Source organism: Buttiauxella izardii (assembly GCF_003601925.1).
Taxonomy (GTDB): Bacteria; Pseudomonadota; Gammaproteobacteria; order Enterobacterales; family Enterobacteriaceae; genus Buttiauxella; species Buttiauxella izardii.
This window is the reverse complement of sequence record NZ_QZWH01000024.1, coordinates 1-57671: the sequence shown is the minus strand read 5'-3', so window position 1 is coordinate 57671 and position 57671 is coordinate 1. Positions and strand designations below refer to the sequence as shown.

Sequence of the window (57671 nt, the reverse complement as noted above, 5' to 3'; positions counted from 1 at the left end):
AGTATTATGGAACCAGAGTACGAGAGTGCAGATAGCCACCAGCGTAAGTTGTACGCCAATGAACATACGGAATTCAGGGTCACGCCAGTAAACTTTTAAGTTACGTCCGCTTAATAAAGAGAAGTGCAGGCCATAGTTACAACCGGAGATCAGCAAGAAGATGGCGATAATCGTATTAATCGTTGGGCTGTCGAAATAGCCGATACTGGCATCGTGAGTAGAAAACCCACCAATAGCGATCGTCGCAAAACTGTGGCCTATCGCGTCAAACGCAGGCATGCCCGCAAACCAAAGCGCCAGTGCACAAGCGACCGTTAACAAGACATAAATGAGCCACAGTGTTTTTGCGGTGTCAGCAATACGCGGGCGCATCTTGTTATCTTTAAGCGGCCCCGGCATTTCCGCGCGATATAACTGCATCCCACCAACGCCCAGGATGGGCAGGATTGCCACTGCCAACACGATGATCCCCATACCGCCAAACCATTGCAGCATTTGCCGATAAAACAAAATCGCGTGCGGGAGCGTATCCAGCCCGACAAGCGTCGTCGCCCCAGTGGTGGTTAAACCTGAAAACGATTCAAAGAAGGCATCGGTAATCGTGAGATTCGGCTGTTCGGCGAAGATAAAAGGTAAAGCACCCACACTCCCCAACACCGTCCAGAACAAGACGACGATCAGGAATCCTTCACGCGGTTTTAACTCACTCTTTTGGCGACGGTTTGGCCACCATAGAAAAGAACCAATGAGCAGTGCTGCGAAGAAAGTCTGGGTAAAAGCACGACCCGCACCATCGCGATAAATTAAAGCTACCAACCCAGGAATAATCATGGTCACGGAAAAGAGAATAACTAACAGACCAACGATTCGGGTTATGGCGCGAAAATGCATTTCAGCCGCTTCCTTTAACAATCAATAAATAACGAGAGGGAATTATTATTCAGCCGGCAATAAATGCAATGCACCGCGGCTAAAATCAGCAAGTCTGACTGAAAAGTCAGCGAGTTTCGCGTGGGGTAACGCGATACGTAATAACACCGAAGCCTGAAAATCACTTTGCACGAGTTCACCGTTGCACTGTTTGAGCAGCGCTTCGATTCCCGCAAGCTGCGCATAGTCACACTGCAAAGTATATTCGGTTAACGGAACTTTGAGCACGGTAGGCAACTGAATTAATGCCGCCTGCACGCCGCCGCCATAAGCTTTCACCAGGCCGCCCGTTCCGAGCTTGATTCCGCCCGAATAACGCACCACGACCGCCGTGATTTCACCAATGCCGCTCCCCATTAATTGGGCAAGCATCGGTTTGCCCGCTGTTCCGGCAGGTTCGCCATCATCAGAGAAACCTAATTGCTGCGAATCGTCAGGCGCACCCGCCACCCAAGCCCAGCAATGATGCCGGGCGGCGGGATGTTCTGAACGCACTTGCTCAAGAAATGTTTTCGCCGCTATTACGCCAGTCGTATGAGCGACCAACGTAATAAAGCGACTTTTCTTGATTTCCTCACTGACCGTGACGGACTCAGCAGGAACCAGCCAGCTATCCATTACGCCAGTTTCAAATCGCGCGTCATGTTTTCAATGCTGTTTTCATGAACAATCACATTGTCTTCAATGCGAATACCACCGAAAGGTTTCATCGCTTCGATGCGCTGCCAGTCGAAATGTTTGCCGTACTGCCCTTCACGCCACGGAGCCAGCAGTGATTCAATGAAGTAAATCCCCGGTTCGATGGTCAGAACCATGCGTGGTTCCAGAATACGGGTGCAGCGCAGGTAAGGATATTGCGACGGCGCAGCCAGGTGCGTACCGGCATCATCTTGCATAAAGCCTGCAACATCATGAACCTGTAAACCCAGCGGGTGGCCCAAGCCGTGCGGCATAAATGGCCCGGTAATCCCGGTTTCGACCATCGCTTCTTCGCTGATCCCCGTGACCAGTTTATGGCGGTTCAACAATTTCGCGATGCGCTGATGGAACTGGAGATGGTAATCGGTATAACGCACGCCTGCTTTCAGAGTGTCAATCAACGCCAGTTGTTCGGCGTTAACATCTTTCACCAACTGCGCATAATCGTTGTCGTTATTAGCCGACCAGGTGCGCGTTAAATCAGCCGCATAACCGTTGTATTCCGCCCCCGCATCGAGAAGGAAACTGCGAATTTCCGCAGGAGCACGGTCATCCAGTTTGGTGTAATGCAGAACGGAAGCATGTTCGTTGAGCGCCACGATATTGCCGTATGGCACATCGGTATCGCGATGCCCGGTTGCCGTCAGATAAGCCTGGTTGATATCAAATTCGCTCATCCCGGACAAAAACGCTTCGTGAGCAGCCTGATGGCCAACCACTGCGGTTTTCTGCGCTTCACGCATACACGCCAGCTCATAATCGGTTTTGTAGGCGCGATAGTAATGCAGATAATCAATCACGCCTTTCGGGTTGATGTTGGCACCTTGAATCTCAAGCTGCACCGCACGATCTGGAACCGGGCCGATGTAGCCGATATTCCCGCGCGCAGCCGGTAACTGGCTGCCAATGCCATCGGCTTTTGGCAACGCAATCACTTCAATTTCGTCAGTCCAGAAGGATTCTGGGAGCGGCTCAACGTTATGCCAGTAATCAACAGGCAGGTAGAACCATAGTTTAGGCTTGTTCACGCCATCCACCAGCAGCCAGCAGTTTGGCACTTGTGTCACCGGAACCCAGGCTTTGAATTGTGGGTTAACTTTGAACGGATACGGATGATCGTCGAGGAAGACGTTGAATAGCTCGCCCGAGTGAATCAACAACGCATCAAGGTTAAAACGCGCCAGAACATTGCGGGTACGTTCCTGCAAAGTCGCCACATGATCTTTATAAAGTGAGGCCAGTGAATCCATGATTTACCCTTCTGTTTTTTTTAGAAGCTGAACGCCACGCATCTTATCACACAGCAAAGTTAGCGAACTTATTTCCAGTGGCTGTGATCATCTTTGCAAATATTTAAAGAGTTATTTGCATTTCATTAACATCAATTCCACACTGCCTTTCATCTGGTACGACCAGATCCCATTGCTGGATTCAGGAGACTGACATGCTCTACCAAGGTGAAACCTTACATCTCGACTGGCTGGAAGATGGCATCGCAGAACTGGTATTTGATGCGCCCGGCTCAGTGAACAAACTCGATACCGCGACCGTAGCCAGCCTTGGCCACGCGCTGGATGTGCTGGAAAAGCAGCCGAACCTCAAAGGCCTGCTGCTGAGCTCCAACAAAGCGGCGTTTATCGTCGGCGCTGATATTACCGAATTCCTGTCGTTGTTCCAGGTTCCTGCGGAGCAACTGACTCACTGGCTACAATTTGCCAACAGCGTATTCAATCGCCTGGAAGATCTGCCAGTCCCAACCATTTCAGCAGTAAATGGTTACGCCCTCGGCGGCGGCTGCGAATGTGTGCTGGCGACTGATTACCGCCTCGCAACACCAGATACCCGCATCGGCCTGCCGGAAACCAAACTGGGTATTATGCCTGGCTTTGGCGGTTCAGTTCGTCTGCCGCGTTTATTAGGTGCCGATAGCGCTCTGGAAATTATTACCGCCGGGAAAGATGTCGGTGCGGTTGAAGCGCAAAAGCTTGGCCTGGTTGACGGTATAGTTAAAACTGAAAAACTGCGCGATGGCGCACTGGCGATTTTGCGCCAGGCGATCAATGGCGATCTCGACTGGAAAGCCAAACGCGCACCGAAACTGCAACCGCTAAAACTGAGCAAAATCGAAGCCACCATGAGCTTCACGATTGCCAAAAGCATGGTGATGCAGATTGCGGGCAAGCACTACCCTGCCCCGATGACGGCAGTCAAAACCATTGAAGCCGCGGCAAGAATGGGCCGTGACGAAGCATTACAACTGGAGACTCAAAGTTTCGTGCCGTTGGCGCGTTCCAATGAGGCCCGTGCGCTGGTCGGGATCTTCCTCAACGACCAATATATAAAAGGTCAGGCGAAAAAGCTGACCAAAAATACCGAAACCCCAAAACAGGCCGCCGTCCTTGGCGCCGGGATTATGGGTGGCGGCATTGCTTACCAGTCAGCCTGGAAAGGCGTACCGGTATTAATGAAGGATATTAACGAGAAGTCGCTGGAGCTGGGCATTAACGAAGCCAGCAAACTGCTGAACAAACAGCTTGAGCGCGGCAAAATCGACGGTATGAAACTGGCCGGCGTGATTGCCACCATTCATCCGACGCTGGATTACGCTGGCTTTGAGCGTGTCGATGTGGTCGTTGAAGCGGTAGTTGAAAACCCGAAAGTGAAGAAAGCCGTTCTGGCCGAAGTGGAAGACAAAGTGCGCCCGGATACCGTTCTGGCGTCGAACACCTCAACCATTCCGATCGGCGAACTGGCAAACAGTCTGAAACGCCCGGAAAACTTCTGCGGCATGCACTTCTTCAACCCGGTGCATCGCATGCCTTTGGTTGAAGTCATTCGCGGCGAGAAAACGTCTGAGCAAACCATCGCGAAAGTCGTGGCGTGGGCCAGCAAAATGGGCAAAACGCCAATCGTAGTGAACGACTGCCCAGGCTTCTTCGTCAACCGCGTCCTGTTCCCGTACTTTGCAGGCTTTAGCCAGCTGATGCGTGACGGTGCCGATTTCCGTCAAATCGACAAAGTGATGGAAAAACAGTTCGGCTGGCCGATGGGCCCGGCATACCTGCTGGATGTTGTGGGTATTGATACTGCGCACCACGCGCAGGCAGTGATGGCGGCGGGCTTCCCGCAGCGTATGCAGAAAGATTATCGCGATGCCGTTGACGCCATGTTTGATGCGGGCCGTTACGGCCAGAAAACCCAGCAGGGCTTCTATCGCTACAAACAAGACAGCAAAGGCAAACCGCGCAAAGAACAAGATGAAGCGACCGACAGCCTGTTGGCCGATGTCAGCAAACCGCGCCACAACTTCAGCGACGAAGAGATCATCGCCCGTATGATGATTCCAATGGTCAACGAAGTGGTGCGCTGCCTGGAAGAAGGCATCATCGCCAGCCCGGCGGAAGCCGATATGGCGCTGGTTTACGGTCTGGGATTCCCTCCATTCCACGGCGGCGCATTCCGTTGGTTAGACACTATCGGCAGTGCGAAATATCTCGATATGGCTCAGCAGTACGAACATCTTGGCCCGCTTTATCAGGTGCCGGACGGTCTACGTACCAAAGCGTCCCGTAACGAGCCGTACTATCCACCGGTTGAGCCAGCCCGCCCGGCCACTGACCTGAAAAGCGCCTGAGGAGTGAATATGGAAAAGGTTGTAATTGTTGATGCCATCCGCACCCCGATGGGCCGTTCAAAAGGCGGTGCGTTTCGCAATTTGCGTGCGGAAGATCTGTCTGCCCATTTGATGCGCGGGATTCTGTCGCGTAACCCGGCGTTAGAAGCTGCCGCGCTGGATGACATTTATTGGGGCTGCGTACAGCAAACGCTGGAGCAAGGTTTCAATATTGCGCGTAACGCCTCGTTGCTGGCAGAAATTCCACATTCTGTTCCGGCGGTTACGGTTAACCGCTTGTGTGGTTCTTCCATGCAGGCGCTGCACGACGCTGCTCGTATGATTCAAACCGGTGATGCGCACGCTTGCCTGATTGGTGGCGTGGAACATATGGGCCACGTGCCAATGAACCACGGCGTTGATTTCCATCCAGGCCTGAGCCGCAACGTGGCAAAAGCAGCGGGTATGATGGGTTTAACGGCCGAAATGCTGTCGCGTATGCATGGTATCAGCCGTGAGATGCAGGATCAGTTTGCCGCCCGTTCGCACCAGCGTGCATGGGCTGCCACCGAAGCGGGCCATTTCAAAAATGAAATCCTGCCGATTGGCGGCCACGACGCAGACGGTGTGCTCAAGCGTTTTGATTACGACGAAGTGATTCGCCCCGAAACCACCGTTGAAGGCCTGGCAGCGTTGAAACCCGCGTTCGATCCGGTAAACGGCACCGTGACGGCGGGGAGTTCTTCTGCACTTTCCGACGGCGCCTCCGCCATGTTGCTGATGAGCGAAACCCGTGCCAAAGAGTTGGGCCTGAAAATCCGCGCTTACGTGCGTTCGATGGCTGTCGTTGGCTGCGACCCGTCAATCATGGGCTACGGCCCGGTTCCGGCATCACAACTGGCATTGAAAAAAGCCGGTCTGAGTGCTTCCGATATCGATTTGTTTGAGATGAACGAAGCCTTCGCCGCGCAGATCCTGCCGTGTATTAAAGATCTGGGGTTGATGGATAAGATCGACGAGAAGATTAATCTGAACGGCGGTGCAATTGCGTTGGGTCACCCACTCGGTTGTTCCGGTACACGCATTAGCACCACGCTGTTAAACCTGATGGAACGTCGCGATGCGCAGTTCGGCCTCGCCACGATGTGCATCGGATTGGGTCAAGGTATTGCCACTGTTATTGAACGCGTTTAATCACGTTAATAAGAAAATTTTTCAAAGTCCCTGGCGCTAGTGCGCCAGGGCCGCAGAAAAAAGTTTAGTTGCCGTTCTTCCCGCCTGTCAGGGGCGGGTTTTTTATTTATACCCAAAATAATTCGAGTTGCATCAAGGCGACAAGAGAACGAGTCCCGATGAGCTTACATGAGTAAGTGATTCGGGTGAGTGAACGTAGTCAACAAAGATGCAGCTTGAAGTATGACGGGTAGCTTTAGATAAACGAAAACGCATCGCCAAACATACGATCAACCTGCGCGCCACGTTCATTACAGAACAAGTCACGGGCAATTTTCGCCATCTCAAAACGTCCGGCAATATAAATGTCATGCCCGCCAAGCGTTCCGTAATCCTGCATTACCGCCGTCAGCACAGTGCCAGTGCGCCCACGCCAGCCTTCTTCCGGCTGCTCAACAACCGCTTCAACACGCAGGTTTGGATGAACCACAGACAGCGCTTCTAATTCTGACAGGTCATAAAGATGCTTATCTTCACGGCCGCCCCAGTAAATCGCGATTTCACGTTGTGGATTACGCGCCAGTGCCGTCAGCAAAATCGAGCGAACATAAGAGAAGCCAGTGCCACCCGCAATCAGAATCAGCGGACGATCTTCGTCTTCACGCAGCCAGGCATCGCCATGCGGGATATCAACGACGATTTCTTTCTCTTTCAGAATGCGATCCATCACCGCCATGGCGTAGAGATTAATCTCTGATGCGCCAATGTGCAGCTCGATAAACTCCTGGTCGCTCGGCGTGGATGCCATGGAGAACGGGCGTTTGTCGCGCTCATCCATCACCACCATCAAATACTGCCCGGCCTGAAAGGAGAACTTCGCTTCCGGCAGTAATCGAACGCGATACACCGTGTCAGTTATCGCTTCTACCGAGGTCACTTTACAGCTTAAGGTTGTCATGCTTCCCCTCTGTCGGGTCAATAATGCAATACGTTAAAAATCGCCACTCAGGCGTTTTTACTGTCGTCGAAAATAGCCAGTTCGTCCCAGATTGCATCAATGCGTGCGCATACTTCTGCATCTTTCTTAATTGGACGACCCCACTCACGTTGGGTTTCCCCTGGCCATTTATTGGTGGCATCCAGTCCCATTTTTGAGCCAAGGCCAGAAACCGGCGAGGCAAAATCCAGGTAATCGATCGGCGTGTTTTCTACCAGAACGGTATCGCGCGCCGGATCCATACGCGTGGTGATGGCCCAAATCACATCGTTCCAGTCACGCGCGTTAACATCGTCATCACATACAATGACAAACTTGGTGTACATAAACTGCCGCAGGAAAGACCAGACGCCCATCATCACGCGCTTGGCGTGGCCTGCGTATTGCTTCTTGATCGTCACAACTGCAAGGCGATAAGAACAGCCTTCCGGCGGCAGATAAAAATCGACAATTTCCGGGAATTGTTTCTGCAAAATCGGCACAAACACTTCATTAAGCGCCACACCCAGAACCGCAGGTTCATCTGGCGGGCGTCCGGTATACGTTGAATGGTAAATCGGATTCTGGCGCTGGGTAATATGCGTCACGGTAAATACCGGGAAGTCATCTACTTCATTGTAGTAGCCAGTGTGGTCGCCATATGGCCCTTCAGGCGCCATTTCGCCCGGTTCGATGTACCCTTCCAGCACTATTTCAGCACTGGCAGGCACTTCGAGATCGTTTGAAATACACTTCACCACTTCCGTTTTGGTGCCACGCAACAAACCGGCAAAGGCATATTCGGAAAGCGTATCTGGCACAGGTGTGACCGCGCCGAGAATGGTTGCCGGATCAGCGCCTAATGCTACAGAAACCGGGAAGCGTTCACCGGGATGTGCCGCACACCATTCCTGGAAATCCAGCGCGCCGCCGCGATGCGACAGCCAACGCATAATCAGTTTATTTTTGCCGATAAGCTGCTGGCGATAAATGCCCAGATTCTGGCGCTCTTTATGCGGCCCGCGCGTGACGGTTAAACCCCAGGTAATCAGCGGCGCGGCATCTTCAGGCCAGCATTGCATAATAGGAATGCGCGTCAGATCGACCTCATTTCCTTCAAAGATTTGCTCCTGACAAGGGGCATTACGCAGCCGTTTGGTCGGCATATTCAGGACTTGTTTGAACTGCGGAAGTTTATCGAATAAATCGCGGAACCCTTTTGGTGGCTCGGGTTCTTTCAGGAAGGCCAGTAACTTACCGACTTCGCGCAGTGCAGAAACATCTTCCTGCCCCATTCCCATCGCGACACGCTTTGGCGTACCGAACAGGTTGCACAGCACCGGCATGTCGTACCCTTTTGGGTTTTCAAACAGCAGTGCCGGGCCATTGGCGCGCAAAGTACGATCGGCAATTTCAGTCATTTCCAGGTATGGATCGACTGGCATCGCGATACGCTTAAGTTCGCCGCGTTGTTCGAGTAGTTCCAGAAAGTCGCGTAGGTCGTGGTATTTCATGCAATTAATCGTAGTCAGGATTTTGCGGTCATTATACGGTCTTCATGCATAGCATGCTGTATTTTTGTTAATAACGAGTAAATGCTTACCTGGTGACCGATCGGTGAAGGGTTATACTTGTGCTGTCTATCCCTCATAACGGCCTTTTGCTATTCTTCCACGGTTGATTAGGAAAAAGAGACATTATGGAATCCTGGTATCTGCTCTACTGCAAACGGGGTCAATTACTGCGGGCGCAAGAACATCTTCAGCGCCAGGAAGTTAATTGCCTCACCCCGATGATCACGCTCGAAAAGATCGTGCGAGGCAAACGCACTGCGGTCAAAGAACCATTGTTCCCAAACTATATGTTTGTCCAGTTTGACCCTGAAACTATCCACACCACGACCATCCATTCAACACGTGGTGTCAGCCATTTCGTGCGCTTCGGTGCTCAGCCAGCGACCGTTCCGGCTGATGTCATCGAGCAACTGGTGAATTACCAGCCTGAGAATGTCACCGATCCCGAAACGCCATATCCTGGCGATAGCGTGGTGATAACAGAAGGGGCATTTGAAGGGCTGGAGGCGATTTTTGGTGAACCGGACGGCGAGGCCCGATCCATGCTGCTGCTGAATCTGTTAAATAAACAGGTTATGCAGAGTGTGAAGAATACCGACTTCAAAAAGAAATGAATAAGGCCAGCGAATGCTGGCCTTATTTTTAGACTCTAACGCTGCATTTGCTCGTCGTGCAACCACTGCGCGACACGCTTCGAGAAATAAGTCAGCACACCGTCCGCGCCCGCACGTTTAAAGCACAACAGTGACTCCATAACAGCCGGTTTTTCTGCCAACCAGCCGTTTTGAATCGCCGCCATATGCATCGCGTATTCGCCAGAAACCTGGTAAGCGAAAGTCGGCACACCGAAAGTATCTTTCACGCGACGAACCACATCCAGGTACGGCATACCCGGTTTCACCATCACCATATCCGCACCTTCTTGCAGATCCTGCGCGACTTCCTGCAAGGCTTCATCGCTGTTCGCCGGGTCCATCTGATAGGTTTTCTTATTGCCACCTTTCAGATTGCCAGAAGAACCAATCGCATCACGGAATGGGCCGTAATAGCAGGAAGCGTATTTGGCGGCGTAAGACATGATCTGGGTATTCACAAAACCATCGAGTTCAAGCTGGTCGCGAATCGAACCAATACGGCCATCCATCATGTCGCTTGGGGCGATGATTTCAGCGCCCGCTTCTGCATGAGACAACGCCTGGCGCACCAGAATTTCGCGGGTAATGTCGTTGATAACATAACCGTCTGCGTCGATAACGCCATCCTGCCCGTGCGTGGTATACGGATCCAGCGCGACGTCAGTCAATAAACCTAACTCTGGCACAGCATCTTTCAGTGCACGCACTGCACGTTGCACCAGGCCATTCGGGTTATACGCTTCTTCTGCGTGCAGTGATTTACCCGCGCTCTCGATAACCGGGAACAGAGACAACACCGGCACACCCAGCTTGGCAACGGCTTCCGCCTCTTTGAGCAGCAAATCGATAGTCATGCGGTAAACACCCGGCATTGACGCTACTTCTTCCTGGCGGTTCTGACCTTCCATCACAAACACCGGATAGATAAGGTCGTTAACCGTTAATTGATTTTCGCACACCAGGCGGCGGCTGAAATCGTGACGACGGACGCGGCGCATACGGCGACCAGGAAACGTACCGGGAAATGCATAGCTCATTGATTCTCTCCTGATTTAAGCCAGCCGGAAAAGACGGCGGGCATTGTCATCTGTTACTTGCGCAAGCCAGGCGGGATCTTCTCCACGCCATTCAGCTACCTTATTCAGGATATGAGGCAAGTAGCAGGGTTCGTTCCGCCGGGAAGCAGGTTTTGGTTTTAGATCCCGCGGTAACAAATAAGGGGCATCGGTTTCCAGCAACAACTGATGCGCTGGGATAACCGGTAACAACTCACGTAATTCAAGGCCGCGACGTTCATCGCAAACCCAACCGGTGACGCCAATAAACAGTCCACGCGCTAAACATTCGCGGGCCTCGTTTTCGGTGCCGGTAAAACAGTGCAGCACCACACCGGGCAATTTATCGAGCCACGGATCGAGCAAGGTAATAAAGCGTTCGTGGGCTTCGCGGCAGTGTAAAAATACCGGCATCATCAGGTCTGCCGCCAGGGCCAATTGTGCGGTAAAAGCGCGTTCTTGTTCGGCAGGCGTTGAAAAGTTACGGTTGAAATCCAGGCCACATTCGCCGATAGCCACCACTTCAGAGGCACTCGCTAGCTCACGAATGGCTACTGCCGTTTCGTCTTGCCATTGGCTGGCATCATGCGGGTGAACACCTGCGGTGGACCAGCAACCCTGATACTGTTTCGCCAGGGAAAGTGCCTGCTGACTTTCGTGAAGGTTGGTCCCCGTCAGCAACATTCCGCTAACCCCAGCCAGTTGTGCTCGGGCGACAACATCCGCATGGTCTTTGGCAAATTGTGAACTGGTAAGATTTACACCGATATCAAACATAGCGCCTTCTGATTTGTGCCTTGCAAACGACGACCGCCCTGATGGGCGGCCTGAAATTATGACTCTTTTTTAGAGTGTTCGTCTTCTGCTTCTGGTGCGTCTTCCGGGTCATCTTCCTCGCCACGCCTACGTCCTTTACCGACATAGAACCGCGAGAAAAACACGCCAATTTCAAACAGGCAGTACATCGGAATCGCTAGCAGAGTTTGCGAGAACACATCCGGCGGCGTGAGCAACATCCCCACCACAAAGGCACCGACTAAAATGTACGGACGCTTCTTCTTCAACTCTTCCGGTGTCGTTACACCCATCCAGCACAGCAAAATAATGGCAACCGGCACTTCAAACGCCACCCCAAACGCCATAAACAATGCCATGACAAAATCGAGGTATTTCGTAATGTCGGTCGACACGATAACGCCAACTGGCGCTGTTTTGGTTAAGAACCCAAAGGCCAGCGGAAACACCACGAAGTAAGCAAAGGCGATACCGATATAAAACAGCATCGTGCTGGAGAACAGCAGCGGCATCACCAGTTTGCGTTCATGCTTATAAAGCGCTGGCGCGATAAAGGCCCAGATTTGATAAAGAATCACCGGTGCGGATAAGAACACAGCGACATAAATAGTCAGTTTAATTGGGGCAAAAAACGGTGACGCGACATCGGTCGCAATCATCGTCGACCCAATCGGCATTTGCTTAATCAGCGGTGCAGAGACGATTTGATAGATGTCATTGGCGAAGTAAACCAGTGCCAGGAAAATCACCAGCACAGCGATAATGCTATTTAACAGTCGCTTGCGTAGCTCTATCAGATGGCTGATAAGCGGTTGGGTATCTTCAACGGCCATGTTTACGGTTTATCACTCGAAGGTTGAGAAGAAACTGGAGTTTTAACTGGCTCTGCGACAGGTTTGATCTGAGGCTGAATTAACGCTTCAGCGGCCTCGGAGAAAGCAGCTTCAGGTTCCGGTGCTTTCTCCGGCGCACTGGCCTGATGTGCAGCCGCGGCTGGAGTCACACCGTCGTGGCTGTCCTCAGCATCTTTGACCAGCGGATTATGGATGGTATGAGCCTCGTCACTCGCCTTTTCAGGATCAAGGGTATACGAGCGCTTCATAGATTCAGCCGCCTGACGCAGCTCATCCATTGATGCTTTCAGCTCCGGAGTGAGGTTATCCATGCTCGCTTTTTCAACCTTTTTCAGGCTGTCTTGCAGCTCCTGGATTTTCAGCTCCTGAACCAGTTCATTTTGTACGGTTGTCGCAAGTGAACGCAGGGCGCGCACCCAGCCGACAACCGTTTTAACGGCCACAGGCAAACGTTGTGGCCCGAGAACAATCAGGCCAATCACGAATACCAGTAGCAGCTCACTGAAACCAATATCGAACACGGTTTACACCTGCTCTTTATCGTTGCTCTTTGCTTCGTCTTTCTTCACTTCGCCAGGCTGCTTATCAGCAAGCGTTTTCGCTGTGAAATCAGCATCCTGAACGGATTTATCTTTCTCTTTATCTTCATCATCGCCCATCGCTTTTTTGAAGCCTTTGATGGATGCGCCCAAATCAGAACCGATAGAACCCAGTTTCTTAGTGCCGAACAGCAGAACGACGATTACGGCAATGATCAACAATTGCCAAATACTGATACCACCCATAGTGTTGCCTCAGAGTCATAATGATAAAAAGAATAACGGTGCATATTGTACCGCACGTTGTCGGTTAAAAACGATTAAAAACAACTCAGGCCGAGCGCCGCCAGCCAATCAGCCAAGTCACAATGCCGCCAGCCATTATCCAGGCAGGCATCAATTCCCACTCTGGCTTATTAATTAACAATAACGTGCCGCTTATCATCAGCGTGGCACCAATGCCGAACAGGTAGCGCGATTGTGCCTGGCGCACCTGATTGCGTTGTAAGTCGCGCGTTATTTTATCAACACTATTCTGCAATTGTTTACCCTGGCGCAAACTGTCGTACATCAGTTCCGGCAGTTCTGGCATTTTTTCAATCCAGAACGGGGCTTTCTCTTTAAGAGTACGAATAAGTGCCGGTATACCAACCTGATCTTTGATCCAGTCTTCCAGGAAAGGTTTCGCTGTTTTCCATAAATCCAGCTCGGGATAAAGCTGTCTTCCGAGCCCTTCAACATAAAGAAGCGTTTTCTGGAGCAAAACGAGCTGCGGCTGGACTTCCATATTAAAGCGCCGTGCCGTGTTGAACAGGTTCAGTAACACGTGTCCAAAGGAAATCTCTGCCAGCGGTTTCTCGAAGATAGGTTCACACACAGTGCGAATCGCAAACTCAAAATCTTCAACGTTGGTATCCGGTGGCACCCAGCCAGAATCCACGTGCAACTCCGCCACTTTGCGATAATCACGGTTAAAGAAAGCGATGAAGTTTTCTGCCAGATAACGCTTATCTTCTTTGTTGAGCGAGCCAACAATGCCGCAGTCGATACCGATATATTGCGGATCTTCCGGGTGTTCATAACTGACAAAGATGTTGCCAGGATGCATGTCGGCATGGAAGAAGCTATCGCGGAAAACCTGAGTGAAGAACACCTGCACACCGCGTTCTGCCAGCAGTTTCATGTTGGTGCCTTGCTTATGAAGCATCGCAATATCAGAAACCGGAATACCGTAAATACGTTCCATCACCATCATGTCCTGACTGCAATAATCAGAGAACACTTCCGGCACATACAGCATCGGGCTGTCTTCAAAATTGCGGCGCAACTGAATAGCGTTCGCTGATTCACGTAGCAGATTCAGTTCATCAATCAGCGTTTTTTCATATTCACGCACCACTTCCAGCGGACGCAAACGGCGGCCATCAGGCAAGAGACGTGGCACCCATCGCGCAAGGCGATAGATGAGTTTCATATCAGCTTTGATGATGGGCAAAATATCCGGGCGGATTACTTTGATAACCACTTCACGGCCGTTTTCTTTCAGGCGCGCCGTGTGAACTTGAGCAATCGAAGCTGATGCCAACGGCGTGATGTCAAAATCATCGAACCAGGTTTCGACAGGAATATTCCCCATCGCTTGCTCGATTTGTTTTTTGGCTAATGCCCCATCAAACGGTGCCACACGGTCCTGCAACATCGCGAGTTGATCGGCGATTTGCGGCGGGAAAAGGTCACGACGCGTTGAAAGCATCTGCCCGAACTTAATCCACACCGGCCCCAGTTCCTGCAACGCCAGGCGTAAACGCTCGCCAAGGAGCTTGTCTTTATGACGATTTGGCATCCAGAACAACAGCTTGCGCCCAAAGCGCAATGGCAGTGTCAGGCGGATTTTGGGAATCAGTTCATCCAGACCGTAACTCAAGAAAGTGCGGATAATGAAATAGAGGCGGCGCATTTCTCCAGGCGTCATTTGTTCTCCAGTTTGTCCAGTCGCGCAGCGAGTGCGTCAACATTGCGTTCGACTGCTGCCGTTTCCTCGGCAAACCATGCGACTTCCAGCGACCCAGGAGCCATCTTCCACTCTTCAGTTATCGCTTCTGAAAGGTATTGTTGGTTACGGGTAAAGCCTTTTTTTAGCAATTTACTGCCGCCGCGAATCACCTTGCCGATGCCTTCCGCAGCAATGTCGCCAATATACGGAGCCAACAATTCTGCCGGGTCAAATTCAGCAAGGTCCATCAACGCAACCCAATTCTGAACGACCTGAAGATCGCCTTCCACTTCCAACTCACCGCTGCGAATCAGCGCCGTAAGCTGCTGCCTGTCGCGCAATTTTGGCAAGGTGCTGAGAGCCGTTTTCACCACACAATCAGCGTCACCTTCCCATTGGCCCAGCACATCAATTTGCTGCTCGCTAAAGACTAAAACGAGGGGCGAAGAGAACTCTTTAAGCTCGACGCGCAACACCTTGCCTATTAAGCGCTGACGTGCCGCTTTTAATCCCCGGTCACGCCAGAGAAAGGTATTAAGGACACTTTCAATCCCAGCAGTCATCAGAGGTGTAAAAGGCATCACGAACTCCCTGTCAGAATTTATAACCACGGTGCAGAGCAACAACGCCAGCGGTCAGATTGAAGTATGTGGTGTTTTCAAAGCCCGCATCTTCCATCATCGCTTTCAGCGTTTCTTGATCCGGGTGCATGCGAATCGACTCTGCCAGGTAACGGTAACTTTCTGCATCTTGTGCCACGATTTCACCGATGCGCGGCAAAATGTGGAATGAGTAGGCGTCGTATGCTTTGCTCAGAGGCTCGATAACCGGTTTGGAAAACTCCAGCACCAGCAGGCGGCCACCTGGTTTTAATACGCGGTACATAGAACGCAGCGCTTTCTCTTTATCGGTCACATTACGCAGGCCGAAAGAGATAGTGATGCAGTCAAAGAAATTATCCGGGAATGGCAGCGCTTCGGCGTTAGCCTGAACATAGTTCACGTTGCCAACTACACCGATGTTGCGCAGTTTTTCACGCCCCATTTTCAGCATTGAGTCGTTGATATCTGCCAGAACCACTTCGCCGGTTTCGCCGACCAGACGGGAGAATTTCGCCGTTAAATCACCGGTGCCCCCAGCCAAATCGAGAACGCGCTGACCACGACGAACACCGCTGCAATCAATGGTGAAACGCTTCCAGATGCGATGGATGCCGAATGACATAAGGTCATTCATTACGTCGTATTTTGCGGCCACAGAGTGGAACACATTAGCGACCATATCGGCCTTTTGCTCTTTCGCTACGGTGCGAAAACCAAAGTGTGTTGTTTCCTGGGATTCTTCAACCATCTCAATGCCTGCTTATCCAAAATTTGTTTGTGAAGTGTAACAGAATGGGGCCTAAAGCCCTATGCTTCAAGCTGCAGGGTTTAACCGAAGCTTAACGCTCACCAACGATTCGTCGGTTCTCTAAACTGTTCTCACCGTTGCTTGCTAAGTTGTTTTCTTCGTCGTTTTCATGACGTTCAAGGCCGATATTCTCTTCGTCCTCAAGCCTGGCCTGCTCGACTAAATCGGGATTAATCTCACGTTTAACTTCAACGCCCAGGCCACGAAATGCATCGGCCTGAGTCAGAATATTCCCGCGACCTGAAGCGAGTTTTTTCATCGCCTGTCGGTAGTTATCCTGCGCTTTATCGAGGCTCTGGCCGATCGCCGACATGTCATCAACAAAGAGGCGCATTTTGTCATAGAGACGGCTGGCTCGTTCGGCAATTTGTTGCGTATTGCGGCTTTGGTGCTCATAACGCCACAAATTGGCAACCGTTCTTAACGCCACCAGCAATGTGGTCGGGCTGACCAGCATGATGTTGTTTTTCAGCGCTTCGCTAATCAATTCAGGCTGGCGGTCAATCGCCAGTAAAAATGCGGGTTCGACGGGGATAAACATCAGCACGTAATCCAGCGAACGCAGCCCCGGCAACTGCTGATAATCTTTGCGCCCCAATAGTCGAATGTGGTTACGCACTGCAGCAATGTGCTCGTTGAGCGCACTTTCTCGCGTTAATTCGTCATCGCCGTTGTAATAACGCTCGTAGGCCACCAGCGTCATTTTGGCGTCGATCACCACGTCTTTGCCCTGCGGCAAACGCACGATCACGTCCGGCTGCATGCGGCTGTTATTTTCGAGCTGAATATTCACCTGAGTTTCGTATTCATAACCTTCACGCAAACCGGAGGCTTCCAGTACGCGGGTCAGCACCACTTCGCCCCAGTTCCCCTGAGTTTTATTATCGCCTTTCAACGCTTTGGTGAGGTTCAACGCCTCTTGCGCCATTTGCGCATTCAACTGCTGAAGGTTACGGATTTCATGGGACAGCGTGTGTCGCTCGCGGGCTTCTTGCCCAAAACTATCCTGAACCTGGCGACGGAAACCATCCAGTTGCTCGCGTAAAGGCGAAAGTAAGCCGTTCAAACTTTGGCGGTTTTGCTCTTCAACTTTGCGGCCGCTTTGCTCAAAAATTCGGTTAGCAAGATTTTCAAACTGCTCGCTCAGGCGCTGTTCGCTGTTAAGCATCTGGCGATGTTTATCGTCAGCATTTAGACGGGTTTGTTCCAGCAATGTGGAGAGTTCGCGGATATCCGCTTCCTGGGCGCTGTTGATTTCAAGCTGGGTGCGCAATTCGCGATTGAGTTGCTCGCACTCTTCTTTCCAGTGCTGATTTTGCTGCAACTCTTGCCGGGAGGCAGTCAGTTCGCCGTAGATTTCTCGTTGTTCTTCATACAGAGCGGATTGCCGCTGCGCTGCCCGCAAACTTGCCAGCAACCAGCCGGTCAGAACCCCAACCAGCGCAATACCAGTCCCGAATAAAATAGAAATATCCACAGTCACTCCCACAAAGTCATGCAGTACCCAAAATAATTCGAGTGGCAGGAAGGCGGCGACGCAGTGAATCCCCGGGAGCTTACTTGAGTAAGTGACTGGGGTGAGCGAGGAAAGCCAACGCACATGCAACTTGAAGTATGACGGGTATAAACATCAGCAAAATAAAATTCTGCTGTATAAATGTCCAGATGAAAAGGGATTTCCTGCGAGGTGTTACGCAAAGCGAAAAAAATAAGCCGGCTTTCACCGGCTTTGGGGGAATTAGATCAGGCGGCGAGCCGCTTCCACAACGATTTTAACCGCATGGCTTTCGGTTTTCTTCATGGTTTCAGCGTTAGGAATTTCTTGCTGAGTACGGTTCACGATGACACCGGCAACCATACCGGCACGCAGGCCCTGGCTTGCACACATGGTCAACAGCGTGGCGGATTCCATTTCATAGTTCATCACGCCCATCTGCTGCCACTCTTCCATAGAACCTTTGTAGCGACTGACTACGCGGCCTGAGAAGGTGTCGTAACGTTCCTGACCTGGGTAGAAAGTATCGGAAGAAGCTGTCACGCCAATGTGCGTGGTGGCGCCGATAGATTTCGCCGCTTCAACCAATGCGGTGGTACACGCAAAGTCAGCAACCGCCGGGAATTCCATTGGTGCAAAGTGCAGGCTGGCACCATCAAGGCGCACAGACGCTGTAGTCACCAGAACATCGCCAACATTAATATGCGGCTGAATCGCACCGGTGGTGCCGATACGCAGGAAGGTGCGAATGCCCAGTTGCGCCAGCTCTTCCACCGCGATAGAAGTCGATGGGCCGCCGATACCGGTCGAGCAGACGATCACTGGCTTGCCGTCCAACTCTGCACGCCAGGTAGTAAATTCACGGTGGGCAGCCAATTTGACCGGCTTGTCCATCAGTACAGCGATTTTTTCAACTCGCTCAGGGTCGCCCGGGACGATGGCAAGTGTTGCCCCCTGTAGGTCGCTTTTAGTGAGGCCGAGGTGAAAAACATCAGACTTGGACATAACAGACTCCTCTGTTTAATAGGTTGGCTTGCATTGCTTGGAGGTACTGTACAGAACCTCGGCAAAGAATTTCGTGACGCAATTCACTTTGAATGAAACAAGTTACATTATTTTCAACCGCAATAGTGATGACAATCACACTTAATGGGCTAGATATTCATCGTTCAGATATAAAAGATACGATTGATTAACTTTACCCAAAATCATTCGAGTTGTTGGGGGGTTGGCTATAGTTATCGCATTGCGCTTGAAACATTGATGAATAAATGGAGCTCGCTTATGAAAGAACAACAACCGACAGGTCAATCGCCGGGCGGAAATTTCGCGCCAGCGGCCTCCCCTCTTGCATCCACTGTGTTACATACCTCGAATGACGGAATTCTGGCAGGGGAAACCTCGATTCCGACGCAGGGCGAAAGTATGCCCGCTTATCACGCTCGCCCGAAGCATGTTGAAGGATCATTACCTATCGTAATCGTCGTTCAGGAAATTTTCGGCGTACATGAACATATTCGTGATGTCTGCCGCCGCCTGGCGCTGGAAGGCTATCTCGCCATTGCCCCGGAACTCTATTTCCGCCAGGGCGACCCGAATGATTATGCCGATATCCCTACGCTGTTCAGCGAACTGGTGTCAAAAGTGCCCGATGCGCAGGTTCTCGCCGATCTCGATCACGTCGCCAACTGGGCGGCAAGAAACGGCGGCGACGCGCATCGTTTAATGATTACCGGTTTCTGTTGGGGCGGGCGCATTACCTGGCTATACGCCGCGCACAATCCGCAGTTGAAAGCGGCGGTGGCGTGGTACGGCAAACTGGTGGGCGAGAAAACGCTAAATTCATCGCATCATCCTGTCGATGTCGCCATTAATCTGAACGCGCCCGTGCTGGGTCTTTACGGCGGGCAAGATACCGGAATCGCGCTGGATACCGTGGAAACCATGCGCCAGGCGTTACGCGCGGCGAATGCCAGTGCAGAAATTGTCGTTTACCCGGAAGCTGGCCATGCTTTTAATGCCGATTATCGCCCGAGCTACCATGAAGAATCTGCCAAAGATGGCTGGCAGCGGATGCTGCGCTGGTTTGAGCGTTACGGCGCGAAGAAGTAACGGATTTCGCCCTGGTACTACCGGGGCATTTTCCCTATCAATAATAAGTGTATTGGCTCACACTCTTGAGTCTGCATTTTTTGCTCCAGCCACCTTCCAGCATCAAAAAATTTGCCGCAGTAAATATCGGCATGATCTCGCCCACACTTTGCTTTTTAAGTTTTAACCTTCCCTCCCTGAATCAAAATTTTCGTTGCTGCGCGCCAAACTATTTAGCTTTTTAACTCTTCACATCTCCTCAATACTCACCGCAGACACAACGAATTCTCACTTGGTAAACAGGAGATTTACGATGACCCACGCTTTTGAAGCCCAACCTTTTTCTCTGCCGTTTGATCCTAAAACCACCGCGCTGGTCATGATCGATATGCAGCGCGATTTTGTCGAAGCCGGTGGTTTTGGCGAAGCGCTGGGTAACGATGTTTCCCTGGTGCGTAGCGCTATCGAGCCGTGTAAACGCGTGCTTGATGTGGCACGTCAAAAAGGTTTGATGGTGATTCACACCCGCGAAGGCCATCGCCCGGATCTCACTGATTGCCCACCTGCCAAACTGACTCGCGGCGGCATGACTTTTATCGGTGAAAACGGCCCGATGGGTCGCACGCTGATTCGCGGCGAAGCCGGTCACGACATCATTCCTGAACTGTACCCAATCGCTGGCGAGCCGGTGATTGATAAGCCCGGCAAAGGGGCTTTCTACCAAACTGACCTGCATTTGATTTTGCAAAATAGCGGCATTAAAACGCTGATTGTTTGCGGCGTAACCACCGAAGTTTGCGTGACCACTACGGTGCGTGAAGCCAACGACCGTGGCTTTGAATGCATTATTCCTGAAGATTGCGTTGGCTCGTACTTCCCGGAATTCCAGAAGTACGCGCTGGAAATGATTAAAGCTCAGGGCGCGATTTTTGGCTGGGTGAGCGATGCCAACGCGATTATTTCCGGGCTGAAAGGCTAAGTCACGATGGTCGCCGTCGCGCTTCCTGTGATCTCGATGGGCTATCTGGCTGCCAGCCGGTTAGCTCAAAAACAGGTTTCGCTTCGCCTGCATAGCGCCTTTGAATCGGCGCTGAATATGGTGGCGGAAGACGGCGAATTGCTGACGTTGCTGTGTGCCATAAAGTACCAGCAACTACCGGATGCGATACGCGTCGATTTGCCGCCCGGTTGGGACTGGCGTCTACAAACCCGCCCCAACGAGCCGTTCATCTGGCGTGACGGAATTCTTACCACGCAACGCTTGAGCATCAGTTTGCGAGGCAGCGCGCAATGGCAGCCTGAGTGGCCAATGATAGCACAAGTTAAACAAGGCTTGCCTGGCGCGCTGACTCACTACCAAACCCTGACTCAACAGTTGCGCCATTATTGCCAGCAACAGCACATCAACAGCGTGTTGCAGCTCTTGCCGCAAGAGTGCCCGCAAGGTCTGGCGGTGAATCTGACGGCGAACGACAGCCGCGAAATGATGGACGCACAACTGGCAAAAATTATCGGTTTTGGGCACGGCTTAACGCCCGACGGTGATGATTATTTGCTGGGTTATCTGGCGGCACTTTGGTCATGGCGAGAAGTAGAAGGCATCGCGTTACATTGGGAAAACCTGCAAAACGCAGTCCCGCCGCTGCTTTCACGCACTAATGACATTAGCCGCCATTACGTGACTCGCGGGCTGGAAGGGCATTTCTCCGAACCGATTTACCAGCTTATTCAGTTGCTCTACAGCAACGCCCAAACAACGCAAATTCGCACGGCAGCGCTTGGCGTTATGCAGTTTGGCAGTTCATCTGGCGTGGATTGCCTGGCCGGGTTGCTACATGGGCTGCGAACGCTAAAAGCCACACTTTAAATTCTTACCGCAATCGAAAGACACCGCTCAATCGGTGCGGCAACGCTTTGCCTGAATTCACCTTCAGGCGGTTAAACACAGGTATTAAAACATGAGCATCATGCATAAAGTTTTTGCCAGGTTGTATCAGGATTCCGTTTCCCTGATGCAGATTTCGGCGCAAATCAGCAAGCTTCCGGGCATTGTTCAGGCCTCGGTGGTGATGGGCACTGCGACGAATCTGGAGCAGCTTCACGACGCGGGTTTAGGGGAGAATTTCAACGCCGGGCCAAACGACCTGATTATCGCCTTGATGGGCGAAGAAGACGCCTGCAACCAGGCGCTTGAGTTGGCGCACCAGCGCCTGAACAGCAAACCAGACGAAGGCAGCAACAATGGTGTTCGCGCACCTGATCTGGTCAGTATCGAAATGGCGCTGGAAAAAGAACCCGAAGCCAATCTGGCACTGATTTCTGTACCGGGCGATTACGCCGCCGCTGAAGCCATCAAAGCGCTGCAACTGGGCATGAACGTGATGATGTTTAGCGATAACGTCAGCGTCGCCCAGGAAAAGCAGATCAAGCTGTTGGCGCAGCAAAAAAACCGCATGGTGATGGGGCCGGATTGCGGCACCGCGATTATCAACGGCATGCCGTTGGGTTTTGCTAACGTGGTGCAGCGTGGCGCGATTGGCATTGTTGGCGCGTCCGGCACTGGCGTGCAGGAAGTGACGTGTCGTATCGACCAGTTGGGCGCGGGAATTTCCCAGGCGTTGGGCACCGGCGGGCACGATCTCAGTGAAGAAATCGGCGGCATTTCAATGCTGTTCGGCCTCAATGCGCTAGCTGAAGATCCTGAAACCAAAGTAATTGTTTTAATTTCCAAACCCCCAGCTCGCCCGGTCGCGGAACAAATTCTCAAATGTGCGCAAGCCGCGAACAAACCGGTGGTAGTGAATTTCCTCGGCGCTAAAGCTGAAGAAATCACGCGCCCAGGTGTCACCGCCGCCAGCACTCTGGCAGATGCCGCAGAAATTGCCGTCGCCTTGCTGAAAAACCGCTCGCTTCCAACAACCGTTGCGCATCTTGACCCGCAACACGTCGCCATGCTGAACAAGCATTCTCAAATGCTGGATGCAAAACGCACCGCGATTCGCGGCGTGTTTGCTGGCGGCACTTTCTGTTTTGAAAGCCAGTTGATTTGCCAGCAACAAGGCCACACCGCGTACTCCAACACGCCAGTGGCAGGCAACAGCAAGCTCGCGGACATCTGGAAAAGCCAGGGCCATACGCTGATTGATATGGGTGATGATGATTTCACCCGTGGCCGCCCGCACCCGATGATCGACCCTACACTGCGTAACCAGCGCATTCTGGCGGAAATCGCCGATGCTGAAACTGCTGTAGTGCTGTTCGATTTAGTGCTGGGTTACGGCGCATCCAGTGAACCGGCAGCAGAACTGCTTGAGCTGCTTTCACAAACCGACAAACAGCACGCACCGCTGTTAATCGCGCACGTTTGCGGCACTGAAGCCGATCCACAACAACGCTCACAACAAATTAATGCGCTGCGCAATGCGGGAATTATCGTCGCCGATTGCAACGCTCAAGCCGCACTTTGGGCAAGCCATGTCGCAAACAGCCAGGCGCAGAAGAAGGAAGCTAACGCATGAATACCTTATTTAATCAGCCTTTGAAGGTCGTCAATGTCGGGCTGCAAAGTTTTGCCGGTAACTTGCAACAGGTCGGTGGCGATGTGACGCCATTAAGCTGGCAGCCACCCGCTGCAGGCGATGTTCAGGCGGGTCTGTATTTGGCCGCACTGCTGCGCCATCCGTTAGTTGAACAAGCCAACCAAATCGCCTTTGAACGTTATCTCAGCGCTCAACCCGTTTTGGTTGATGTAATGGAAGCTCGTGAAGCGATCCCAGCCATGGCGCAGCGCAAATTGATTCTGCACTCTGGCCCACCGATTAGCTGGGCAAATATGTGCGGCCCGGTGAAAGGGGCGATTGTGGGTGCCATTCTTTTCGAAGGCTGGGCGACCACGCACGAAGCCGCTGAATTAATGGCTCATAACGGCGAAGTCGACCTCGAACCTTGCCACCATTATCACGCCGTCGGCCCAATGGCGGGGATTATCAGCCCGTCGATGCCGCTGTGGGTGATTGAAAACAAAACCAACGGCCAACGCGCATTCAGCAACTTCAACGAAGGTTTGGGCAAGGTTCTGCGCTTTGGCGCCAATAACGACGAAGTTCTGCAACGTTTGCACTGGATGCGCGAAGAACTCGCCCCGGCGCTAAAAGCCGCCGTTGGTGAACTCGGCGAGCTGGAACTGAAACCGTTGATGTCGCAAGCGCTGCATATGGGTGATGAAGTCCATAACCGCAATGCCGCCGCCACTGGCCTGCTCTGCAAGCGCCTGTTCCCGGCACTTTTGGCCTGCAATTTGCCGCCCGATCAGCTCCAGCGCGTGGTGGCGTTTATCACCAGTAACGATCACTTCTTCCTTAACTTATCGATGACCGCCTGTAAGTCGATGATGGACGCCGCCGCCAATGTACCGTTCAGCTCCATGGTCACGGTGATGGCGCGTAACGGCGTGAACTTCGGCATTCGTTTATCCGGCCTTGGCGACCAGTGGTTCCAGGCTCCAGCCAATCCGGTGGAAGGGTTGTTCTTCCCGGGTTATGGCGTAGACGATGCGGCTGCGGATCTGGGCGACAGCGCGATTACCGAAACCGCAGGCGTCGGTGGCTTTGCGATGGCTTCTTCACCGGCCATCGTGAAATTTGTTGGCGGCACGCCGGACGATGCCACCAACAACAGCCGCCGTATGCAGGCCATTACCATTGGCGCAAACCAGGCATTCACGCTTCCGGCATTGAATTTTGCGGCCACTGCCGCAGGCATCGACGCGCGTAAAGTCGCAGACCGCAGCATCCTTCCGATCATCAATACCGGCATCGCCCACAAACAGGCAGGCGTTGGGCAAATTGGCGCGGGCATCACTACTGCTCCGCTGTCATGTTTTGTCGATGCCATTCAGGCGCTGGCGCAAGCCGTTGCCGCAGGAGAATCAGCATGAGCAAACCTTTAGCTGTCGTCGCCGTTGGTGGTAACGCGCTGATTCAGGATGACCAACACAACAGCATTCCTGACCAGTATCAGGCGGTGGTCGAAACCGTTACGCATGTCGCCGAAATGATTGAGGCGGGCTGGGATTTAGTACTGACGCATGGCAACGGCCCACAGGTCGGCTTTATTCTGCGCCGCTCCGAACTGGCGGCAGAAGAAGTGTCCCCGGTGCCGCTCGATTACGCCGTCGGCGATACCCAGGGCGCGATTGGTTACATGTTCCAGAAAGCGCTGCATAACGAACTGCAACGCCGTGGCATCAGCAAACCGATTGTGACCGTGGTGACGCAAACTCTGGTCAGTAAAGACGATCCGGCCTTTAGCCACCCGAGCAAACCGATTGGCGCGTTCTTCGATCTGCAAACTGCCGAACTGCGTCAACAGCAACTCGGCTGGACGATGATGGAAGACGCGGGTCGCGGCTGGCGTCGTACCGTGCCGTCCCCTGCTCCGCTGGAAATCATCGAACGCGACACCATCGCCCAGTTATTGAAACAGGGCTGCATCGTGATCTCCTGCGGTGGCGGCGGTATCCCGGTGGTGCGTGACGCACAGCAGCAATTGCACGGCGTGGAAGCGGTGATCGACAAAGATCTGGCGTCTGCTTTGCTGGCGCAACAGCTCGGTGCCGATCTGCTGCTGATCCCAACCGGCGTGGATAAAGTAGCGATTAATTTCGGCACGCCTGAACAACGCTGGCTGGATGAGCTTTCCCTTCCGCAGGCCGAAGCGCTGATCGCGCAAGGGCAATTTGGCGCAGGCAGCATGCAGCCGAAAGTCGAAGCGATTGTCGATTTTGTTAGCGCAAGCCAACTCGGCGGCAAAAATGCCAGCGGTTTAATTACCAGCCCGCAGGCGATCAAAGCCGCGTTAAATCACCAGAACGGCACCTGGATTACCTCTGTTAACAAGGAAGAACATCATGACTGATACCACTCTGGTCGCCGTGAACGGCACCTTAATGCGCGGCCTGGAACTGAACGTCAACATGCTTAAAGTCGGCGGCGTATTTGTACGCGAAGATTACACCGACGCCCATTACCGCATCTGGAGCATCAACAACAAACATCCTGGCATGGTTCGCGTCAGCGAAGGCGGCACCTCTGTGGCGCTGGAAGTCTGGGAATTGCCGATGGCCTCTTTTGCCGCGCTGTTACTGAGCGAGCCTGCGGGCTTATGCATTGGCAAAGTGAAACTTGCCGACGGCAGCGAAATGCTCGGCGTGCTGGCGGAACCGTGGCTGACCGAAGGCCAAAAAGAGATCACCGAAATGGGTAGCTGGCGCAAATATACCGGCCACTTTCATATTGCCTGAGTCGTCTCACGTAAAAGGAGTTCGTCATGCGTAAAACAGAAGAAAGTCCAGGAACCGCATCAGGCTTGCGCATTGCCATGATTTTGCTTGGTATTGCCGTCACGCCCGTGCTGCTTTCATCATCAAGCCTCGGCAATCAGCTCTCCAGTTCCGGGCTGATTAGCGTGGTGATTATCGGCGGGTTAATTCTCGCCATCCTTTCGGCGATCACCATTAGCGTGGGCGAAAAAGCGCGGATGCCGACTTACGGCATTGTGAAATATGCTTTCGGCGAGCAAGGCGCGATTGCGATCAACATTTTGATGGCGATTAGCTTGTTCGGCTGGATTGCGGTGACCGCCAACATGTTCGGCCATTCGGTGCATGATTTGCTGGCGCAGCATGGGCTGGAGCTACCGGTGCAACTGCTGGTGGCGGCGGGATGCGTGATTTTTGTCGCTTCGACCGCGTTTGGTTTTGCGGTGTTGGGCAAAGTGGCGCAGTTCGCGGTGCCAGTGATTGCGCTGGTGCTTTGCTACATCCTGTATGTTGCAACGCATACCGAAGTCGCAGCCCCTGCGGCGATCATCAGCATGAACACCGGCGTGGCGGTTTCGACCGTCGTAGGGACGATTATCGTGCTGGTCGCCACCCTGCCCGATTTCGGCAGCTTTGTGCATAACCGCAAACACGCGTTAATTGCCGCAGGTTTAACATTCCTGATTGCTTATCCGCTGCTGTATTGGGCGGGTGCAACGCCAAGCGCCATTAGTGGGCAAGGTTCGTTGCTGGGTGCGATGGCGGTGTTTGGTGCGGTTCTGCCAGGCGCGCTGCTGCTGATTTTTGCTTGTGTCACCGGCAATGCCGGGAACATGTTCCAGGGGACATTAGTGGTTTCCACGCTGCTGACCCGCTTCCCGAAATGGCAAATCACCATCGCACTTGGTGTGCTGGCGGCGATTGTCGGCAGCATGGATATCATGGCGTGGTTTATTCCATTCCTGCTGTTCCTCGGGATTGCCACTCCGCCCGTTGCCGGGATTTACATCGCCGATTTCTTCCTTTATCGCCGTAACGGTTATGAGGAAAGCGTGTTAACCCGCGAGCCACAAATCAAAGTGCTGACGTTTGTCGCCTGGGTTATCGGTTCGGCAGTGGGCTTTATGACGGTGAAAGGGTTGTTCACACTCACCACTATCCCGTCTCTGGATTCCATTCTTGTGGCCTGCATCGCTTATGCCGCGTTAAGCCGGATGAGTAACAACAAGTAAATCCCGGGTATAATACAGTGACCTGGCTCAGAACGAGTCAGGTCACTTAACGCCTGACCGGGAACTCTATGTTTATCTCTGACGAAACCATCCGCATTGTTCATCTTGTTGCTAAATATCAGAGCATTACCACTGCTGCCGAGCAGTTAAACAAGGTGCCGTCGGCGATAAGTTACACCATCAAAAAAGCGGAAGAAAGCATCGGCGCGGAGCTGTTTATCCGCAAAGGCCGCTATATCGAACTCACACCCGCTGGCAATTACTTCATAGAACACAGCAAAACGATTCTTGGTGACCTCGACGCACTAAAACGCAACACCGTATTGATTCACGACGGCGTGGAGCGCGAGCTAACTATTGCGGTAAACAATATTATTCCCACCGCCACGCTGGTGGAATTTATCCGCGATTTTGAACGCGAGTTTTCCTCCACGACGCTGACGATTAATCTCGAGGTGTACAACGGTTGTTGGGATGCGCTTTATAGCAAACGGGCGGATCTGGTGATTGGCGCGCCACACGCGGTGCCGAGCACCGAAGGAATCATCAGCGAGCCAATCGGCCAACTGGAGTGGGATTTTGTCGTCGGCCCCGAGCACCCGCTCGCCAGTCATTCACAACCACTCGAAAACGCCGAACTGCGCCATTTTTCTGCAATCTGTATTCGTGATACCACGGTCAATCTTGCGCCCCAACAGGCCTGGCTGCTGGAAGGGCAAAAACCACTATTTGTGCCGAACTTCGCCACCGCTATTGCGCTGATTCAGCAAAACGTTGGCATCGGATATATTCCGCACCATTTAGCCTTGCCGCTGCTCAATAACGGCTTATTACTGAAAAAGCCAATGCAAGAACATAAACACGCCACCAAACTATTTCTCGCCGCCCGTTCCGACGGAATGGGAAAAGTCAGCCGCTGGTGTATGGATTACTTATTGCATCCGGCAGTAAGGGCGAGATTGAGCGGGGGGAATTAGAAATGCATTTACTTACAGACTTTGAATCTATTATATATTTCATCAATAAAAATTTGAATGGGCATTAATAATATAAATAATTCATTGTCAAATCAGCCACCATAAACAAGTTGCATCCCTTTATTATTGAGAACAGAATTTGAAAACTGTTTCATCAATACTTCAGCATGATAAAGGGAATAAATCATGTCATATCTCCGTCCATCTTCGGAAAAGCCCAAAGACTATTTACGAGACGACCACACCTTTAGCTCATATCCCAGTATGAACCCCGTTTTGCGTGATATGGCTGTGATGAATGAATCATTTATCACCGAAAATCATTACATCACGCTGCTAACATTCGATGAAGCCCAGAGCATAACGGACGAACTACTTGGCAATATGGATCATTTCTTTTCTTATCGGGCTGGCCCCGGAAACATTAAAGATGGTCTGGATGGTTTTAGAACCATCGGTAAATTGATGACTTATCATAATGAATTTGGAAAACTCATTATCCGATTTCAGTCATTGGGTATGCGAGCGGTAAAATGCAGCGTGGGCGGAAAGGATTATATTAAGCTGACCGGTTATCCCGCCATGCGTAGAATTCTTAATGGTACACGATATAGTCTGCGTAACCCGCAAATACTGGAAATGGGTATTGGAATACGCGGGCTTGGTATCTCAATAGTTAAAGGTGCAAAATTTTGTATTTGCTGCTCACTCGCATGGCGTGCCGTTGAACTGATATTTAAATCTGGTTATGACCTGGTTGGTTTTTTGGTAGATGTCACGATGGATGTGGCGAAAATTATTGTTTCTAGTGTTGCGATTGGGGTTGTGGGTGGAATTGCTGTTTTGGCTAGTTCGCCAATAGCATTAACGGCAGCAATTATTATCATTGCAGGGATAGCTCTGAATAAAGGACTCAATGTTTTAGATGACAAACTTGGTTTGTCTGCCAGTTTAAAAGTAAAACTACGGATTGCATTAGCAGAAGAACAGCGCATGAAAGAGTGGAATCAAAAGCATTCATCTACATTTCTTAACTTATTAGCCAATACATCAGATTAATCACATGAAAAAAAACAGCACTTCACAATGGGTAATATATAAAGGCGCTTGTGTTTTCTCAATAATGATATTTATGTTTTTTATTTACGCAATAATTTTTGGCGGCACATTTAATGAACTACAATCCTTAATCAAACATGGAGATATAATACATATCTACAGCCAAAGCATTGCGTGTGCTTGTGGTATTCCAATCTTCACCTGTGCTATTTTCTCCGCCTTCCGCGGGCTTATCACGAAAGGAACCACACCACCTAAAAAACTGACATCTATTGGTTTGATCTGGGGGTGCATTAGTATGGCCATAGCTATGGCAGGAGTAGTTGGAACAATATTAACCCCTATTGGATTAATGTTTTCATCCTATAGCAACTGCCCTCAGGAAAGACTCACTTCATATTATGTTATCAATTTAGAATTATGCGAACATATCAACCCTCAAAACGGGAACCTGGAATAATATGAATAAAGAAATTATTTTAGAATGGTTACTATACCGTGGCGCGGCTGTCATTATGATTCTACTAATGTTCACTTTACTCTATTTCATATTATTTTCCGTACCACTGTACGATCTCCGCTCATTGTTATTACATGATAAAATTATTATTTATCATGCTAAAGCCGTCGCTTGTGTTGGCGCCATACCTCTTTGTATCTATCTTATATTCGTTGCCCTTAGAGTATTATTTACCAAAGGAATTAAACCACCAACAAAACAAACCTCTATTGGAAAGGTGTGTAGCGGCTTTAGTGTCATTGCAACTTTCTTATCACTCATCATCGCATTCCTAATTCCCATCGGCCTGATGTTTACACCTTACCACAACTGCCCTCAGGAAAAGCTCGGTGCTTATTATGTTACTGATTTAGAACTCTGTGAGAATATTGATCCCAGAAACTGGAAGATAGAGAAGAAGCGGTAACGCTCTTAAAGTGGGTTTAAAAACGCCCTCACCCCAGCCCTCTCCCTGAGGAGAGGGAGAAAACCAGATAATTCCCTCTCCCTGAGCAGAGGGAGAAAACCAGACAGTTCCCTCTCCCTGGGGAGAGGGTTAGGGTGAGGGTAAAACTTAAGCGCTACGCAGGTTCTGGGCCGCTTTCACCATGTTTGCCAGAGCCTGGCGGGTTTCCGGCCAGCCGCGAGTTTTCAGGCCGCAGTCCGGGTTCACCCACAGGCGTTCTGCGGGAACGGACTCTGCCGCTTTCTTCAACAACGCTTCAATCCATTCCACGCTTGGTACGTTTGGCGAGTGGATGTCATACACGCCCGGCCCAATTTCGTTCGGATATTCAAACTCTTTAAACGATTCCAGCAAGTCCATGTCGGAACGTGAGGTTTCGATGGTGATAACATCCGCATCCAGCGCGGCGATGGAATCCATGATGTCGTTGAATTCGCAGTAACACATATGCGTGTGGATCTGCGTGTCGTCACGCACCACGGCGGCGTTCAGACGGAAGGCTTCCACGCCCCACTCCAGATACGCCTGCCAGTCGGACTGGCGCAGCGGTAAGCCTTCGCGCAATGCCGGTTCGTCAATCTGGATGATACCGATGCCTGCGGCTTCGAGATCGGCCACTTCGTCACGCAACGCCAGCGCGATCTGTTTCGCAATGGTTTCGCGGCTCACGTCTTCGCGTGGGAATGACCAGCAAAGAATCGTCACCGGGCCGGTCAACATGCCTTTTACCGGTTTGTCGGTCAGGGATTGCGCGTACTTCGCCCATTCCACGGTGATCGCTTCCGGGCGGCTGATGTCGCCAATCACAACCGGTGGTTTCACGCAGCGGGAACCGTAGCTTTGCACCCAACCGTTTTGTGTAAATACGAAGCCGTCGAGGTGCTCGCCGAAGTATTCCACCATGTCGTTACGCTCGGCTTCGCCGTGAACCAGCACGTCCAGACCTAAACGCTCCTGCTCGGCAACCGCCTGTTTGATATGTTCAGCAATCCCGGTGCGATAGTTGTTGGCATCCAGATTTCCCTTTTTGAAGTCGAGGCGCAGACCGCGAATTTCAGTGGTTTGTGGGAAAGAACCAATGGTCGTTGTCGGCCACGCTGGCAGGTTAAAACGCTGGCGTTGCGCCACGGCGCGAGCGGTGTAATCGCTCTGGCGTTGGCTGTCCTGCGCCGTAATTGCCGCCAGACGTTTTTCCACCGCCGCGTTATGTACGCGCTGTGAATGGCGGCGAGCCTGAATCGGCGCACTCCACTCCACCAGTTTGGTGGTATCGCCACTGTTTAACGCTTCAGTCAGCAATGACAGCTCGGCACATTTTTGCAGCGCGAAGGCGAACCAGCTTTTGACTTCCGTATCCAGGCGCGTTTCCACGCTCAGGTCGATTGGGCTGTGCAGCAATGAACAAGAAGAAGCCACCCACAATTCGCGTTTACCCACCAGATCTTTCAATTGGGCAAATTTCTCGGTCAGATCGGCGCGCCAGACGTTACGGCCGTTGATCACGCCTGCAGACAGCAACCAGTCGGCTGGCAGTTGCTGATGCAATGCGTTGATATCATCTTTGCCGTGCACGAAGTCCACATGCAGGCCCTGCACCGGAAGCTGGGTAATGGTATTCAGGTTTGGCGTGACGCCTTCAAAATAGGTGGTCAGCAGTAGTTTTACGTTGCCGGTTAGCGCATCGTACGCCGGTTTAAATGCCTCCAGCCATTCCTGTGGAAGCTCCAGCACCAGCGCAGGCTCGTCGATTTGTACCCACTCGATGCCACGTTTTGCCAGTTCCGCCAGCACTTGCTGGTAAACAGGCAGAATGTCTTTGAGCAGGCTCAGGCGGTCAAACTGCTCGCCTTTCACTTTACCCAGCCACAGATAGGTTACCGGGCCAAGGAGTACAGGTTTCACGTTGTGTCCCAGCGCCAGCGCTTCATCAACTTCATCCAGAAGCTGCGTCCAGGTCAGTTTGAACTGCTGGCCTTGGGTGAATTCCGGCACCATGTAGTGATAGTTGGTGTTAAACCATTTGGTCATTTCAGCGGCGGCGGCTGGCGTACCGGTTGGTGCGCGGCCACGACCCAGGCGGAAAAGAGTGTCGATATCAACGCTGCCGTCCGCGTTCTGATGACGAGCCGGCACATTGCCAAGCAGCAAGCTGGTGGTCAGAACGTGATCGTACCAGGCGAAATCGCCCACTGGCAGCAATTCCACGCCAGCTTCCTTTTGTTGTTCCCAGTGACGGGCGCGCAGTTCACGGCCCACCGCCAGTAATTCTTCCTGAGTGGAATTACCCGCCCAGTAACTTTCTTGTGCTTTTTTCAGTTCGCGACGCAGGCCGACACGAGGAAAACCGAGGGTGTGATTAAGAATTGTCATTTTATGCCCCTTGATGAATTTTTCGGATATAGCCATCCAGATGTTTACACCGCCATCTTGCAAATGTACTGTGTATTCCTCAAGCGCAATTTGCTCATGCCGAAGTGAAGGACTTTCATGATCGAGATCAAACACCTGCGGACGCTTCAGGCGTTACGAAATTGCGGCTCTTTAGCCGCCGCCGCCGCCGCGTTGCATCAAACCCAATCGGCGCTCTCTCATCAGTTCAGCGATCTGGAGCAGCGGCTTGGGTTCCGCCTGTTTGTCCGTAAAAGTCAGCCGCTGCGCTTTACGCCGCAGGGCGAAGTGCTACTGCAACTGGCGGAGCAAGTGTTGCCGCAAATCAGCCGCGCACTTCAGGCATGTAATGAGCCGCACCAGACCACGCTTCGCATCGCTATCGAATGCCATAGTTGTATTCAGTGGCTGACGCCCGCGCTGGAAAACTTCCACAAAACCTGGCCGCAGGTGGATCTGGATTTCAAATCTGGCGTCACGTTTGACCCGCAACCCGCGCTCCAGCAAAGCGAGCTGGATATCGTGTTAACGTCCGACATTCTGCCGCGCAGCGGGCTGCATTATTCGCCAATGTTTGATTATGAAGTGCGCCTCGTGCTGGCCACGGATCATCCGCTGGCAAACAAAACGCGCATTGAACCTGAAGATTTGACCAGCGAAACGCTGTTGATTTACCCGGTGCAGCGCCAGCGCCTGGATATCTGGCGTCATTTCCTGCAACCGGCAGGTGTTAGCCCGTCGCTGAAAAGTGTTGATAACACGCTGTTGTTAATTCAGATGGTGTCGGCACGCATGGGTATTGCCGCGCTGCCGCATTGGGTGGTGGAGAATGTGGAACGCCAGGGTTTGGTGGTAACGAAAACCCTGGGCGAAGGATTATGGAGCCGGTTGTACGCCGCCGTGCGCGATGGCGAGCAGCGTCAACCTGCAACGGAAGCGTTTATTCGCTCGACGCGCTCACACGCTTGCGAGCATCTGCCGTTTGTGAAGAACGCGGAGCGACCCAATGGCGATGCACCCAAAGCGACGCCATTATCACCGTCCCACCAATAATAAAACTCGGCCAGTGGGGTTGTTCTTGCCAGATGGCGAGGTTAACCAGCAATCCCGCCGGAACATGCACGTTGTTCATGATGCCCAGCGTGCCCGCGTCTACCTGCGTGGCACCGTAGTTCCACATGAAGTAACCGAGTCCAGATGCGACAACGCCCAGCCAAACCAGAATGCCCCATTGCAGATTTGTGGTCGGCAGTTTTTGTGGATTCCCCAGTAAGAACCAGGCTGTGACGGCCACGATAAACGCACCGAGGTAAAACCATGAAAATGCGCAATGCTGCGGCATCGGGCGCGTTTCCATCAGTCGTTTATAGCCCACCATCCCGATGGCGAAACAGATGTTTGCGCCCTGCACCAGCAACAGTCCAATCCAGAAGTGATCGCTGACTTTGTCGTAACGGATTATCGCCGCGCCGATCACCGCCAGCCCGGCGCTTAATGCGTAACCCCAACGCAATTTGTTACCGCTAATCAAGTCGTAAATCAGCGTGACATACAGCGGCGTCATCACCGTAAACAACAGGAATTCCGAAACGGTGAGGTACAAATACGCCTGGAAGCTGAACAGGTACATCACGCCGAGTTGCAGCGCGCCCACCAGCATATACAGCAGCAGCGTTTTCGCGCTGTAGCCTTTGAAACGCAGGAACGGCAGGAAGACGAATGCCGCCAGCCCGACGCGCATCAACACGGAAAAATAGCTATCGACGTGCCCGGCAAGGTATTCGCCAATCAGGCTAAACGAGAAGGCCCACAGAATGGTGGTGATAATAAGTAGCGGCACGATGAAGTCTCTACAAAAGGTGATGCCTTATTGTAGCGAAGGGTGTTAGCAGGAGTTTGATTATTTGGTTGACGAGTGGTGATTAATTCACCACTCGTTTGCGGCGAATTAATCTTTACCGAGGAACATCTTACGCAAGTAATGCGGAACGGCGTCATCGGCGTTGGTGCCGATCACTTCCAGTTCAGGCAGCAGGTCTTTCAGGCGCTGGTGGGCGTTACCCATAATGCAGCCTTTGCCCGCCATGCTGAGCATTTCGGCGTCGTTCATGCCGTCGCCAAAGGAGATGCAGTCTTTCAGGCCGTAGCCCATCGCTTTCGATACCGCTTCCAGCGCGTGGCCTTTCGACACACCGCCCGCCATCACTTCCAGGCACGTCAGCGTTGAGAAGCTCACGTTCACGCGGTCGCCCCAACGAGCGAGCAGGGCTTGCTCGAGCGGCAGTAATTTTTCGTGGGAATCACAGGTGAAGAACACTTTGCTTACGCCGTCGGCCTCCAGCAAACCTGGCTCAAACAGGCTGTAGTTAAACACTGCTTCTTTGAAATATTTCATCTCTTCAGGGCGATGGCGGTTCATAAACCATTGGTCGCCGCGATAGACGTTGGTCACGATATCTGGATTGGTTTGTACTACGCCAAAGAGATCCTGCGCGATGTCGTGGTCGAGATCGTGGCTGAACACCAGGTTGCCGTCGGTATCATGCACGCGCGCGCCGTTAGAGGTGATCATGTAGGCTTTGATTTCGAGGTTATCGCGTATTTGCCCGACATCGATATGGTGGCGACCCGTTGCAAAGACGAAATGGACACCTTCAGCAGTGAGCAGTTTCAGCGTTTCTTTAGCATACGGAGTAAGAAGGTGATCGGGAGACAACAACGTGCCATCTAAGTCAGACGCAACGACATGGTACATAGGATTTGGAACCTCTGATGTTAAAACTCATTATTGATGCCTGGCGAAAAACTCGATAATGGCATCCAGCGCTTCGGCCCGCATATCGTCCTTTTCAAACAGGATCTCATGATACGCACCGTTGATGACGTAAGGTGTTTCCCCCTCACAAGGGTTGCCCGCCGCGGCTCGAATTTCACAGAATTGGTCATGGGCGCGGTTATCAACCACACGTTCCTCTTCTGCTTGCAGGATAAATATCGGCGTGGTGATGGCGGTGGCTCCCGCTAAAACCTGTTCTCCTGCGAGTATCCCTTCTCTTACCCAGTGATTCGTCGGCCCGCCCACTCGCAATGCTGGCTCGTCAGCATAAAAACGCAGGTTGCGGCGGTAACGTTCACGGCTATGGGTCAGGACATTAACGCCAAATGGGAGAGCGCGCCAGCGGCCTGTTCCGATTGCGTATCCTTCGCGAAAACGTTGATGGCCTTCGGCCCAGTCAAGAATATGGCGCACCATCCAGTCAGGCCAGCGCAGCGCAATGCCAAACATCGGCGCGCAAAGCGCAACCGCATCAAAACATTGTGAATTTTTTTCAAGCCACAAAGTGATGATGGCGCCACCCATGGAATGCGCTAAAGCGTAGCGTTTTCTCCATGGGCCGTTGGCAACTTCATGTTGATAAAAGCGGTCAAAATCGTCGACATAGTCGCTAAATCTGGCAACATGGCCGCGATGTGAATCTGACAACATTCGACCGGAACGCCCTTGCCCACGGTGGTCGATAATTAAAACGTCGAACCCACAATGGAACAGGTCATACGCCAGTTCAGCATATTTTACGTAGCTTTCGATGCGCCCTGGGCACACTACAATCACACGATCGTTTTCCTGCGCACGAAACCGTACGTAGCGTACCGGCACTTCGTCGACGCCTGAAAATTCACACTCTTCACGGTTGCGCCAGAAGTCCATCAGCGGACCGGTGGTGAAAGCCGCAAAGGCATTTTCCCTGTTTGACCATCCATTTTTATGCAGAGTCATATCGCTTTTTTGTGATTCGTAGCACGCTCATCAACAATAGCGTATTGTGGCATAAAAGTGTCCATCCAGGGAATTTCACATGAGCGTTGAGTGGTGGTTAACCTATCTTTTGACCACGATAATTCTGAGTCTTTCACCCGGTTCCGGGGCGATTAATACCATGACCACCGCCATTAGCCACGGCTATCGCGGGGCGGCTGCGTCTATTGCCGGGCTGCAAACCGGGCTGGCGATTCATATTGTGTTGGTTGGGATTGGTCTCGGCGCGTTGTTTTCACGCTCACTGCTGGCGTTTGAAATTCTGAAATGGGCAGGTGCTGCGTATTTGATTTGGCTTGGCATTCAGCAGTGGCGTGCCGCGGGTGCGATTGATTTGAATACGCTGGCGAGCAGCCAACCGCGCAGCCGTTTGTTTAAGCGGGCGATTTTTGTCAATCTCACCAATCCCAAAAGTATTGTGTTTCTGGCGGCACTTTTCCCGCAGTTTATCGCCCCACATCAGCCACAAGCGGCGCAGTATTTGGTGCTCGGCGTAACAACGGTGGTCGTCGATATTATCGTGATGATTGGCTATGCGACGCTGGCGACACGTATTGCAGGCTGGATTAAGGGGCCGCGTCAGATGAAAGCATTGAACCGGGTGTTTGGTTCGCTGTTTATGCTGGTTGGCGCACTCCTCGCTGGAGCGCGCCAGGCCTAATACCCGTCATACTTCAAGTTGCAGGGGTGTTGACTGCACTCACAAACCCCAGTCACTTACTCAAGTAAGCTCCTGGGGATTTGCTCCCTGGCCGCCTACCTGCAACTCGAATTATTTAGGGTATCTCAGAAAAAATTAACGGGAAATAATCAGGTGGATGCCGAACCCGGCAAACAACGCACCGGCTGTGCCGTCAATCCATTTCGCAAGACGCTGGTAACCCCGGCGCATTTGCGGCATAGCGAACAGGCTGGCGACCACGGTAAACCAGGCAAAGGTTTCCAGCGCGATCATCACAAATAAACCCCAGCGTTCAGCACTTCCCACATCATTGCCCACGAACAGCGAGAACACGCTGCCGAAGTAAATAATGGCTTTAGGGTTCGACAGGTTGGTCAGCAGCCCTTTCAGAAAACTGCGGCCACCGTGTGCCAGTTCTACAGCGGGTAATTCTTCGGAAGGCTTCTCTTTCTTCAGCGCGCTACGCAGCATCTGGTAGCCCATCCAGCACAGATACAAACCACCACCCACCATGATAATGCTGTGCAGCCAGGCCATTTTTTCAAGGATCAGATTCAGGCCAAGCAACGCCACGCCAGACCAAACCATAACGCCGCCGGTAATACCCAGCACGCCCATCATCGCTTCTTTGCGGGAACGGCTAACAGCGGTCTGCGAGACGAAGAAGAAGTCGGGGCCTGGGGTGATGAGCGCAACGATGTGTAATACCGCTACGGTCAGAAAAAGCGTCAACATAGGAATAGCTCGCTGGATAATTAATTGGACAATAACTATACCCTAAATACTTCGAGTTGCAGGTAGGCGGCCAGGGAACTTATCCCCAGGAGCTTACATAAGTAAGTGACTGGGGTAAGTGAGTGCAGCCAACACCCCTGCAGCTTGAAGAATGAAGGGTATTGGCTACTACTCATCTTCGCCATCAACATGGCTGCGAATAAGTGCCATAAACTCGCGCCCAAAGCGTTCCAGCTTACGCGTCCCCACACCGTTCACGCCCAGCATTTCACCTGGTGAGAGCGGCATTTGTTCAGCCATTTCAATCAACGTCGCGTCGTTAAACACCACGTATGGCGGGATATTTTCTTCGTCGGCAATTGCTTTACGCAGCTTGCGCAGTTTGGCGAACAGCTTGCGGTCGTAGTTTCCGCCGAATACTTTCGGGCTAGATTTCGATTTGATTGCCACGATACGCGGCACAGCCAACATCAACGGTTCTTCGCCACGCAAGAACGGACGCGCCGCGGCGGTGAGTTGCAGTGCGGAGTGTTGGGCAATGTTTTGCGTGACTACGCCGAGGTGAATCAACTGGCGAATTACGCTCACCCAGTGTTCGTGCGTCTGGTCGCGGCCAATGCCGTAGACCGGTAATTTGTCATGCTGAAACTCGCGGATACGCTGGTTATTGGCGCCGCGCAGCACTTCCACGACGTAACCCATACCAAAGCGCTGATTGACGCGATAAATACACGACAGCGCTTTTTGTGCGTCCACCAGCCCGTCGTAACGGCGCGGCGGATCGAGGCAAACATCGCAGTTGCCGCAAGATTGCTGGCGGCCTTCGCCGAAGTAATTCAGCAGCACCAGACGGCGACAGGTTTGCGCTTCAGCAAACGCGCCCATGGCATTGAGCTTATGGCGCTCGATATCTTGCAATTGCCCGACCGGTTTTTCTTCGAGGCATTTACGCAGCCAGGCCATATCGGCTGGATCGTAAAATAGCATCGCTTCCGCAGGCAGGCCGTCACGCCCGGCGCGACCGGTTTCCTGATAGTAAGATTCGATATTGCGCGGGATGTCGAAGTGCGCGACAAAACGGACGTTGGGTTTGTTGATGCCCATGCCGAATGCCACGGTCGCCACGACGATTTGCAGGTCATCGCGCTGGAATTTTTCCTGCACTTCGGCGCGAACCTGATGTTCAAGCCCGGCGTGATACGCTCCGGCACTGATGCCTTTGCTTTGCAGACGCGCGGCGGTGTCTTCCACTTTGGCGCGGCTGTTGCAGTAAATAATTCCGGATTTCCCGCGCTGGTCTTGCACGTAGCGCATCAATTGATCGAGAGGTTTGAACTTCTCCATCAACATGTAGCGAATGTTCGGGCGGTCAAAACTGCTGATTTGGATAAGCGGGTCGTGCAGACCGAGCAGGCGCACGATATCAGCACGCGTGGTGTCATCAGCCGTCGCAGTCAGTGCGATAAACGGCACCGTCGGCAAGCGCTGGCGCAATTGGCCAAGAGCGGCGTATTCCGGGCGGAAATCGTGGCCCCACTGGGAAATACAGTGCGCTTCATCCACCGCAATCATCGACAAATGCCATTGGCTGATTTGGTCGATGAAGTTATCCATCATCAAGCGTTCTGGAGCGATATAAAGCAGGCGAATTTGCCCGGTGCGGCAACCCGCCATCACTTCTTGCTGTTGCTCGCGGTTTTGCGTGGAGTTCAGACAGGCCGCCGCCACGCCGTTCGCCAGCAGTTGATCAACCTGGTCTTTCATCAGGGAAATCAGCGGCGAGACAACTACCGTCAGCCCGCCAAATACCAACGCGGGGATTTGATAGCACAGGGATTTGCCACCGCCGGTCGGCATGACAACCAGGCAATCACGCCCTTCCAGCACCGTTTCGATGATGGTTTCCTGACCCGGGCGGAACTGTTGATAGCCGAAGGTATCTTGCAAAACCTGTCTGGCCAGCACTGCCTGATTAATTACTTCCGCCTCTGTCACGCTTTCCCCACCACAAAAACCGCCAATTTTTAGAACAGATCGTTAAGCATAACGCCGACGCCAAAGCGTGTCTGGTTAAAGTTGTAATCAATTAATGACTCGCCGTAGCCACTATACAGTTGCGTATACAAGCGAACGTGCTTAGTGACCGGATAACTAAAGCCTAATTCTGCGCCGCCGTAGCCGGTATTCCAGTTGTACTGGCCTTTCATACTCAGAATGGCATCGCCGAATTCGTATCCGACGCGCAACTGGTAGTAGCCCAGGTATTTGGTGATATCCGGGTTATCGTCAGTGTCGCCAATGACGTACCACGGCTTCACTTCCACCATCCAGTTGCCGTTTTCAGCCATCAGGCGAGTATAAAGGCGGTTCCAGCTACGGGAAGTTGGGTCAGAACGACCGTTGGAGTCGTGGTTATAGCCAAACTCAACGTCGCGTAATGTCCAGCCAGCAAAAGATTCGTCGGTCGCGAAACCTAAGAAAACTTGCGGTTCGTAGTTAGTTTCACGGAAAGGAGAAGATTCGCCGCTATTGGATAACTGCCACCAGGATTTCTGAGTATAAGACGCGCCCAGCACGGAGTTTGGCCCAACAATGCCACGCCAGATAGGGAACGCAAGGCTAAGCTGGAATTTCACTTCATCTTTTCTGGCATTATCAGACCAGTTATAGCTGCTGATAGCTTCTTTGTTGAGATCGTCGGTCACCGTATAAATCAGATAGTTGGTTTCATACGGGTAAAGTGTGAATGGATTGTCATGTTCCAGAAGCATATTGGCAATGATACTGCCGCGCACAGCGGGTTTGTCATGCACTTGCTTAATCGTCGCTTCCGCTGCATTTGCCATAGAAGGAAGCAGGCACGCCGCCATTAGCCATCCAAGATACTTGCGCATCAATGGTGTTCTCCTGAAAGAAAAGGTTTCAAATTATTATCAGGGGCACATTCTACATAGTTCTGAATGCACGCGCTCGGTCTACCTTTCTTAAAGTGGCAATCAACGGTTGTGAAGCATAAAATAAACAACTAATTAACATTGTGACTTTGTTTTGATCGAGGATGATCCATGTCTACCCCATTTCTGACCCCTGAAGCCGCTCTGCAATTAGTCGGTGAAATCTTTGTTTATCACATGCCATTTAACCGGGCGCTGGGTCTGGAATTGATTCGTTATGAAAAGGATTACGCCGAGCTTTGCTTCAATAATCAGCCGATGATGGTAGGAAACTGGGCGCAAAGTATTTTGCATGGTGGGGTGATTGCTTCATCGCTGGATGTCGCAGCAGGCCTGGTTTGCGTCGGAAGCACGTTAACGCGCCACGACAGTATTAGCGAGGAAGAACTGCGCCAGCGACTGTCGAAAATGGGCACTATCGATCTGCGTGTCGATTACCTGCGTCCGGGTCGTGGGCAACGCTTTACCGCCAGCAGCAGCCTGCTGCGAGCCGGGAACAAAGTGGCGGTCGCGCGAGTGGAATTACACAACGAAGACAAGCTGCATATCGCCAGTGCGACGGCCACCTACATGGTGGGGTGAGAAGATAAATCCTGTTACTATTTGCACACTATTTACCAACGAGTTCTTTTCATGGATGCGAAACAAACCCGCCAGGGAGTGTTACTTGCGCTGGCGGCGTACTTTATGTGGGGCATCGCGCCCGCTTATTTCAAATTAATCCATTACGTCCCCGCAGATGAAATTCTGACGCATCGCGTGATTTGGTCGTTCTTCTTTATGGTGGTGCTAATTAGCCTCAGCCGCCAATGGCCGCAAGTGAAAAAATCCTGCCAGAACCGCAAGAAGGTTTTTGCCATGGCACTTTCAGCGGTGCTTATCGGCGGGAACTGGCTGCTGTTCATTTGGGCGGTGAATAACAACCACATGCTGGAAGCGAGCCTCGGCTATTTCATCAACCCGCTGGTGAACGTGTTATTGGGCATGATTTTCCTCGGCGAACGTTTCCGTCGAATGCAGTGGGTCGCCGTGGCGCTGGCTGCTTGCGGCGTTCTGGTGCAACTCTGGACGTTTGGCTCGCTGCCAATCATCGCCCTTGGCCTTGCGTTCAGCTTCGCGTTTTACGGCCTGGTGCGTAAGAAAATTGCCGTGGATGCACAAACCGGCATGTTGGTTGAAACGCTTTGGCTGCTGCCAATTGCCGCGATTTACCTGTTTGGCATCGCCGACAGTTCCACCAGCCATATGGGGCAAAACCCGATGTCGCTGAACTTGATGTTGATTGCGGCAGGCGTGGTCACTACGATTCCGTTGCTGTGCTTTACCGCAGCGGCGACGCGTTTGCGCCTCTCGACGCTGGGCTTCTTCCAGTACATCGGCCCAACGTTAATGTTCCTGTTGGCGGTGACGTTCTACGGTGAAGTCGTCGGCAAAGACAAGCTCCTGACCTTCGGTTTTATCTGGGCAGCGCTGGCGCTGTTTATTATGGATGCGGTGTATACGCAGAGTAAGCTGCGCAAAATAGCCTAGCGGTGGATGACGCTGTCGCTTATCTACCCTACGACAAATGGTTTCGTAGGTCGGGTAAGCGCAGCGTCACCCGACAATTTTACAACCAGTTTTTACGCTTGAAGTAGAGATACGGCGCAAGGCCCGCGAGGATCATCACGATAATCGCCGCCGGATAACCGAAGCTCAGTTTCAACTCTGGCATAAACTCAAAGTTCATCCCGTAGCTGGATGCCACAAGCGTTGGCGGCAGGAATACAACCGATACCACCGAGAAGATCTTGATGATGCGGTTCTGCTCGATGTTGATAAAGCCCATCGCCGCCTGCATCAGGAAGTTCACCTTCTGGAACAGCGATTCGTTGTGTGGCAGCAGGGATTCGATATCGCGCAGAATTTCGCGCGCCTGTTCCAGTTGCCCGCTCGGTAAACGCGCTTTACGCACCAGGAAGTTCAGGGCGCGTTGGGTATCCATCAGACACAAACGGACTTTCCAGCCGATATCTTCCAGTTCCGCCAGCGTTGAAAGCGCGGCGTCGTATTCATCGCCCTGATGCCCTTCCATAATCACGCGGCTGAGTTTTTCCAGATCGCTGTAGATGTTTTCGATTTCATCTGCCAGCTGTTCGATTTTAGTTTCGAACAAATCGAGCAGTAATTCGTAAGCGTTGCCGTCAACCATGTTTTGGCTACGGGCGCGCATACGATAGAGGCGAAACGCAGGTAATTCACGTTCACGCAGCGTAAACAGGCGGCCTTCACGAATGGTAAATGCCACGGTGCTGTTGCCTGCGTGGTCGTCTGCATCTTCATAAAAGAAAAATGAGTGGATGTGCAAACCGTCTTCGTCTTCAAAGAAACGCGCGGATGCTTCGATGTCTTCCAGTTCCGGGCGAGTTGCCAGGCTTTGTCCAAGTTCCGTTTGCACGCGCTGACGCTCGCTCTCTTCAGGCTCAACCAGATCAACCCACACGGAATTGCTCAGGTTATCGGCCTCATCTAATTCGAGACGGGACAGACGATTGTTTTCCAGTTGAAATGCGCTCAGCATGACCGGTACTCCCAATGCAAAAAAATATCAGGGACAGTTCGGTTGGCACACAGACAGAAACAAAACAGGTTTCAGACCATTAAAAAGTCTGACTCATTGCGACGGGATATACGAGATATGGGGTCGCCGACAACCACTAAGGCTATCAGCATAAGAGGATAGCCTTAGAAGTTGTACCTGAATGACAGGTAGCTGAGCCAGTATTTACTGGGTGTGTCCAAGGCGAGTGTCCTCTTAGCGTAATCGTGCGCGCATGTTACGCCACCACAAATATGGCGTCAACACGCAACGGGACACGCCTTGCGAATAAATACCCTCGGTGTTTAAAGGGTAGCAAAAACGTAAAAAACGATGAGTGATTCCGAATACTTAGACGGTTTCCAGGCGCGCATAAGCCGCCACTAACCACTTAATTCCCTGCCCAGGAAATGCCACCTGAACCCGGCTATGTTCACCGCTGCCTTCCAGGTTAACGATGGTACCTTCACCAAATTTGGCATGGCGCACGCGCTGACCGAGTTTGTAACCGGTGTCGTTTTCGGAAATCGGCGTTCCCATACGTTGATGGCTTACCGGGCGGCTGATGCTGGCGCGCAGGCGAACTTCTTCCACGCAGTTTTCCGGCAACTCGCCGACGAAACGTGAAGGACGGTGATACACCTCTTTGCCATACAAACGGCGCGTTTCGGCATAAGTGAGCGTGAGTTTCTGCATCGCACGTGTTACGCCAACGTAGGCCAGGCGGCGTTCTTCTTCCAGACGGCCACCTTCTTCGAGCGACATCTGGCTTGGGAACATGCCCTCTTCCATTCCGACGATGAAGACTTGCGGGAACTCCAGACCTTTCGCCGAGTGCAGCGTCATTAGTTGCACCGCGTCTTGCCAGGTGTCGGCTTGCCCTTCACCGGCTTCAAGCGCCGCATGGGACAAGAACGCTTGCAGCGGCATCAGGTCTTCGTCTTCATCCTGATAGCTGAACTGGCGTGTTGCCGTCACCAGTTCTTCTAAGTTTTCGATACGCGTCTGGCCTTTCTCGCCCTTTTCCTGCTCATACATCATCATCAAACCGGAGTCTTTGATCACCCGGTCGGTTTGTACGTGCAGTGGCATATCGATGGTTTCATGCGCCAGCGCGTCGATAAGCTCCATAAAGCGTTGCAATGCAGAAGCCGCGCGTCCTGCCAGTGCTTTTTCTTGCAGCAGCAAACGGCAGGCTTGCCACAAAGTGAGTTGTTTATCGCGGGAAGTCTGGCGCACCACGTCTAAGGTGCGATCGCCGATACCACGCGTTGGCGTGTTCACCACACGCTCAAACGCTGCGTCATCATTGCGGTTAGCAATCAGGCGCAAATACGAGAGCGCATCTTTGATTTCCTGGCGCTCGAAGAAGCGCATGCCGCCATAAATGCGGTACGGCATACCGACTTGCAATAATGCCTCTTCCAGCACGCGCGATTGGGCGTTGCTGCGATAGAGAATGGCGCAATGCTCAAGCGCGCCGCCCGTTTCCTGCCAGGTTTTAATGCGATTCACCACGAACCGAGCTTCGTCGAGTTCGTTGAATGCGCAATACAGCGAGATGGGTTCGCCGTCACTGCCGTCAGTCCACAACTCTTTCCCCAGACGGCCTGAGTTGTTAGCAATCAGGGCGTTAGCGGCATTCAGAATATTGTTGGTGGAGCGATAGTTTTGTTCCAGGCGAATAGTTTGCGCGCCTGGGAAATCCGTCAGGAAGCGTTGGATGTTTTCAACCTGGGCGCCGCGCCAGCCGTAGATTGACTGGTCATCGTCGCCAACGATCATCACTTTGCCGGTGTCGCCCGCTAACATGCGAATCCACGCGTACTGAATGCTGTTGGTGTCCTGGAATTCGTCCACCAGAATGTTGGTGAAGCGTTCGCGATAGTGATTAAGAATGTGCGGTTTGTTCAGCCACAGTTCATGGGCGCGCAGCAGCAGCTCGGCGAAATCCAGTAAACCCGCGCGGTCGCACGCTTCCTGATAAGCCTGATAAATTTTCTGCCAGGTTTGCTCAACCGGGTTGCCGTAACTTTCAATGTGATGCGGGCGTAAGCCTTCGTCTTTTTTGCCGTTGATAAACCACATCGCCTGACGTGCAGGCCACTGTTTATCATCGAGATTCATGGCTTTAATCAGGCGCTTTAACAGGCGCAGTTGATCTTCGCTGTCCAGTATCTGGAAATCCTGCGGCAAGTTGGCGTCCATATGGTGCGCGCGCAGCAAGCGGTGCGCAAGGCCGTGGAAGGTGCCGACCCACATGCCGCCCTGGCTGGTTCCCATCAACTGGCCGATACGGTGGCGCATTTCCGCCGCCGCTTTGTTGGTAAACGTCACCGCCATAATGGAATACGGCGAGCAGTTTTCCACGCTTATTAACCACGCGATACGGTGCACTAATACGCGTGTCTTACCGCTGCCCGCCCCTGCCAGTACCAGCATGTTGCTGCGCGTGGCCGCGACGGCATCGCGCTGTTTGTCATTGAGGCTGTCGAGCAGGTAAGAAACGTCCATTGGCACCGCCGTTGAGGAGCTAAAAATACACTGGGATTTTATACAGAGTTCTGACGATTATATCAGCGCGGTGAGGGATGCCAACTGCGAAATTTCCAGATGTGGCAATAAACGGCTGTCATTAATCTGCATCAGGTCGCCATCACGCAGGTTTATCCAGCAAGCCTGCATTCCGCAACGCACGGCACCGGCGACGTCGGTCGTCAGGTCATCGCCAACATGCAGAATGTGACCGAGCGGAACATCCAGCTTTTCCGCCGCCAGGTGATACATATCGTTGAATGGCTTGGAGCGCCCGTGCGGCCCAGCGCGCAGCACAAATTTGAAGTAGTGATCGAGGCCAAAAAGATGCGGCTCAGCGTTACCGTTAGTAATCGCCACCAGCGGCCATTTTTCCGCTAGTTTCGCCAGCGTGTCGTGGGTTTCTTGCGGCACGTCGATTTGGCTGCGCCAGTGGGCGAAATTCGCCATCGAAGCCAGTGCGCCAGCGGCGGCTTCTTCTGCGGACAAACCGACGTCCAGCATCGCTTGTTCTACGGCACGGCGACGCCACTCGGTGACATCGTGGTAAATTTCCGGTTCTGCGAGGCGTAACGCATGGCGAATGCGCAGAAAATCAGGGCGTTGCAGATGGTTAAGCTTCGGGTGGTAATTCTGCACAAAGCTCATTGATTCGCTTTCGGTGCGCGTAATGACGTCACGGTTGTCGTACAGCGTGTCATCAAGATCAAACGTGAGCGCGGCAATAGGCCCGAGTGGGCGGTAAAAATGCATTACGATTTCCCTCGTTTAGCGCGTGGATGCGCAGCATCATACACTGAGGCTAAGTGTTGGAAGTCGAGATGGGTATAGATTTGCGTAGTGGAAAGGTTAGCGTGGCCTAATAATTCCTGCACGCCGCGCAGATCTCCGCTCGATTCCAGCATATGCGTGGCAAAGGAGTGACGCAGTTTGTGAGGGTGCACATGGCTGTTCAGCCCCTGTTTGATCCCCCACTCGCTAAAGCGTTTTTGAACGTTGCGCGTCGAAATGCGTTTCCCCTGTTTTGACAGAAATAACGCATCGTCGTCCGGGCCAAAAAGCTCGCGTAAATCCAGCCAATGTTCAACCCAGGAAACGGCAGATTTCCCCACCGGCACGCGGCGCTCTTTGCTGCCTTTCCCTATCACCCAGACTTCGCCCGTGGTGAGATCAATATGGCGGCAATCCATATTCACCAGCTCAGAAAGACGCAAACCCGCGCCGTACATCACTTCAAGCATCGCGCGGTCACGCACGGCGAGCGGATCGTTAATGTCGATATCCAACAGGCGGCTTACGTCATCGACGTCGATATTTTTTGGCAGATGGCGGCCAGCTTTCGGCGTGGAAATCCCTTTGGCGGGATTGGCTTTAAGCTCGCCCTGGCTGACACACCAGTCGAAAAAACTGCGTAATGCGGAGAGGCGTAACGCCAGGCTTGATGGCCCAAGGCCAGCCTTGCGGCTACGAACGGTGATGGATCGTACGGCTGCAGCGTCGCACTGCTGCCAGGTACTCAATTTCATCTCGCCTGCCAGGCCGATAATTGCTGTCAGCTGGCGGCCATAATTGAGTAGAGTCAGCGGGCTAAGCTGACGCTCTACTTTCAGGTAGCGCAGAAAGCCATCAACGGAGGTTTGTAGCGGGGAGTCGGTCATACTCGCTCAACCCAGCGCTCCAGAAGATCGGGCAACATCAGCGCCAGTTCGTGCAGTAATTGCGTGCCTTGCCCTTCCTGGTAATGTTGCGGGTTACGGCTGCTGAACACCAGCACGCCTAAATCGGCATCATTTCCCATCAAAGAAACCGCGACTGAACCAATCGCTTTCGCCTGGGGCAAAACCACCAGTAATTCCGGGCCATTTAACGGCCCGAGATAATGTTGCCTGTCACCCAGACGTTGAATACGCAGCGGCTCAAAAGCCTGGCGATTCAGCGCTAAATGGGTGAAATCAGAAGGAGCACCAATCCGCCAACGGTCAGCAAAAAGACGCACATTCGCGCCTGCCAGACCCATTTCGCGCGCCCAGCGGTGCAAGCGGTTAAGCATGTCCTGCAAACTGGTTGCAGAAGCCAGGCGGCCTTGTAGCTTCAGTAAGCGATAAAACAGGCCTTCGTTGGCACTCGCCTGCTCCATCAGCAAGCTCATGTTTTCTTCAAGGAAATTAATATGGTTACGGCTACGCGCCATATGCCATTCAACCAACGAAACCGTGCCACGCACCGGGTGCGGGACCTGCATCTGTTCTACATGCTGGGCATTACGAATAAAGAAATCGGGATGACGTAGCAGATATTCCGCCACCATGCGGTCATCCAGTTCCAGTACGGCTTCTTGCTGTTCCTCGGCGTTCTTCATAGATGTATAAATCCATCATAGACGTGGGCCGCCGGGCCGGTCATAAACAACGGAGTTCCCGGCCCTTTCCAGGCGATATCAAGACGGCCACCAGGCAGCTCAACGCGCACCTGTTCCGCCAGTATTCCTTGCAATATGCCCACGGCGACTGCGCCGCAAGCACCACTGCCACAAGCTTGTGTTTCTCCGGCACCGCGTTCAAAAACGCGCAGGCGGATATGTTCCTGGGTCACGACTTGCATAAAGCCGATGTTCGCGCGCTCGGGGAAGCGGTCGTGGTTTTCCATTACCGGTCCGAGAGTTTCCACGGCGGCGGTCGCCACGTCATCAACCTGAATCACGCAATGTGGATTACCCATCGACACGACGCCACACATAATGGTCTGTTCGGCGGCACGCATAATATAGGTCTTTTCCGCTTTGTTTGCGCGGAACGGCACAGCGGATGGCTCGAAGTTCGGCTCGCCCATGTTCACGCGCACCAGTTCATCTTCCGTGACGGTGAGAACCATGCGGCCATTGGCGGTGCTGACGCGAATATCGCGTTTGTTAGTCAGCCCTTTGAGGCGCACAAAACGGGCAAAACAGCGCGCGCCATTGCCACATTGCGAAACTTCGCTGCCATCGGCATTGAAAATACGGTAATGGAAATCAAGGTCGGGATCGTACGGCGGTTCAACCACCAGCAGCTGATCGAAACCCACTCCTAAATGCCTGTCGGCCAGGCGACGAATCAACTCAGGGGAAAAATAGACGTTTTGAGTTACCGCGTCGACGACCATAAAGTCATTGCCAAGGCCATGCATCTTTGAGAACTGCATCTTCTGCTCCATATCCGCGGCTACTTATCGATAGTTGGCTAGTAGATAACCTGAGTCGGTGCGTTATCAGTGCCACGGTCGTTACGTTCTGGCGTGGTTGATTGCGTCTGTTTCGCAGGGGTTACCTGAGATGTTGGCTTGGTTTTGCCATCGGCAGGCGGAAAGTACAAAGGCCCTTTCAGACCGCAGCCGGAAAGAGTGAAAAGTGCCAGCGTGATTGCTAACGGGCAGAAAATTTTCTTCATTATTGAGATGCCTGTAATCCAATATTCTGTTGTCTATCATCGCAGGTGATCCCCGAAAAGCAATACTCTTTTCTATTGGCGAGCGTTGCTTTTATACTGCCGTGAAGACGAACAACTGAGAAAAAGATATGAACGACAGTGAATTTCATCGCCTGGCCGACGGCCTGTGGTCAACAATCGAAGAACGCCTGGATGACTGGGATGGGGATAGCGATATTGACTGCGAAATCAACGGTGGCGTGCTGACGCTAAGTTTTGAGAATCGCAGCAAGATTATTATCAATCGCCAGGAGCCGTTACATCAGGTGTGGCTGGCGACGAAAAGCGGCGGTTATCACTTTAATCTGAAAGACGATAAATGGATTTGCGACCGTAGCGGTGCAGAGTTCTGGCAATTGCTGGAAGAAGCTTGCACGCAGCAAGCGGGCGAGCCGGTTAGCTTTAGCTAGCTGTTGCTGTACTGCTGAATCAGCGGCGTTGAGCTATCGTCATGATTGATCGGCGTCGCTGCTGTAATGGTCTGGGTGCGGAACGGAATCACCTGCGAGCGGCCATCGACTTTCACAATTTGATAGAACTGCGGCAAGTTGAAGTTGATGAAGCTTGAGCCGTAAGTGAAACGGTCGTGCGAGGACGAGTAGAAGCGGCTGACATCACGCACCAAATCTTCTTTGCTTCCTTCACAGTGGTGATAAACCTCTGCGCGGTTAGTCTCATCAAGAATATAGATATTGAACCCGTGGTCTTCACTCGCCTCTTCAAAGAAGAATTGAATAATCCCTTCACTGGCAAAACCATCCACCACTGACGGTAACTGAACCTGATTGGTTTCAACCTGCACCGACAAACCGTGCAGTTTGTTATGGGAAATGGCGCCGTAGAATTCGACCGCATTCTCCAATTTTTGCACCGATACGCTCAGACGTTCGAAGAACAGCCCCCACGTTTGACCGGAAATGCGCAGCGCTTTAAAGCGGCCCGGTTCCTGGCGTGTGCTCGATAAACGGAAATCAATACATTCAGAAACCAGTTGCTGAACGCGTGTGCGGATAAGCCCACGCAGATGCTGGCTGTAGCAGAACACTTCAACGCTATCCGGCGGCGCGGCATCCTGGTGCATTTTGCCCAGAATCGTTTTTAGCGCTTCAATCATCGATTGCTCGCCGTTGAAATGCAGCGTACGCACTTCATTCCACGAGTTGCGGTAAAGCAGGTCAACGCTTCCCACGAGGCACTGTTGTTGTTGCCCAAAGCTGAATATATCCAGCTTACGGAAATCGAAATGAACCACCTGATTGCGGAACGCTGCCGTCGGGTCGTATTCGAGGTTTACGATAATCGCCAGATGGCGAATTTCGCATGGGCTGTATAACGCTTTCGCGGTTGGCGCAGGCAAGCGCAGCGGGAAGTGGTGCGAAACGTCTGCCACCATTTCCTGAAGTTTTGGTAAATCACATATACCGTTGCCCTTAATAAACAGGCGGGTGCGGGAGGTCAGCAGGCCGTTGAAGTAGGCCCATGCCACCAGCTTATTAAGATAACGGTTATATTCCAGCGGTTGATGGCTGATGATGGAATCCATGTTTGGCGCACGGTTGTAGAGATACCAACCTGAACGGTTAGCACGACCCGGCGGAACATGAATAAAGGTCAGATTAGGCTCTGACAAATCTGGGGAAATTTGCGGGTTAACCAGGGTGACTTTGCCCGGCAGCGCTTCAAACGCGGCATACAATTTACGGGTTAACACACCGATATCTTGCGGGCTTGCACTGACGCTCAGGTTATTGCGGCGAGCGAAGCGAATCAGGTTGCGATAGCTTTGCATCATCGCATCGAGCAATTCGTTGTGCGCATCGCGAACCTGGTCGATTTTCCAGTTAGCGCGGTTATCCAGCATCGCCAGACGCGGTTCATCCCAGCCCCAGTCTTTGACTAGTTGGCTTAAGACTTCACGACGCCAGCCCACGCAGGCACGTTCACGAGAAAGTTTTTCGCATACTTTGAGATAGAAGCAACGACGCACTAAATCCAGACGCGCGGTGTCTTCGATTTGCGTGAGGTAGTGAGTCACACGCTCAAGCATCATGCAGTACGGATCAAGCCCAAACGAGACGATTTCGCCGTCATGCAGGCGCTGCTTGATATCTTTTGCCAGTAAGCGAGTATTCGGGTATTCCCAGGAATAGGCTTCCAGCAACAGCGTTTTCAGCACGGCTTTATATGGCGAATCGATACTTTTATAGAGCTGCCACAAACTGGCACCGAAGTATTCTTCCGCTGACAGCGAGCTTAAACCACCGAGATCCAGCCATTCGTTTGGCGTGAGAACGCCCTGCGAGTAAAGGCTCATCACGTAATCGTCGTAATGATCTTCTTCGTCGCCCGGAACCATGCTCCACAGAATACGTTTACCGGCGAGGCGCACAGCGGTGCGGTAGAACTCATCGAGCAGCAAGATATGTTGGGTAGAACCACAATCTTCGCCACCCAGATTGCCACTTTCGTTGTGGCGGAAGCGGTTTTCGTCGATCAGGAAGAAGCTGACTTCAACGCCTAATGACGCAGCCCAGCTTTCCAGCACGCTACATTTACGTTGCAGCAACTGGCGCTCGTCGTTATCGAGCCAGGACTGGTGACAAACCCAAATATCTAAATCGGATGAACAGCTCTGCCCAACGGACGAGGTGCTGCCCATTGAATAAAGACCAGTAATAGGCAATTCGCCCGATTCAGTTTTCTGCGGCGGCATGCCGCGCATCATTTCGAGTTCGTTGAGGTAGTGACGTTGGGTTTCATCAGGCGTGTAGATGCAAATGCCATGTGGGACGTTACCTTCGAGGTAACCTGGCATCAGCGGGTGATGATAATGTAACAATGTTGGCAGAAGACTGTAGACCTGTTGGAAAGCAGGCCCCATGGCAGCAAGTGCGCGATCTACACGCAGTTGGTTAATGGCATCCAGTCTCTGTTTAAGAGTCTCAATATAGAGGTACAAGACATATCGCCTGATGGTTTCAGTATTACGAAAAAACCCGTTTCCCGGTTGTTGCCTCTATTATAAACGACAAGGCAAAGAATTGCTGGAAACGTGATCAATTTAACACCTTGCTGGTTGACCGTAAAGAAAGATGCGCTACTCGCCAACTTCCCCCACACCTACCCGCTTTATCTTCCATAATACGAAACATGTCCCTCTTTTCCGCAAACCCGTTGAAACTGACAGCCTTCCTTGAAGAGTGGTAGGATGGTCAGGGACGATAATTACGGTAACTAGCAATGGTAGACAATGTATTAAGAATTGCCACTCGCCAGAGTCCATTAGCACTTTGGCAAGCACATTATGTCAAACAACGCCTCGAAGCGAACCATCCCCAGCTCACGGTTGAGCTGGTGCCAATGGTGACGCGTGGCGACATCATTCTTGATACACCGCTGGCAAAAGTAGGCGGCAAGGGATTGTTTGTCAAAGAGCTGGAGCTCGCACTGCTTGAAGGCCGTGCGGATATCGCCGTGCATTCCATGAAAGATGTGCCGGTCGAATTTCCGGAAGGTTTAGGTTTAGTGACCATTTGCGAGCGCGACGATCCGCGTGACGCTTTTGTCTCGAATAATTTCGCCAGTCTGGACGATTTACCCGCAGGCAGCGTCGTGGGAACGTCCAGTCTACGCCGTCAGTGTCAGATTGCTGAACGCCGCCCGGATCTGGTGATTCGCTCTCTGCGCGGCAATGTCGGCACCCGTTTGGGTAAACTCGATAACGGTGATTACGACGCGATTATTCTGGCAGTCGCCGGGTTGAATCGCCTCGAATTGCAATCACGCATCCGTTACGCGTTGCCTGCGGAAGTTTCTCTGCCCGCAGTTGGCCAGGGCGCGGTGGGCATCGAATGTCGTCTTGACGATGATCGCACCCAGGCGTTACTCGCTTCTTTGAATCATGAAGAAACGGCTATTCGCGTACGCGCTGAACGCGCCATGAATATGCGTCTTGAAGGTGGCTGCCAGGTGCCAATCGGCAGCTATGCTGAACTGAAACACGGCGAATTGTGGCTGCGTGCATTAGTTGGCGCACCGGACGGTTCGGTTCTGGTTCGCGGCGAACGTCGCGGTAAGCCAGCCGATGCCGAAACGATGGGCGTTTCTCTGGCAGAAGAGCTGCTCGATAAAGGTGCTCGTGAAATCCTGGCAGCGGTTTACGACGGAGATGCTCCGGCATGACGATACTTGTCACCCGCCCTTCTCCCGCTGGGGACGAGTTAGTGAGCAGACTGCGCGCACTGGGGCAGGTGGCGTATAGCTTCCCTCTTATCGAGTTTTCCCCCGGTCGACAGTTAGACAAACTTCCGGGGATGCTCGCGAGCCTTTCCGAAGGCGACCTGGTATTTCTGTTATCACAGCACGTCATTCATTTTGCCCACCCACCATTAAGTCAAAACGGTATGAGCTGGCCTGCAAATCTGGCCTGGTTTGCTATTGGGCGTACAACTGCGTTAGCTTTTCATACCGTTAGCCATTTACCGGTTCGTTATCCGCAAGACAGGGAAACGACGGAAGTGTTGCTACAATTACCTGAATTACAAAATGTTGCCGGGAAACGGGCACTCATTTTACGTGGGAATGGGGGGCGTGAACTGTTAGGCGAAACGCTGGCAGAACGCGGCGCAGAAGTGACTTTCTGCGAATGCTATCAAAGAAATGCCAGGATTTATGATGGAACAGAAGAAGCCTTTCGCTGGCGCGAACGTGGAATTTCCACACTGGTTGTGACGAGCGGTGAAATGCTGCAACAACTTTATGCGCTGATTCCCGAATGGTATCGCAAAAACTGGTTACTCCACTGTCGACTTTTAGTGGTCAGTGAGCGTCTGGCAGACCTTGGCCGAGAATTGGGCTGGCAGGATATTCGGGTCGCCGATAACGCAGACAATGACGCGCTGCTTCGCGCGCTACAATAAAATTAATCACAGGAAGCCACAATGACGGAACAAAAAGACACCTCCGCCATGGTTGAAGAGACCACACCTGCGGTAGAAAGCGCACCGCTTCCAGAGCAACCACCACAAAAAAATCGCAGTGGTATTGCGGGAATTGCTCTCGGCGCGATTGCGATTGCTATCGCTCTGGCGCTCGGTGCAGGTCTTTACAGCTACGGTAAACATGAGGTCGCGGCACAAAATACCAACACCGATGCACTGGCAACGCAACTGACCGCCCTACAAAAGCAGCAAGAACAGCAGCAGTCAGCGCTCGAAGCCACAATTAAGCAGCAAGCTGCCGCACTTGAAGAAGCGAATCGCCAACAGGCAAATCTGGCGCGTGAGCTTGATGAAGTGCAGCAAAAAGTGGCAACGATTTCCGGCAGCGATGCAAAAACCTGGCTGCTCGCGCAGTCTGATTTCCTGGTGAAACTGGCCGGGCGCAAGCTGTGGAGCGATCAGGATGTCACGACCGCCGCCGCATTACTGAAAAGTGCTGATGCCAGCCTCGCCGATATGAACGATCCGAGCCTGATCGCCGTGCGCCGTGCGCTGACAGACGATATCTCCGCACTCTCTGCGATTACTCAGGTTGATTACGACGGGATTATCCTCAAGCTCAACCAGCTTTCTAACCAGGTCGATAATCTGCGTCTGGCAGACAACAATACCGACGACACGCCTATGGATTCCGACGGTAGCGAGCTTTCTTCTACCGTGACGGAATGGCGTCAAAATCTGACCAAAAGCTGGCACAATTTTATGGATAGTTTCATTACTATCCGTCGTCGTGATGAAACCGCCGTCCCGCTGTTAGCGCCGAATCAGGATGTCTATCTTCGTGAGAACATCCGCTCGCGCCTGCTGGTTGCAGCACAAGCGGTGCCACGTCATCAGGATGAAACGTATAAGCAATCGCTGGAAAACGTTTCGACCTGGGTACGTGCTTATTACGATACCAACGACAGCGTGACCAAATCCTTCCTTGATGATCTGGATTCCCTGAGCCAGCAAAGCATCAATATGGATGTCCCGCAAACGCTGGAAAGCCAGCCGCTGCTGGAAAAACTGATGCAGACCCGGGTGCGTAATTTACTCGCTCAGCCTGCGGCCAGTGCCAGCGCTCCTGCTGAACCCGCGCCTCAAGCGGCTCCGGCTCCAGCGCCAACTCAAGGAGAATAAGCATGATTAAAGTCTTATTACTCTTTCTGTTGTTGATCGCCGGGATCGTTCTTGGCCCTATGCTCGCCGGGCATCAGGGATATGTTCTGATTCAAACTGACAACTACAACGTCGAAACCAGCGTCACAGGTCTGGTGATCATTCTGATCCTGACCATGGTCGTGCTGTTCGCCATTGAATGGGTGCTGCGTCGGGTATTCCGCACCGGAGCGCGTACTCGTGGCTGGTTTGTTGGGCGTAAGAGCAGTCGCGCGCGCAAGCAAACTAAAGCGGCATTGCTGAAACTGGCTGAAGGTGATTACCAGCAAGTTGAGAAGCTAATGGTGAAAAACGCCGATCATGCTGAACAGCCAGTGGTGAACTATCTTCTGGCGGCAGAAGCTGCCCAGCAGCGCGGTGATGAAATCCGTGCCAATCAGCATCTGGAGCGTGCAGCCGAACTGGCCGATAACGATCAATTGCCGGTTGAGATTACCCGGGTACGTCTGCAATTAGTGCGCAACGAGAATCATGCTGCTCGTCATGGTGTGGACAGGCTGCTGGAGATTTCTCCGCGCCACCCTGAAGTGCTGCGTCTGGCAGAAATGGCCTATGTTCGCACCGGTGCCTGGGGTTCGTTACTCGATATTTTGCCCGCGATGGACAAAGTACAAATCGGTGATGAAACGCATCGCCTCGCATTGCAACAACAGGCCTGGATTGGCTTGATGGATCAGGCGATGGCGGAGCAAGGCAACGATGGCCTGAAAACCTGGTGGAAGAATCAAAGCCGTAAGACGCGTCATGAAACCGTGCTGCAAGTCGCCATGGCGGAGCATCTTATTGAATGTGACGATCATGATGCGGCGCAGGAGATCATTCTCGATGGGTTGAAACGTCAGTATGACGAGCGTCTGATTTTGCTGATGCCGCGCCTGAAGTCCGGCAATCCGGAACAGCTTGAGAAAGCGCTTCGCCAGCAGATCAAAACGCAAGGTGACCGCCCGCTGTTGAACAGCACACTGGGTCAGTTACTGATGAAACACGGTGAATGGCAGCAAGCTTGTGAGGCATTCCGCGAAGCGATTAAACAGCGTCCTGATGCTTATGATTACGCCTGGTTGGCAGATTGCCTGGACAGGTTGCATCAACCAGAAGAAGCGGCTTTGATGCGCCGTGACGGCTTGTTGTTAACTCTGCAAAACAATCCCAACTCGTAAACCAAAATTCCTGTAACTAAAGGGCGATATCCTTCGCCCTTTTCCCTTCCTTGAGACAAAAAAAAGCACCCGCCAATTGGCAGGTGCTAAAACAGGTCTGTATGACAACTAAGTGGTGCTTCACTCAACGTTATGTCCATGGTGTTGGATGAGGTCTTAAAGACGACATCTGTCGGTGGACGATAAGCACCGTAATCGGCTCTGCGTCATTCCTGGGTTTATGAAGCCTAAGCAAACATAAGAAGTGGAATGAGCATCTACCTATATATTATTGCATGATGCGTGCCAGGTTTGTATTGGAAATTATTATGAGTCGCTAATCACTTTGTATTCATAGTGTTAAATGCAGCACGTCAGGCAATAGGTCGGCTGTCTGGAGGGCATACAGCAATTGCTATACTGTCTCTTTTTAGAGACACATAAATGGGCGATAAAATTAATTGCTTTATTTCAATGAGTTAATAGTCACCAAATGACGACAATAAAAAACGTGATGTCGTGTTTTTGAGACTGAGGGTTTTTATACATCGTTTTGTTGGATGACGCTGCGCTTATCCAACCTACAAATCCATAAACTACAGACGTAAAAAAGCCAACCCGAAGGTTGGCTTTTTCTAAATTTGGTCGGCGAGAGAGGATTACTTGTCACTGCGTGACGCGCCCTGCGGGCCGTTGCTAAAGCAACGTTGTCTCGCTGCGCTCGGCTCAAACCTCCTTCGGAGATTCTCATCCTCTATAAACTACAAATGCAAAAAGACCAACCCGAAGGTTGGTCTTTTCTAAATTTGGTCGGCGAGAGAGGATTCGAACCTC

55 protein-coding genes and 1 other RNA gene (1 of these 56 running past the window's edge) are annotated in these 57671 nt (G+C 52.3%); 24 read left to right on the top strand and 32 right to left on the bottom strand.

All coding sequences use genetic code 11. The annotated features are described in order from the left end of the window. The 3 genes in view from trkH to pepQ are tightly spaced (at most 45 nt apart) and all read right to left on the bottom strand, a layout consistent with a single transcriptional unit that may run on beyond the window. Nucleotides 1-891, bottom strand: the 5' portion of a protein-coding gene (gene trkH, locus D6029_RS12185) for a Trk system potassium transporter TrkH (protein WP_034461629.1). The gene continues 561 nt to the left of window position 1, outside the view; 891 of the gene's 1452 nt are visible here — the first part of the coding sequence; it begins with the start codon at nucleotides 889-891; its stop codon lies beyond the left edge, outside the window. A 45-nt stretch (nucleotides 892-936) separates the two neighbouring features. Next, nucleotides 937-1548: an IMPACT family protein gene (locus tag D6029_RS12180; protein WP_120065011.1), complete on the bottom strand. Its 612-nt coding sequence runs from the start codon at nucleotides 1546-1548 to the stop codon at nucleotides 937-939. Further along, a complete protein-coding gene (pepQ, locus tag D6029_RS12175; RefSeq protein WP_120065010.1) occupies nucleotides 1548-2879 on the bottom strand; it encodes a Xaa-Pro dipeptidase in 1332 nt (443 codons plus the stop codon). Before pepQ ends, D6029_RS12180 begins: the two co-directional genes overlap by 1 nt. 194 nt (nucleotides 2880-3073) lie before the next feature. Here pepQ and fadB point away from each other — a divergent pair, with 194 nt between their 5' ends. After that, nucleotides 3074-5263: a fatty acid oxidation complex subunit alpha FadB gene (fadB, locus tag D6029_RS12165; protein WP_120065009.1), complete on the top strand. Its 2190-nt coding sequence runs from the start codon at nucleotides 3074-3076 to the stop codon at nucleotides 5261-5263. Nucleotides 5264-5272: 9 nt separating this feature from the next. Continuing rightward, a complete protein-coding gene (fadA, locus tag D6029_RS12160) occupies nucleotides 5273-6436 on the top strand; it encodes an acetyl-CoA C-acyltransferase FadA (protein ID WP_120065008.1) in 1164 nt (387 codons plus the stop codon). 235 nt (nucleotides 6437-6671) lie between these two features. Here fadA and fre read toward each other — a convergent pair whose 3' ends face one another. Further along, nucleotides 6672-7373 (bottom strand): NAD(P)H-flavin reductase, encoded by a 702-nt coding sequence (gene fre, locus D6029_RS12155; protein ID WP_120065007.1) that lies wholly within the window; start codon nucleotides 7371-7373, stop codon nucleotides 6672-6674. A 47-nt stretch (nucleotides 7374-7420) separates the two neighbouring features. Next, a complete protein-coding gene (gene ubiD / locus D6029_RS12150) occupies nucleotides 7421-8914 on the bottom strand; it encodes a 4-hydroxy-3-polyprenylbenzoate decarboxylase (RefSeq protein ID WP_167455995.1) in 1494 nt (497 codons plus the stop codon). 176 nt (nucleotides 8915-9090) lie between these two features. On the opposite strand from ubiD, the gene rfaH reads away from it, so the two are divergent. Continuing rightward, nucleotides 9091-9579 carry a transcription/translation regulatory transformer protein RfaH gene (rfaH, locus tag D6029_RS12145; protein ID WP_034492129.1) on the top strand — a complete coding sequence of 163 codons (489 nt, stop codon included), beginning with the start codon at nucleotides 9091-9093 and terminating at the stop codon, nucleotides 9577-9579. 35 nt (nucleotides 9580-9614) lie between these two features. On the opposite strand, the gene hemB is transcribed toward rfaH, so the two are convergent. The 10 genes from hemB to udp all read right to left on the bottom strand — a co-directional run bounded on the left by hemB (nucleotide 9615) and on the right by udp (nucleotide 18746). Further along, entirely contained in the window at nucleotides 9615-10637 is a 1023-nt protein-coding gene (gene hemB, locus D6029_RS12140) for a porphobilinogen synthase (RefSeq protein ID WP_120065005.1), read from the bottom strand. Nucleotides 10638-10652: 15 nt separating this feature from the next. Beyond that, a complete protein-coding gene (gene tatD, locus D6029_RS12135) occupies nucleotides 10653-11432 on the bottom strand; it encodes a 3'-5' ssDNA/RNA exonuclease TatD (RefSeq protein WP_120065004.1) in 780 nt (259 codons plus the stop codon). Between the two features lie 56 nt (nucleotides 11433-11488). Beyond that, nucleotides 11489-12283 (bottom strand): Sec-independent protein translocase subunit TatC, encoded by a 795-nt coding sequence (gene tatC / locus D6029_RS12130; protein ID WP_120065003.1) that lies wholly within the window; start codon nucleotides 12281-12283, stop codon nucleotides 11489-11491. Nucleotides 12284-12285: 2 nt separating this feature from the next. Beyond that, a complete protein-coding gene (gene tatB, locus D6029_RS12125) occupies nucleotides 12286-12825 on the bottom strand; it encodes a Sec-independent protein translocase protein TatB (RefSeq protein WP_120065002.1) in 540 nt (179 codons plus the stop codon). 3 nt (nucleotides 12826-12828) lie between these two features. Beyond that, nucleotides 12829-13089 carry a Sec-independent protein translocase subunit TatA gene (gene tatA, locus D6029_RS12120; protein ID WP_034492140.1) on the bottom strand — a complete coding sequence of 87 codons (261 nt, stop codon included), beginning with the start codon at nucleotides 13087-13089 and terminating at the stop codon, nucleotides 12829-12831. A gap of 85 nt (nucleotides 13090-13174) precedes the next feature. Continuing rightward, nucleotides 13175-14815, bottom strand: a complete 1641-nt coding sequence (gene ubiB, locus D6029_RS12115; protein ID WP_120065001.1) for a ubiquinone biosynthesis regulatory protein kinase UbiB — start codon at nucleotides 14813-14815, stop codon at nucleotides 13175-13177. Beyond that, nucleotides 14812-15417, bottom strand: coding sequence for a ubiquinone biosynthesis protein UbiJ (ubiJ, locus tag D6029_RS12110; RefSeq protein WP_120065000.1), 606 nt, complete (start codon nucleotides 15415-15417; stop codon nucleotides 14812-14814). Before ubiJ ends, ubiB begins: the two co-directional genes overlap by 4 nt. Nucleotides 15418-15430: 13 nt before the next feature. Then, entirely contained in the window at nucleotides 15431-16186 is a 756-nt protein-coding gene (gene ubiE, locus D6029_RS12105; protein WP_120064999.1) for a bifunctional demethylmenaquinone methyltransferase/2-methoxy-6-polyprenyl-1,4-benzoquinol methylase UbiE, read from the bottom strand. Nucleotides 16187-16277: 91 nt separating this feature from the next. Next, the gene (gene rmuC / locus D6029_RS12100) at nucleotides 16278-17723 is read right to left on the bottom strand and encodes a DNA recombination protein RmuC (protein WP_120064998.1); all 1446 of its coding nucleotides are present in this window, start codon (nucleotides 17721-17723) and stop codon (nucleotides 16278-16280) included. A 261-nt stretch (nucleotides 17724-17984) separates the two neighbouring features. After that, nucleotides 17985-18746 carry a uridine phosphorylase gene (gene udp, locus D6029_RS12095; protein WP_120064997.1) on the bottom strand — a complete coding sequence of 254 codons (762 nt, stop codon included), beginning with the start codon at nucleotides 18744-18746 and terminating at the stop codon, nucleotides 17985-17987. A gap of 279 nt (nucleotides 18747-19025) precedes the next feature. On the opposite strand from udp, the gene D6029_RS12090 reads away from it, so the two are divergent. The 12 genes from D6029_RS12090 to D6029_RS12035 all read left to right on the top strand — a co-directional run bounded on the left by D6029_RS12090 (nucleotide 19026) and on the right by D6029_RS12035 (nucleotide 30345). Continuing rightward, nucleotides 19026-19853: a dienelactone hydrolase family protein gene (locus D6029_RS12090; RefSeq protein ID WP_120064996.1), complete on the top strand. Its 828-nt coding sequence runs from the start codon at nucleotides 19026-19028 to the stop codon at nucleotides 19851-19853. Between the two features lie 292 nt (nucleotides 19854-20145). After that, the gene (locus D6029_RS12085; protein WP_120064995.1) at nucleotides 20146-20811 is read left to right on the top strand and encodes a cysteine hydrolase family protein; all 666 of its coding nucleotides are present in this window, start codon (nucleotides 20146-20148) and stop codon (nucleotides 20809-20811) included. 6 nt (nucleotides 20812-20817) lie between these two features. After that, nucleotides 20818-21699, top strand: coding sequence for an oxamate carbamoyltransferase subunit AllH family protein (locus tag D6029_RS22520; RefSeq protein ID WP_167455994.1), 882 nt, complete (start codon nucleotides 20818-20820; stop codon nucleotides 21697-21699). 91 nt (nucleotides 21700-21790) lie between these two features. Continuing rightward, entirely contained in the window at nucleotides 21791-23350 is a 1560-nt protein-coding gene (gene fdrA / locus D6029_RS12075; protein WP_120064994.1) for an acyl-CoA synthetase FdrA, read from the top strand. Continuing rightward, nucleotides 23347-24768 carry a YlbE family protein gene (locus tag D6029_RS12070; RefSeq protein WP_120064993.1) on the top strand — a complete coding sequence of 474 codons (1422 nt, stop codon included), beginning with the start codon at nucleotides 23347-23349 and terminating at the stop codon, nucleotides 24766-24768. The genes fdrA and D6029_RS12070 overlap by 4 nt, the downstream gene beginning before the upstream one ends. Next, entirely contained in the window at nucleotides 24765-25748 is a 984-nt protein-coding gene (gene arcC, locus D6029_RS12065) for a carbamate kinase (protein WP_120064992.1), read from the top strand. The genes D6029_RS12070 and arcC overlap by 4 nt, the downstream gene beginning before the upstream one ends. Then, nucleotides 25741-26133: an allophanate hydrolase-related protein gene (locus D6029_RS12060; protein WP_120064991.1), complete on the top strand. Its 393-nt coding sequence runs from the start codon at nucleotides 25741-25743 to the stop codon at nucleotides 26131-26133. Before arcC ends, D6029_RS12060 begins: the two co-directional genes overlap by 8 nt. Before the next feature lie 26 nt (nucleotides 26134-26159). Then, nucleotides 26160-27383, top strand: coding sequence for a cytosine permease (locus tag D6029_RS12055; protein ID WP_120064990.1), 1224 nt, complete (start codon nucleotides 26160-26162; stop codon nucleotides 27381-27383). Nucleotides 27384-27451: 68 nt separating this feature from the next. Further along, nucleotides 27452-28360 (top strand): LysR substrate-binding domain-containing protein, encoded by a 909-nt coding sequence (locus D6029_RS12050; protein WP_120064989.1) that lies wholly within the window; start codon nucleotides 27452-27454, stop codon nucleotides 28358-28360. A gap of 186 nt (nucleotides 28361-28546) precedes the next feature. Then, nucleotides 28547-29419 (top strand): hypothetical protein, encoded by an 873-nt coding sequence (locus D6029_RS12045; protein WP_120064988.1) that lies wholly within the window; start codon nucleotides 28547-28549, stop codon nucleotides 29417-29419. A gap of 4 nt (nucleotides 29420-29423) precedes the next feature. Further along, complete coding sequence (locus D6029_RS12040) at nucleotides 29424-29879, top strand: hypothetical protein (protein WP_120064987.1); 456 nt, start codon at nucleotides 29424-29426, stop codon at nucleotides 29877-29879. 1 nt (nucleotide 29880) lies between these two features. Continuing rightward, complete coding sequence (locus D6029_RS12035; RefSeq protein ID WP_120064986.1) at nucleotides 29881-30345, top strand: DUF1240 domain-containing protein; 465 nt, start codon at nucleotides 29881-29883, stop codon at nucleotides 30343-30345. A gap of 147 nt (nucleotides 30346-30492) precedes the next feature. Here the strand turns inward: D6029_RS12035 and metE are convergent, their stop codons facing one another. Continuing rightward, complete coding sequence (gene metE, locus D6029_RS12030) at nucleotides 30493-32754, bottom strand: 5-methyltetrahydropteroyltriglutamate--homocysteine S-methyltransferase (RefSeq protein ID WP_120064985.1); 2262 nt, start codon at nucleotides 32752-32754, stop codon at nucleotides 30493-30495. Nucleotides 32755-32871: 117 nt separating this feature from the next. Between metE and metR the strand changes: the two genes are divergently transcribed. Continuing rightward, the gene (metR, locus tag D6029_RS12025; RefSeq protein ID WP_120064984.1) at nucleotides 32872-33825 is read left to right on the top strand and encodes an HTH-type transcriptional regulator MetR; all 954 of its coding nucleotides are present in this window, start codon (nucleotides 32872-32874) and stop codon (nucleotides 33823-33825) included. On the opposite strand, the gene D6029_RS12020 is transcribed toward metR, so the two are convergent. The 3 genes from D6029_RS12020 to pldB form a co-directional block, all read right to left on the bottom strand. Beyond that, the gene (locus D6029_RS12020; protein WP_120064983.1) at nucleotides 33713-34612 is read right to left on the bottom strand and encodes a carboxylate/amino acid/amine transporter; all 900 of its coding nucleotides are present in this window, start codon (nucleotides 34610-34612) and stop codon (nucleotides 33713-33715) included. The two genes, metR and D6029_RS12020, sit on opposite strands and share 113 nt — an antisense overlap. 108 nt (nucleotides 34613-34720) lie before the next feature. Further along, complete coding sequence (gene yigL, locus D6029_RS12015; RefSeq protein WP_120064982.1) at nucleotides 34721-35527, bottom strand: sugar/pyridoxal phosphate phosphatase YigL; 807 nt, start codon at nucleotides 35525-35527, stop codon at nucleotides 34721-34723. Between the two features lie 30 nt (nucleotides 35528-35557). Next, nucleotides 35558-36550: a lysophospholipase L2 gene (gene pldB, locus D6029_RS12010; RefSeq protein ID WP_120064981.1), complete on the bottom strand. Its 993-nt coding sequence runs from the start codon at nucleotides 36548-36550 to the stop codon at nucleotides 35558-35560. 79 nt (nucleotides 36551-36629) lie between these two features. Here pldB and rhtB point away from each other — a divergent pair, with 79 nt between their 5' ends. Further along, complete coding sequence (gene rhtB / locus D6029_RS12005) at nucleotides 36630-37250, top strand: homoserine/homoserine lactone efflux protein (protein WP_120064980.1); 621 nt, start codon at nucleotides 36630-36632, stop codon at nucleotides 37248-37250. Between the two features lie 135 nt (nucleotides 37251-37385). Here rhtB and rhtC read toward each other — a convergent pair whose 3' ends face one another. The 3 genes from rhtC to pldA all read right to left on the bottom strand — a co-directional run bounded on the left by rhtC (nucleotide 37386) and on the right by pldA (nucleotide 40900). After that, on the bottom strand, nucleotides 37386-38006 hold the full coding sequence (rhtC, locus tag D6029_RS12000; RefSeq protein WP_120064979.1) for a threonine export protein RhtC: 621 nt from the start codon (nucleotides 38004-38006) through the stop codon (nucleotides 37386-37388). A 168-nt stretch (nucleotides 38007-38174) separates the two neighbouring features. Continuing rightward, the gene (gene recQ, locus D6029_RS11995) at nucleotides 38175-40001 is read right to left on the bottom strand and encodes an ATP-dependent DNA helicase RecQ (protein WP_120064978.1); all 1827 of its coding nucleotides are present in this window, start codon (nucleotides 39999-40001) and stop codon (nucleotides 38175-38177) included. Nucleotides 40002-40030: 29 nt separating this feature from the next. Continuing rightward, a complete protein-coding gene (pldA, locus tag D6029_RS11990; RefSeq protein ID WP_120064977.1) occupies nucleotides 40031-40900 on the bottom strand; it encodes a phospholipase A in 870 nt (289 codons plus the stop codon). A 171-nt stretch (nucleotides 40901-41071) separates the two neighbouring features. Between pldA and yigI the strand changes: the two genes are divergently transcribed. Next, nucleotides 41072-41542, top strand: a complete 471-nt coding sequence (gene yigI / locus D6029_RS11985; RefSeq protein WP_120064976.1) for an acyl-CoA thioesterase YigI — start codon at nucleotides 41072-41074, stop codon at nucleotides 41540-41542. 51 nt (nucleotides 41543-41593) lie between these two features. Beyond that, nucleotides 41594-42490 (top strand): EamA family transporter RarD, encoded by an 897-nt coding sequence (gene rarD, locus D6029_RS11980; protein ID WP_120064975.1) that lies wholly within the window; start codon nucleotides 41594-41596, stop codon nucleotides 42488-42490. Between the two features lie 79 nt (nucleotides 42491-42569). Here the strand turns inward: rarD and corA are convergent, their stop codons facing one another. From corA to lptM, 8 genes are all read right to left on the bottom strand, one after another. Next, a complete protein-coding gene (corA, locus tag D6029_RS11975) occupies nucleotides 42570-43520 on the bottom strand; it encodes a magnesium/cobalt transporter CorA (RefSeq protein ID WP_034492179.1) in 951 nt (316 codons plus the stop codon). 164 nt (nucleotides 43521-43684) lie between these two features. After that, nucleotides 43685-43741 carry a YsgD/CorL family protein gene (ysgD, locus tag D6029_RS22845; RefSeq protein WP_418230261.1) on the bottom strand — a complete coding sequence of 19 codons (57 nt, stop codon included), beginning with the start codon at nucleotides 43739-43741 and terminating at the stop codon, nucleotides 43685-43687. Nucleotides 43742-43889: 148 nt separating this feature from the next. Further along, the gene (gene uvrD / locus D6029_RS11970; RefSeq protein ID WP_120064974.1) at nucleotides 43890-46052 is read right to left on the bottom strand and encodes a DNA helicase II; all 2163 of its coding nucleotides are present in this window, start codon (nucleotides 46050-46052) and stop codon (nucleotides 43890-43892) included. A 57-nt stretch (nucleotides 46053-46109) separates the two neighbouring features. Next, nucleotides 46110-46826: a 5-amino-6-(5-phospho-D-ribitylamino)uracil phosphatase YigB gene (gene yigB / locus D6029_RS11965; protein WP_120064973.1), complete on the bottom strand. Its 717-nt coding sequence runs from the start codon at nucleotides 46824-46826 to the stop codon at nucleotides 46110-46112. Continuing rightward, entirely contained in the window at nucleotides 46826-47731 is a 906-nt protein-coding gene (xerC, locus tag D6029_RS11960) for a tyrosine recombinase XerC (protein WP_120064972.1), read from the bottom strand. Before xerC ends, yigB begins: the two co-directional genes overlap by 1 nt. Beyond that, nucleotides 47728-48432 carry a DUF484 domain-containing protein gene (locus tag D6029_RS11955; protein WP_120064971.1) on the bottom strand — a complete coding sequence of 235 codons (705 nt, stop codon included), beginning with the start codon at nucleotides 48430-48432 and terminating at the stop codon, nucleotides 47728-47730. The genes xerC and D6029_RS11955 overlap by 4 nt, the downstream gene beginning before the upstream one ends. Then, complete coding sequence (dapF, locus tag D6029_RS11950) at nucleotides 48429-49253, bottom strand: diaminopimelate epimerase (RefSeq protein WP_120064970.1); 825 nt, start codon at nucleotides 49251-49253, stop codon at nucleotides 48429-48431. Before dapF ends, D6029_RS11955 begins: the two co-directional genes overlap by 4 nt. Before the next feature lie 38 nt (nucleotides 49254-49291). Continuing rightward, entirely contained in the window at nucleotides 49292-49498 is a 207-nt protein-coding gene (gene lptM, locus D6029_RS11945; protein WP_120064969.1) for an LPS translocon maturation chaperone LptM, read from the bottom strand. A 128-nt stretch (nucleotides 49499-49626) separates the two neighbouring features. On the opposite strand from lptM, the gene cyaY reads away from it, so the two are divergent. Beyond that, nucleotides 49627-49947, top strand: a complete 321-nt coding sequence (gene cyaY, locus D6029_RS11940) for an iron donor protein CyaY (protein ID WP_115631601.1) — start codon at nucleotides 49627-49629, stop codon at nucleotides 49945-49947. Here cyaY and cyaA read toward each other — a convergent pair. Then, a complete protein-coding gene (gene cyaA / locus D6029_RS11935) occupies nucleotides 49944-52496 on the bottom strand; it encodes a class I adenylate cyclase (RefSeq protein WP_120064968.1) in 2553 nt (850 codons plus the stop codon). The genes cyaY and cyaA overlap by 4 nt on opposite strands. A 281-nt stretch (nucleotides 52497-52777) precedes the next feature. Here cyaA and hemC point away from each other — a divergent pair, with 281 nt between their 5' ends. Genes hemC through hemY form a run of 4 tightly spaced genes read left to right on the top strand, consistent with a single transcriptional unit; the run spans nucleotide 52778 to nucleotide 56858 of the window. After that, complete coding sequence (gene hemC / locus D6029_RS11930) at nucleotides 52778-53719, top strand: hydroxymethylbilane synthase (protein WP_120064967.1); 942 nt, start codon at nucleotides 52778-52780, stop codon at nucleotides 53717-53719. Next, nucleotides 53716-54456: a uroporphyrinogen-III synthase gene (gene hemD, locus D6029_RS11925; RefSeq protein WP_120064966.1), complete on the top strand. Its 741-nt coding sequence runs from the start codon at nucleotides 53716-53718 to the stop codon at nucleotides 54454-54456. Before hemC ends, hemD begins: the two co-directional genes overlap by 4 nt. A gap of 21 nt (nucleotides 54457-54477) precedes the next feature. Then, nucleotides 54478-55659 carry a uroporphyrinogen-III C-methyltransferase gene (gene hemX / locus D6029_RS11920; RefSeq protein ID WP_120064965.1) on the top strand — a complete coding sequence of 394 codons (1182 nt, stop codon included), beginning with the start codon at nucleotides 54478-54480 and terminating at the stop codon, nucleotides 55657-55659. 2 nt (nucleotides 55660-55661) lie between these two features. Next, entirely contained in the window at nucleotides 55662-56858 is a 1197-nt protein-coding gene (gene hemY, locus D6029_RS11915; protein ID WP_120064964.1) for a protoheme IX biogenesis protein HemY, read from the top strand. 621 nt (nucleotides 56859-57479) lie between these two features. Here the strand turns inward: hemY and D6029_RS11910 are convergent. Further along, nucleotides 57480-57609: non-coding RNA, RtT sRNA (locus D6029_RS11910), on the bottom strand. Between the last annotated feature and the right edge of the window lie 62 nt (nucleotides 57610-57671).

Excerpts from the sequence above, each read along its gene's own strand:
- D6029_RS12180 (WP_120065011.1), bottom strand. The coding sequence starts at position 1,548 with ATGGATAGCTGGCTGGTTCCTGCTGAGTCCGTCACGGTCAGTGAGGAA.
- pepQ (WP_120065010.1), bottom strand. The coding sequence starts at position 2,879 with ATGGATTCACTGGCCTCACTTTATAAAGATCATGTGGCGACTTTGCAG.
- fadB (WP_120065009.1), top strand. The coding sequence starts at position 3,074 with ATGCTCTACCAAGGTGAAACCTTACATCTCGACTGGCTGGAAGATGGC.
- fadA (WP_120065008.1), top strand. The coding sequence starts at position 5,273 with ATGGAAAAGGTTGTAATTGTTGATGCCATCCGCACCCCGATGGGCCGT.
- fre (WP_120065007.1), bottom strand. The coding sequence starts at position 7,373 with ATGACAACCTTAAGCTGTAAAGTGACCTCGGTAGAAGCGATAACTGAC.
- rfaH (WP_034492129.1), top strand. The coding sequence starts at position 9,091 with ATGGAATCCTGGTATCTGCTCTACTGCAAACGGGGTCAATTACTGCGG.
- hemB (WP_120065005.1), bottom strand. The coding sequence starts at position 10,637 with ATGAGCTATGCATTTCCCGGTACGTTTCCTGGTCGCCGTATGCGCCGC.
- tatD (WP_120065004.1), bottom strand. The coding sequence starts at position 11,432 with ATGTTTGATATCGGTGTAAATCTTACCAGTTCACAATTTGCCAAAGAC.
- tatC (WP_120065003.1), bottom strand. The coding sequence starts at position 12,283 with ATGGCCGTTGAAGATACCCAACCGCTTATCAGCCATCTGATAGAGCTA.
- tatA (WP_034492140.1), bottom strand. The coding sequence starts at position 13,089 with ATGGGTGGTATCAGTATTTGGCAATTGTTGATCATTGCCGTAATCGTC.
- ubiB (WP_120065001.1), bottom strand. The coding sequence starts at position 14,815 with ATGACGCCTGGAGAAATGCGCCGCCTCTATTTCATTATCCGCACTTTC.
- ubiJ (WP_120065000.1), bottom strand. The coding sequence starts at position 15,417 with ATGCCTTTTACACCTCTGATGACTGCTGGGATTGAAAGTGTCCTTAAT.
- ubiE (WP_120064999.1), bottom strand. The coding sequence starts at position 16,186 with ATGGTTGAAGAATCCCAGGAAACAACACACTTTGGTTTTCGCACCGTA.
- udp (WP_120064997.1), bottom strand. The coding sequence starts at position 18,746 with ATGTCCAAGTCTGATGTTTTTCACCTCGGCCTCACTAAAAGCGACCTA.
- D6029_RS12090 (WP_120064996.1), top strand. The coding sequence starts at position 19,026 with ATGAAAGAACAACAACCGACAGGTCAATCGCCGGGCGGAAATTTCGCG.
- D6029_RS12085 (WP_120064995.1), top strand. The coding sequence starts at position 20,146 with ATGACCCACGCTTTTGAAGCCCAACCTTTTTCTCTGCCGTTTGATCCT.
- D6029_RS22520 (WP_167455994.1), top strand. The coding sequence starts at position 20,818 with ATGGTCGCCGTCGCGCTTCCTGTGATCTCGATGGGCTATCTGGCTGCC.
- fdrA (WP_120064994.1), top strand. The coding sequence starts at position 21,791 with ATGAGCATCATGCATAAAGTTTTTGCCAGGTTGTATCAGGATTCCGTT.
- D6029_RS12070 (WP_120064993.1), top strand. The coding sequence starts at position 23,347 with ATGAATACCTTATTTAATCAGCCTTTGAAGGTCGTCAATGTCGGGCTG.
- arcC (WP_120064992.1), top strand. The coding sequence starts at position 24,765 with ATGAGCAAACCTTTAGCTGTCGTCGCCGTTGGTGGTAACGCGCTGATT.
- D6029_RS12060 (WP_120064991.1), top strand. The coding sequence starts at position 25,741 with ATGACTGATACCACTCTGGTCGCCGTGAACGGCACCTTAATGCGCGGC.
- D6029_RS12055 (WP_120064990.1), top strand. The coding sequence starts at position 26,160 with ATGCGTAAAACAGAAGAAAGTCCAGGAACCGCATCAGGCTTGCGCATT.
- D6029_RS12050 (WP_120064989.1), top strand. The coding sequence starts at position 27,452 with ATGTTTATCTCTGACGAAACCATCCGCATTGTTCATCTTGTTGCTAAA.
- D6029_RS12045 (WP_120064988.1), top strand. The coding sequence starts at position 28,547 with ATGTCATATCTCCGTCCATCTTCGGAAAAGCCCAAAGACTATTTACGA.
- D6029_RS12040 (WP_120064987.1), top strand. The coding sequence starts at position 29,424 with ATGAAAAAAAACAGCACTTCACAATGGGTAATATATAAAGGCGCTTGT.
- D6029_RS12035 (WP_120064986.1), top strand. The coding sequence starts at position 29,881 with ATGAATAAAGAAATTATTTTAGAATGGTTACTATACCGTGGCGCGGCT.
- metE (WP_120064985.1), bottom strand. The coding sequence starts at position 32,754 with ATGACAATTCTTAATCACACCCTCGGTTTTCCTCGTGTCGGCCTGCGT.
- metR (WP_120064984.1), top strand. The coding sequence starts at position 32,872 with ATGATCGAGATCAAACACCTGCGGACGCTTCAGGCGTTACGAAATTGC.
- yigL (WP_120064982.1), bottom strand. The coding sequence starts at position 35,527 with ATGTACCATGTCGTTGCGTCTGACTTAGATGGCACGTTGTTGTCTCCC.
- pldB (WP_120064981.1), bottom strand. The coding sequence starts at position 36,550 with ATGACTCTGCATAAAAATGGATGGTCAAACAGGGAAAATGCCTTTGCG.
- rhtB (WP_120064980.1), top strand. The coding sequence starts at position 36,630 with ATGAGCGTTGAGTGGTGGTTAACCTATCTTTTGACCACGATAATTCTG.
- rhtC (WP_120064979.1), bottom strand. The coding sequence starts at position 38,006 with ATGTTGACGCTTTTTCTGACCGTAGCGGTATTACACATCGTTGCGCTC.
- pldA (WP_120064977.1), bottom strand. The coding sequence starts at position 40,900 with ATGCGCAAGTATCTTGGATGGCTAATGGCGGCGTGCCTGCTTCCTTCT.
- yigI (WP_120064976.1), top strand. The coding sequence starts at position 41,072 with ATGTCTACCCCATTTCTGACCCCTGAAGCCGCTCTGCAATTAGTCGGT.
- rarD (WP_120064975.1), top strand. The coding sequence starts at position 41,594 with ATGGATGCGAAACAAACCCGCCAGGGAGTGTTACTTGCGCTGGCGGCG.
- corA (WP_034492179.1), bottom strand. The coding sequence starts at position 43,520 with ATGCTGAGCGCATTTCAACTGGAAAACAATCGTCTGTCCCGTCTCGAA.
- uvrD (WP_120064974.1), bottom strand. The coding sequence starts at position 46,052 with ATGGACGTTTCTTACCTGCTCGACAGCCTCAATGACAAACAGCGCGAT.
- yigB (WP_120064973.1), bottom strand. The coding sequence starts at position 46,826 with ATGCATTTTTACCGCCCACTCGGGCCTATTGCCGCGCTCACGTTTGAT.
- xerC (WP_120064972.1), bottom strand. The coding sequence starts at position 47,731 with ATGACCGACTCCCCGCTACAAACCTCCGTTGATGGCTTTCTGCGCTAC.
- D6029_RS11955 (WP_120064971.1), bottom strand. The coding sequence starts at position 48,432 with ATGAAGAACGCCGAGGAACAGCAAGAAGCCGTACTGGAACTGGATGAC.
- dapF (WP_120064970.1), bottom strand. The coding sequence starts at position 49,253 with ATGCAGTTCTCAAAGATGCATGGCCTTGGCAATGACTTTATGGTCGTC.
- lptM (WP_120064969.1), bottom strand. The coding sequence starts at position 49,498 with ATGAAGAAAATTTTCTGCCCGTTAGCAATCACGCTGGCACTTTTCACT.
- cyaY (WP_115631601.1), top strand. The coding sequence starts at position 49,627 with ATGAACGACAGTGAATTTCATCGCCTGGCCGACGGCCTGTGGTCAACA.
- hemC (WP_120064967.1), top strand. The coding sequence starts at position 52,778 with ATGGTAGACAATGTATTAAGAATTGCCACTCGCCAGAGTCCATTAGCA.
- hemD (WP_120064966.1), top strand. The coding sequence starts at position 53,716 with ATGACGATACTTGTCACCCGCCCTTCTCCCGCTGGGGACGAGTTAGTG.
- hemX (WP_120064965.1), top strand. The coding sequence starts at position 54,478 with ATGACGGAACAAAAAGACACCTCCGCCATGGTTGAAGAGACCACACCT.
- hemY (WP_120064964.1), top strand. The coding sequence starts at position 55,662 with ATGATTAAAGTCTTATTACTCTTTCTGTTGTTGATCGCCGGGATCGTT.